Source organism: Yoonia sp. F2084L, assembly GCF_023015625.1.
Lineage (GTDB): Bacteria > Pseudomonadota > Alphaproteobacteria > Rhodobacterales > Rhodobacteraceae > Yoonia.
Genome location: NZ_JALKAH010000004.1, coordinates 337,927 through 394,115 on the forward strand (window position 1 = coordinate 337,927; position 56,189 = coordinate 394,115).

Here is a 56,189-nt window from a genome sequence, read left to right on the forward strand (position 1 = left end):
TTGACGGCAGCGAGACATATGACGGGCACCGGCTGTGGATCGCCGCAGATCGCTATCTGCCCTGCATGCAGGATGACTATCCCACAGGCGAAATTGTTGACGTGACAGGGACCGACATGGATTTTCGCGCAGAGCGCGAAATCACCGTGAACAGGCCGCCCTTTGACAACAACTTTTGTTTGTCCGACACAGACCAACCACTACGGGATGTACTTACGCTTACAGGCGGCAGCGGCGTTCAGATGACGATGGGAACGACGGCGACCGGTATTCAGGTATATGATGCGCGTGACGCACAGCGCCCCGGCAAAACCCGCTATGAAGGTTTGGCGATTGAGGCTCAGGCGTGGCCTGATGCACCTAACAATGCAGCGTTTCCGTCAATCAAAGTCACCCCTGACGCGCCTTACAGCCAGACAACCCAGTGGCGGTTTCAGGCCTAGCTGCCGCGATAGGTGGAAAAGCTGAAAGGTGAGACCAGCAATGGGACGTGATAGTGCGATGATGGATCATTGATCCCAAAGCGCAGCGGAATTTCATCCAGAAAGCTGATGTCTTCTTGGCGCCCAAAATACGCACCTGCCTGAAAAACCAGCTCGTAGCGTCCCACGGCAAAATCGGCCGCTGGCAGAATAGGACTGTCCGTCCGCCCATCATCATTTGTCACCATCCGCACAAGGTGAGTCCGGCCATCGCCCTCCAGCCGATAAAGATCAATCTGCATCCCGGCGGCAGGCAATCCGCTGGCCGTATCCAGAACATGCGTCGTTAAAAATCCGCTCATCTCGCCCCCGCTATTTTCACCACGAACATTCAGGATATTGCGCACGATGTCACGCAGCTTTTCAATGATTTCGTCGCGGGTATAATCGCACGGCATTGCCGCGCTTTGCTGTCGCACCCCCCGTGACCTATGCCGCAGCGCAGCTACATGAGCGGCAACGATTGAAACGAGGCAAGTCATGGAACTTGAAACACTGCTTTTGTCCCGCATCCAATTTGCGGCAAACATTTCTTTCCACATCCTTTTCCCAACGATCACGATCGCATTGGGCTGGGTGCTGCTGTTCTTCAAACTGCGCTACAACCGCACCGGCGAAGAGCGCTGGATGGAAGCCTATCGCTTCTGGGTGAAAATCTTTGCCCTGTCCTTCGCGATGGGCGTCGTTTCAGGTATCACCATGTCGTTCCAGTTCGGCACCAACTGGCCGGGCTTCATGGAAAAAGTGGGCAATATCGCGGGGCCATTGCTGGCCTACGAGATCATGACCGCGTTCTTCCTCGAAGCTGTCTTTCTTGGCATCATGCTGTTTGGCTTCAGCCGCGTGCCCAACTGGGTGCACACGCTGGCGACCTTCCTTGTAGCGTTTGGCACCATGATGTCGGCCTTCTGGATCATCGTGCTGAATTCATGGATGCATACACCCCAAGGTTTTGAGATGATTGACGGTGTGGCCCATGCAACCGATTGGTCCGCAATCATTTTCAACCCGTCTATGCCATACCGCTTTACGCATATGGTACTGGCCAGCTTCTTGACCGTCAGCTTCCTGATCGCAGGTGTCAGCGCATTCCGCTGGCTGATCGGCGGACGCACCGAAGGTGTGCGGGTGGCGATGAAAACCGCGATTATTGCGGCTGCTGTGCTGATCCCAATACAGATCCTCGTCGGTGATTTTCATGGACTGAACACAAAAGAATATCAGCCTGCGAAAGTCGCAGCGATGGAAGGCAACTGGGAAACCGGTACCGGTGTTCCGCTGATCCTGTTTGCAATCCCGGATGAAGAAGCACGTGAAAACCGCTTTGAGATTGGCATCCCCAAGCTGGCGTCCTTCATTCTGACCCATGACTGGAACGGCGAAGTCCAAGGTTTGAACGACTTCGTCACCGAGGACGGCGAGGTGCTGCACCCACGCGTATCCCCGGTCTTCTGGTCGTTCCGCGTCATGGTGGGCACAGGTTTGCTGATGCTGCTGGTCAGTTGGACCGCGACCTACATGATTCTGCGCCGCAAGCGCGGGATCGAGGGACTGCCGAAACCGATGCTCTACGGCTTGGTTGGGATGAGTTTCAGCGGATGGCTGGCCACTCTCGCTGGCTGGTACACAACCGAGATTGGTCGCCAACCTTGGCTTGTTCACGGTGTCATGACAACTAAAGAAGCGGTCGCCGATGTGCCTGCGCCGTTGGTTCTGTCAACACTGATTGCTTACCTTTTGGTTTATGCAGCACTGCTTGCGGCCTATATCTTTGTCATCTTCTATCTGGCACGCAAGACAGCGCGGGGCGAAAGCATTGGCACTTCGATTGCACCGTCACCGGCTTCGGTCCCTAAAGCCATGCCAGCGGAGTAGCACCATGTATTACTTTGGCGATCCTACCATATGGCTACCCTTCGTCTTTGCGGGGCTCATGGGCGTATCCATCCTGATCTACGTTGTACTCGATGGTTTTGACCTTGGGGTCGGCGTCCTTTTTCCCTTTGCCGAGGAGGATGAAAAAGACCGGATGATTGCATCCATCGGGCCATTCTGGGACGCAAATGAAACATGGCTGGTTCTGGCTGTCGGCCTTTTGCTGGTGGCGTTCCCATCAGCGCACGGCGCGATCCTGACGGCGCTCTATCTGCCGGTCGCGATCATGCTGATCGGATTGATCCTGCGCGGCGTCGCATTCGAATTTCGCGCCAAGGCTCCCGCCCCGCATAAACGCCTGTGGAACAATGCGTTCTTTATCGGCTCTCTTATGACGTCACTCAGCCAAGGCTTTATGCTGGGCATGTATGTGATGGGGCTGGAATGGACATGGCTGAACTTCGCGTTCGCACTGCTGACAGCGGTGTTTCTGACCGTTGGCTACAGTTTTATCGGCGCGACTTGGGTCATCCACAAAACATCGGACGCATTGCAAATCAAGGCCGTCGAGTGGGCCAAGGGCGGTATCTGGGGGCTGGTGCTGGGGATTGGTGCAATCTCACTTGCTACCCCATTCGTCAGCACCCGGATCTTTGACAAATGGTTCAGCTTTCCCGAGGCACTTTATCTCTCGCCGCTCCCAATTCTATCCGCTTTGCTGGTTTTCTGGCTCTGGTCGATGCTGCGCAAAATGCCCTACGCCGATGACCGCAGATCGTGGCAGCCATTTGCGGCGGCGACAGCACTTTGGGTGATGGCCTTCGGCGGGATGGCCTATAGCTTCTACCCCTATGTGGTGCCCGAACAGATCACGATTTATGAGGCCGCCAGCGCGCCCGAAAGCCTGTTCATCATTCTGATCGGGACTTGTATCGTCCTGCCGACAATTATGGGATATACAGTGTTGTCCTATGTGATCTTCCGCGGAAAGGCGACGGAACTGCGCTATGACTAAAGTAGGGTGGGTCAAGACCCACCTTACGCTTGGCGCGGTGGTCGCACGTAAGATGGGTTTTAACCCATCTCACCAGCAGAATCGGTTTGACACCCCAGCCCCCATTGCGTAATCGGTCGCTCGTGGTAAGGCGCGGTAGCTCAGTTGGTTAGAGCGAACGACTCATAATCGTTAGGTCGGGAGTTCAAATCTCCCCCACGCCACCACCACTCTCATTCCGGGTTAGCTGATGGGGATACGCAAGCTGTTGGCCCGACTTTGGGCGTTTGCTGCGCAAGCCACCCTGAGTGCGGGAGTTCAAATCTCCCCCACGCCACCACCACTTCCACGATCCCGCATTTGTCGCTAACGTTTGTGCGAACGAACAGGGATGCATCATGACAGTTCTCGACCAAATCACGGCTGCGATTGGCGCGGCGCATGTCCTGACAGGGGCAGATGCCGCCCCCTATGGCAAAGACTGGACAGGGGCCTACACATCGATCCCTTTGGCCGTTTTGCGCCCTGCAAACACGGCCGAGGTTGCCTCCGTTCTCAAAATTGCGAATGAAACCAAAACACCGGTCGTCCCTGCATCTGGACGCACGGGGCTGACCGGTGCGACTTTGGCCGAAGGCGCGCTTATGCTGTCGGTCGAACGCCTGAACGACATCTCTGAAATCAACGTCGCCGGGCGCACTGCGACCGTTGGCGCTGGTGTCATCCTGTCCAACCTGCATGATGCGGCGGACGTGCACGACCTGATCTTTCCGCTGACCCTTGGCGCGCGCGGTTCGGCGATGATCGGCGGGCTTTTATCTACCAACGCTGGCGGGTCAAATGTCGTGCGTTATGGCAGCACCAAGGGGCTGTGTCTGGGGTTGGAAGTCGTCATGGCCGACGGGCGCATCATGAACCTGATGAGCGCGCTGCACAAAGACAACTCTGGCCTTGATCTACGCAATCTGGTGATTGGGGCGGAAGGTACGCTGGGGGTTATTACCGCAGCTGTCCTCAAGCTGCGCCCAAAACCAAAAGCCTATGCCACTGCGATGGTTGCTGTACCTGCGTTGCCTGACGCACTGGCATTGCTGCACAGGCTCCAAGACGAAACCGGCGGTGGTGTTGAAGCATTCGAGTATATGCCGCGCAGCTACATCGACAAACACAAGCAGCTGTTCCCGAATACCCAGCCACCATTCGCCGAAAGCTATGACGTCAACATCATGATCGAAGTCGCAGCAACCCAGAACAAGGACGCGATCCCCGGCCCTGACGGCAGCCTACCTGTCGTCAGTTCGCTGGAAGAAATCCTTGGCGGCATGCTGGAGGACGGCACCGTGCTTGACGCCGTGATCGCACAAAACGAAGCGCAACGGCGCGACATCTGGAAGCGACGTGAAGATGCAGGCGAAGTGGCCTTCTTTGGTGGTGTTTTCGTGAATACCGATGTCGCAGTCCCGCTCGACAAGGTTGAGGTGTTTGAAAAAGCGCTGACGCCGCGCATCAAGGCGATTGATCCAGACGCGAGTGAAGTCATCGTGGCCCACCTTGGCGACGGGAACATTCACCACACCAGCTATATCAGTCGGAACGATCCCGCAGTTATGGACGCGTTGGTTGAAGCCGTCGAGGACGTCGTGCAGGAACTCGGCGGATCGTTCAGCGCAGAGCACGGCATCGGTGTGTCAAAACTTGAGACAATGAAGCGGCGCAAGGACCCGGTGGCGTTGGACGCGATGCGCGCGATTAAGGCCGCATTAGATCCGAACAATATCCTGAACCCCGGCAAGGTCATTCCAAGCGCCTGAGCAAGAAAATTCTCGAATTTTCTTGCGGCACCAGAAGGAATTTCGCGAAATTCCTTCGCCTTTCAGAAAAAATCGGGGCCAGCTTGCGCCAACAGCTTTCCCGCCATTGCGCGCCCCATCTCAGCACCGTCCTCGACAGCACCACTCATGTCGTCGACATAGACCTCGGTGCCATCGGTGCGCAAAATTTCTCCGCGCAGCCTGACCGACCCGCCATCAAGCTCAGCCAAAGCACCAATCGGTGTTTCGCATGACCCATCAAGATGCGCCAGAAACGAACGCTCGGCTGCCAGACGCTGGCCGGTGGGGCCATCATGGATAGCTTCAAGCATCTGCGCTGCTCGGCTGTCATTACCCCGGCGCTCAATCCCAATAGCACCTTGGGCGACAGCGGGTAGCATATCCTCCGGCGCAACTGCGGTGCGCGGGACATCCGTCATATTCAAGCGATTTAGTCCAGCCATTGCCAGAAAAGTCGCCTCGGCCACACCATCACCCAGCTTTTTCAGCCGGGTTTGCACATTGCCACGGAACTCGACGATATTCAGATCAGGCCGCTTGGCCAGCAACTGCGACCGACGACGCAAGGAAGACGTGCCGACAGTGGCGCCTTGGGCCAGATCATCCAGAACCTTGGCTTGCAGCGACACAAAGGCATCGCGCACATCTTCGCGCGGCAAATAGGTGTTCAGCAGCAACCCACCGGGCTGATCGACCGGCATATCCTTCATCGAATGCACGGCGATGTCGATGGACCCATCAAGCAATGCTTCTTCAATCTCGCGGGTGAACAGGCCCTTACCGCCTATCTCTTTCAATGGGCGGTCCTGGATGGCGTCGCCTGTCACCTTGATCACGCAAATCGCAAATGCCTCTTGGGGCAGATCAAAGGCGGCCATCAGCCGCGTCCGGGTCTCATGCGCTTGCGCCAAGGCAAGCGGTGAACCACGAGTTCCGATGTTGAAGGGTGATGCGGGGGTGGGCAAATCAAGTGTCATGTTTGGATTGTTAGACGTGTCAACCTAGCCTGACAACTCCCTTGACAACATCTTCTGCAATTGGGACCACAGTGGCGATACAAAAGGACACCTCATGGCGCAGCAAAAGACTATCCTCCGAGCCCTCGCGGGCGAAACTCTTCCCACGCCACCCATCTGGATGATGCGGCAGGCGGGGCGCTATTTGCCAGAATACAAAGCAACACGTGCGCAGGCCGGGGATTTCCTGTCACTTTGCTACAATCCCGAACTGGCGGCCGAGGTTACACTGCAACCAATCCGCCGCTATGGCTTTGACGCCGCGATCCTTTTTGCCGACATTCTGTTGCTGCCTCAGGCTTTGGGTGCGGACCTGTGGTTTGTCACAGGCGAAGGCCCACGTTTGTCCACCATCACATCAGCGGATGAACTGGCAAAGCTGAAACCAACCGACGCAATCCATGACACGCTAAACCCGGTTTATGAGACCGTGAAAATCCTGTCACGCGAACTGCCCAAGGAGACCACCCTGATCGGTTTCGCAGGCTCCCCTTGGACTGTCGCCACCTACATGATCGCAGGCCAAGGCACGCCGGACCAAGGGCCAGCACATGCACTGAAAGCTGAGAACCGCGCGGTGTTTGACGGCATCATCGAACGGATCACCGAAGGCACAATCGCCTATCTGTCCAAACAGATTGAGGCCGGTGCCGAATGCGTCAAACTCTTTGATAGCTGGGCGGGATCGCTGCAAGGCGAAGATTTCACCAATTATTCCATCAAGCCGATGCAGCAGATCACAGCAGCACTGAAAGAAAAGCACCCCGGCATTCCCGTCATCGCCTTTCCACGCGGCGCGGGGACCAAATACGCAGGTGTACATGCGGCAACCGGGGCAGACTGCGTTGCGGTTGACGAGGGTGTGGATGCCGCTTGGGTCGCCGAACACGTGCAAAAGAACGGCTGCGTGCAGGGCAATCTGAAGTCATCGCATATGGTCACTGGCGGCGATGCCCTTGTGTCCGAAACGCGCCGCATCTGTGACGCCCTGTCAGGCGGACCGCATATCTTCAACCTTGGTCACGGGATCACGCCGGATGCCGATCCGGAGAACGTACAACTGATGATTGACACCGTACGCGGGTCCTAAATTTGCCGTAAATGGTGGTTTTATTCAGGCGAACCGGTTGGAGCCCGCCTTGAAGTTACCTTTCACATTGCGATTGGTCTATCACACTGCCCGGGCCACCGTGCGGGCAGGTTTGTTGGCGGTTTTGGCGTGGCTGATATTTGTTCCCGCCACCGCTACCGAAGTCACGGCACTGGGTGCGCGCGACGGAACCCAATACCCGGCGGGCCTGCGAACAATGCGCGTCGCCCGCGTTGTCGTTGCCGTAGCACCACCACGTACCTATGACATGATCGCCATGGTTGTCGGGCCCGACATATCACCATTGATGATCCGGCTTGCGATGACGCAGATGGCCGCCGGTAACGTCCTGCCCGCATCAACGCGTCAGAAGCCCATCGGCACCATCGAGAGTGACCGGGATATCCCCGGACCACGCTTTATTCAGGTGGATTAGCGTTCCAACCGTAACTTAGACCCATTTGGCCAAAGGCGGCAGGCTCATCAATACCGCATTGGCATCATGCCCGGTCGCCAGACCAAACTTCGTCCCCCGATCATAAACCAAGTTATACTCGGCATAGAGCCCACGATGCACCAACTGCGTGTCCTTGTCAGTGTCAGACCAAGCAGTGTCCCGACGCTTTTCTACCAACGGGACATAGGCCGGCAGAAATGCCTTGCCAATATCCTGCGTCAGCGTGAAATCGGCCTCCCAATCACCGGTGCAATAGTCGTCCATGAAAATCCCGCCCACACCGCGCGCGCGATTGCGGTGAGGAATATAGAAATACTCATCCGCCCATTTCTTGAGCTTGGGATAATGGCCTTCTCCATGCGGGTCGAGATGCGCTTTCTGCGTGGCATGAAAATGCGCAGTGTCCGCGTCATACTCGATGCACGGATTCAAATCAGACCCGCCGCCAAACCACCACGCATGCGGAGTCCAGAACATACGCGTATTCATGTGTACGGCTGGCGCATGAGGGTTTTGCATATGGGCCACCAGCGAAATACCCGATGCCCAAAACCGCGGGTCATCTTCCATTCCGGGCACACCGCGGGCGGCCATCGCCTTTTGCGCGGATGCGCCCAACTGGCCATAAACTGTCGATACGTTCACACCCACCTTCTCAAACACGCGGCCACCGCGCATCACGGACATCAACCCGCCACCGGCGTCTGATCCATCGTCTGAGGTGCGTTTGGTCTCGGACACTTCAAACCGACCCACACTACCCTCACCTTGATAGCTATCTTCGAGGCCTTCAAAGGACGCTACGATTTCGTCGCGCAATGTGCGGAACCATGATGATGCTTTGCTTTTTTCCGCCTCAAACCCGTCTGACATTTTGCGCTTTTGCCCCTGATATTGAATAACATGCTAACTTAGCTTTTATGCACCATAGTGATCGCACAACGATGATCCAGATCAAAACCGGAGACAGCCATGCGCCCCGCCTTCATTCTGCTTCCACTCGTCGCGCTCGCCGCCTGCGCGACCCCGCGCGAGCAATGCATCAGCGATGTCACGCGCGATACCAAGGTTCTAAGCCATCTGATCAACGAAACGCGCGGAAATCTCGCGCGTGGCTATGCGTTGGATGAACGACAGGATGTGCGCACGATACGGTCCAGATGTCGCGGGCGCGATGAAGCCGGTGATGTTTTCACATATCGCTGCGACAAAACCCAGACGTTCAACACAACGGTACCGGTGGCCATTGATCTGAACGCCGAACAGGCAAAGCTTGAGTCGCTGGAAGAGCGGTTTGCACAATCGCAAGCAAACTCAAATCAAGCGGTTGCCCAATGTATCGCAGTGCACCCCGAATAGTCAGTGTGCAGATACGGCAGCCGGATCAAGCAGCGTGCGACCACCATCAACAGTGATGATCTGGCCCGTTACAAAGGCCGACGCATCGGACGCCAGATATTGCACGGCATCTGAAACTTCGCCCGGGCTTGCGATGCGTTGCAGTGGCGTACTCTCAACGATCGCCTCGCGCACATCGTCGTGATCCTTCAACGATCCCTTCAGGCTCGCACTCATGACGCTGCCAAAGGCCACCGCATTCACGCGGATACCATGCGGGGCAAGAGCAACTGCAAGTGAACGTGTCATCTGATCAGACGCCGCAGAGCTGACAGAATAAGCCAGCAGATCAGGGTGCGCGCGCCGGGCTGCAATCGAGCTAAGGTTCACGATTGACCCAATCGGGTGACCTGTTTCACCATCCGCCTGCTTGATCATACGACGTGCGACGGCTTGGCTGACGCGCAAAGCTGTCATGGCGTTTTGCTGCAACAGCTCATCCACCGAGTTGTCATCAGGGTCCAAAGGATCGGTTTCCATCACCTGACGCGATGCATTCACCAGAATATCCACACGCTCAAATGCATCAATGGTTGCCGACAACAGGTTTGCAATGGTTAGTTTTTTACGTAAATCGCCGGCAAAAATACGAACATTTTCTTCTTTATCAGCATCTTCACCGATCTCGTGACAAAGCGTCTTTTCGTCCATATCCGCAAAGACGACATTGGCGCCCATCTTTACGAAGTGTCGTCCAATCGCCAGACCGACACCGTTGGCGGCCCCTGTGACAATCGCGGTCTTTCCTGTGATGGCAAATGACATCTGACCTCTCCCTTGACCCGGTTAGCGCTGGGGCCGGTTGGCGTGGAACACTTTGAATGCACCATTACCGGCAATCATGTCCACATTGCGGAAACATTCGCGCAAGGTGGCCTCATACGGCAAATGCCGGTTTGCGACCATCCACAGCTTGCCGTGCGGTGCCAAAAGGCGTGCGGCAGCTTGGATAAAAGTCCGTCCCAAACTGGGATCAGAGGCACGAGAGGTGTGAAACGGCGGGTTCATGACGATGCCATCGTACGCGCCGCCATCAAACCGGGTCGCATCAGCCCATTGAAACGACACGCGTGGATCGGTGACATTCAGTTTAGCGCATTGCACCGACAATGCTTCTGCCTCAATCAAATCCAGCGATTTCACACCGTCGCGCGCAAGAACTGGTGCCGCTAGGTATCCCCATCCGGCGCCCAAATCTGCCATGCGCGCGGGCAGTTTTGCAGGCAGCGTCTCGGCCAATAACGCCGATCCGGCATCTACTGCGCCATCTGAAAACACGCCAGCCATCGTGAAAAACCCGTGTGGTCCTTTCGCCGGTGGTGGGGCTGTCCATTCTGCAAAAGCATCCGTGCGCGCAAACCAAAAGATGCGGCCATGCCCTTTGGCGACTGATTGCAAATCGCCCAGCGCCTTGCGGCAGGATTTGAACAGGCTATCAACGCCGTCGGTCTTTTGACCGTCAACGATCACGAAATCCGCCTTGGCGCAGGCTTCAGCGACCATGGCGCGCGCCAAGGCCTTGGCACGAGGCACAACGACGATGGCAACCGAAACGGCAGGCATGTCTTGGCTGACGTCATATCCGGCCGCCTGCCATGCAGCCGCATCAGGATAGAACCCATGCACGATCTGCACCTGCGCGCGCGGCAACGCAGATACATCATAGGTGGCCGGAGGGCGCATGAGCGCAATGTTGCCTGACGGCAACGCAATCAAGCCGTCTAGAAGGGCGGTGCTGAGGCGGGATTGGGACATCGTGGGGAATAACGCCTGCGCGTTATTCTTTCTCCATCGTGCATTGAAGGGGGTGTTGATGGCGTTGGGCAAAGTCCATCACCTGCGCCACTTTTGTCTCTGCGATCTCATGGCTAAACACGCCGACAACCGCCACACCCTTCTTATGCACGGTCAACATCAGCTCAAACGCCTGGGCGTGGGTCAGGCCAAAGAAACGTTCCAAGACATGTACCACAAATTCCATTGGTGTGAAATCGTCGTTGAGGATCAAGACCTTGTACATTGGCGGGCGTTTTGTCTTTGGCTTGGTTTCAAGCACGACACCGACGTCACCGTCGTCATCGCCCTTTTTGTCAGCCATCATGTAAAACTCTGCGCGCATGCGGTCCGCCTGTTAGTGTTGGCGTTATATATAAGGCACAGGGTGGCTATGAAAACCCCACGCGTGCACAATCATTTTCGGGAGCTCAAAGACCAAAAATCATTCATGTTGCGGCACATCATGCGGCAGACACAAGATGTTGGTGACCTAAACGACAAACGCCCCGAAAGTCTTTGAATTTAGGGTATTTTCGGAATTCGCGAGTTATGTTAGCGTCCTCTCATAATAATAAGACCACCAGAAAAATCTGGGGTCGTTGAGGCAGAAAAAGAGGCAAGCGACGTGACAAGTCGTCCGGGACAGTGGGCCCTCCATGGGCTATTTCTTTGTGTATTTTTGGTATCTTTGCTTGCCGCACCTATGCGCGCAACGGCTGCACCCTATGCGGCGATGGTGATGGACGCGCGCACAGGTGAGGTTTTGCATTCGCGCAACGCCGACACCCAGTTGCACCCTGCATCACTGACCAAGATGATGACACTCTATGTGGCCTTCCAAGCGATCGAACGCGGCGAGATCACGCTGGATACGCCCGTGCGTATCAGCCGCCTTGCCGCATCCGAACCGCCATCCAAACTGGGACTGCGCGCGGGTCAAACGATCCGCCTGCGGTTTCTGCTGCGGGCCGCTGCCGTGAAATCTGCCAATGATGCTGCAACGGCCATTGGCGAGGCGATTTCAGGGTCCGAAGCCGCATTCGCCACCCGCATGAACCGTACCGCGCGTGCGATGGGCATGCGCAACACCAATTTCCGCAACGCACATGGGCTGACGCAGTCCGGGCACCTGTCTACTGCGCGCGATATGTCGGTCCTTGGCAGGCACGTGATTTATGACTTCCCGCAGTACTACAACCTGTTCTCGCGCCGTTCTGCCGACGCAGGCATCGCAACGGTACGCCACACAAACCGCCGCTGGCTTGATGCATATGAAGGCGGCGATGGGATCAAAACCGGCTATACCCGCGCGGCTGGTTTCAATCTCGTCGCATCCGCTCAGCGCGGACAAGAGCGTGTAATTGCCACCGTCTTTGGCGGATCGTCCACCTCTGCGCGCAACGCACGCATCACCGAACTGATGGACATGGGCTTTAACCGCGCCCCATCGCGGGCCACGATCCGCCGTCCAAACCCGCCTGCGGCGATGCTGTCCAGCAACAGCGGCACACAGGCAAACCCGGGCAAGATCGTGCGCGTCAGCGGCCTGATCAATCGTAGTATTCGGCCCACTGCGCGCCCCACGGCGGCACCTGTTGACGCTGAAGTTCTGGTTGCGGCGGTCGATGCGGATATCATCAATGCAGCCGTCGCAGATTCAGTCAATGCCGCGCTGGCTGAGGCGCTCGCTGCCCCTGATCCTGCACCCGCGCAAGTCGCAGCCGCGGTTCCGCCTGCCGTCACCCCAGTCGCACGCCCGACACAAGAGACAGTCATCGCCGCCGCACCAGCTGCTGTTGACGCGGGACCTGAGGTCGTGACGCGCATCTCAACCTCCGGCGGACGGCACTGGGGTGTCAACGTCGGACGCTATAGCTCGCGCTATGATGCCGAGCGGGTGTTGTTGCGCGTTGCTCTGAACGAGATGAGCACGCTTGACGGATCTTTGCGCCGCGTCGTGCAACGGTCGGGCGGATTTGATGCCAACTTCATGGGGTTGACCCGCGAAGGGGCTGATCTGGCCTGTCGTCGCCTTCAGGCGCGCGGTACAACCTGCTTCATGATTGGTTCTGACGGCTAAAAGCCCCATCACCAAAAAATCAAACGACGTAAGAATAGAACGCAAGCTCCATGCGTAATCCTTGTAAGAGCGGCCACGAAGGCGGCTCATTACAACACTGATTTGGAGCTTACTTATGAAACTCATCGCCGCTATTTCCGCTGGTTTGTTCGTTGCAGCCTGTGACGAAGCCTATGCACAGTCGTATGACTATTCCTACGACACCAAACCGTCCGAAGTCACCTTGGCCGCAGGCCATGGGCCATTGACGGCCGCAAATGGCATGACGCTTTACACCTTCGATAACGACGCCGCTGGTGTATCAAACTGCTATGACAGCTGTGCAGAAAGCTGGCCGCCCTACCTGGTTGAGGCCGGTGCCGCACCGGGTGAAGGCTTTACCCAAGTGGCCCGCAATGACGGGACAAGCCAGTGGGCCAAGGACGGCGCGCCGCTTTACTTCTGGGTAGGTGACGCAGCACCCGGCGACACAACCGGCGACGGCGTTGGTGGCGTTTGGCACATCGCCAAATAATGCGAGCCCGAGAGGCACTGACAAACGGTGCCTCTCGGTGCAAAGCGGCAAATCCTTGCCAAATAAACACGCTGGAGGCATTGCAAATTCTCGCACAATCATCATCATTGCCGTTAAGTAAGGTTAACAAAGAACGGTGCATGCGCGCCGCTCTAGAACTTAGCAGAGCAGTGTTCATGACACCGGACCAATTCAAATCTGAATTGATTGGCCTTCTGCCGCGCCTGCGGCGCTTTGCGCTTAGCCTGACGCGTTCCGGCCCCGATGCAGATGATCTGTTGCAGGATGCATGCTCAACCGCTTTGCAGAAATGGCAGCAGTATGATCCGGGGCAGCCATTTGACCGCTGGATGTTCCGAGTTTTACGCAATCTTTGGATCAGCGAAGTACGCAAACGGCAAACACGTCAGGGTGCGGGTCAAGTACCCGCCGAAGAGGCCGATGAATTGCGCACCGAAGATACGGCCGCTGACGTGCTGACCGCAAAGCAAGTGCGCGGAAAAGTTGACGCGCTTGATAAGGACCTATCTCAACCCCTGATGCTGGTTTGTGCCGAAGGGTACAGCTACAGGGAAGCGTCCGAGCTTTTGGACATACCAATCGGCACGGTGATGAGCCGCATACACCGTGCCCGCAAACTACTCGCTATGGGCTTGTCAGAAAGGGGGCATGTCGCACAATGACAGACTTTTCGACAAAACTCAGCGCCTACCTTGACGGCGAACTGGACCCTACAGCAGCCGAAGAGGTTGAGGCACGTCTTGCAAGCGATCCTGACGCGCAGGCAGAGCTTGACCTGCTGATGGGCATCGACGCGATGGCGCAAGAGGATTTTGCGGATCAACTGAATGAGCCTGTACCGTTTGCGCTGGCTCAGCAGATCAAGAACACGCCATTGCAGGAACCAAATGCCCCGTCCCGCCCGATCTGGGGCACTTTAGCGGCGAGCCTTGTTGTCTTTGCGATGGGCGGCGCTGGCGGCTATGTACTCAAAGACCAGACGACGCCCCCCGTTGTGACAGCGGGCTGGCTGGCCGACATCGCCGACTATCACGCCGTTTACGCCAGCCAAGGCCGCCATCTGGTCGAGGTCGGCGCGGATGAGGCCGAGCATATCGAAACTTGGCTTGGCAACACCATCGGGGCCAGTTTCTCAATCCCCGACCTGTCTGGGTTCGACCTGACGTTTGAAGGCGGGCGACTTTTGGTGGCAAATGGTAAGCCGGTCGCGCAACTAATGTACCGCGATGCGGACGGGGCCGTCGTGGCCCTCTGCCTTCAGCAAAGCGACACCGAGACAACAGCACCGCCCACCTTTAACGAGCGTACAATCAACGGCTTTGACTTCGTGTCATGGCGGGGCGGCAACGCGCAATACGTTGTGATCGGCGAAAGCGGGACACCTGAGTTGCAAGATATCGCAGCGGCAGCAGCATTGGAAATTTAGCGCGACAGCGCGGACTTCAGCAGCCCCAATCCAGCGGCTGCAAACAGCGTCGCGATGGCTCCTTCAATCCATCGGCGAAAGCGCTGATACCCCCGCATGAAACCTGCCAACGAAAACGCGACGGCGTGACCTGCGTAATTCATAAAGCCTAGAGCCATGCAAACCACCGTCGCAATCACAAGCGGTGCACCTGCTTGTTCGGCCCCCATCCCCATAGACAAAGCAGCCATCCAAGCCACAACCGCTTTGGGATTTGACAGATTCAGGACCAACCCGCCCATAAACCAATGATCTTTGCGTGTAGTAGGGGCCGGGGCATGGTCGGCACGCATAGCCGCGCGATAGGACTGCCATGCCAACCACAGCAAATAGAATCCACCAAATACTTTCAGCACCGTCAGCAGTACCGCCGAGCCCTGCAAAATCGCACCCATCCCGGTTGCTGCTACAAGCCCCCAAAGTGCCAGACCACACCCCAATCCCATGCCAAAGAGCATTGCCGCACCACGCCCCGACCGCATTGCAATTGTTGCCACAGCGACATTTGCCGGACCGGGTGACACAGCAACTATGAAGAACGCCAAAGCGATCGGGATGATGTCGGTCAAAAAGGGCATGCTGCGGTATCCACCATGATTTCACATCAGCGTGGCACGACGCACCGCAGGTGTCTACGCCACCTTGCCCTCAAACGCCGCTGCCATCAGTGCGCGGGTGTATTCCGTCTGTGGTGCATCAAAGATCGCATCAGCATCTCCCGCCTCGACCACATCGCCCTGCTTCATCACCATCACCTTATGCGACAACGCGCGCACAACTTTCAGGTCGTGACTGATGAACAGATAGGCCAGCCCGTATTTTTGTTGCAGCTCGCGCAAAAGATGCACGATTTGCACTTGCACGGTCATATCGAGCGCGGAGGTCGGCTCATCAAGGATCAGCAGTTTTGGACGCAGGATCATCGCCCGTGCGATCGCAATCCGTTGCCGTTGCCCGCCAGAAAATTCATGCGGGTAACGGTCCATCAATGATGGATCAAGACCCACCTCGCCCATGATCTCGCCCACCATATCGCGGCGGTCGCGGCCGGGTTCGACCCCATGCACACCCAGCCCTTCGGCAATGATCTCAGCCACTGTCATCCGCGGGCTCAGTGATCCGTAAGGGTCCTGAAACACGATCTGCATGTCGCTGCGCAAAGGGCGCATCTGACGTTGGCTGAGGTGCTGAATATCGGCCCCTTGAAAGGCAATCCGCCCCTCGGACCGGATCAACCGCATCACAGCCAGCGCCAGCGTCGTCTTGCCCGAACCACTTTCGCCGACAACACCCAGCGTTTCGCCCGCGCGTATCGTCAGGGTCGCCTCATTCACGGCCTTGATGTGGCCCACGGTCCGTTTCAACAGGCCACGATGGATGGGGAACCAGATCCGCGCACTGTCCGTTTCCAAAACAACAGGCGCGCTTGGTTGCACGGGTGCAGGCACGCCGCTTGATTCAGCAGCAAGCAGCATTTGGGTATAGGGGTGTTGTGGGCTTTCAAAAATCGTGGCCGTTGGTCCGGTTTCAACAATCACGCCATCTTTCATGACGCAAACACGGTCGGCGATCTTGCGCACGATGGTCAGGTCATGGGTGATGAACAGCATCGACATGCCTTCGTCACGTTTTAGATCCGCCAACAGATCCAGGATCTGCGCTTGGATCGTCACATCAAGCGCTGTTGTCGGTTCATCCGCGATCAACAAGTCGGGGCCATTCGCCAATGCCATCGCGATCATCACGCGCTGGCGCTGCCCACCCGATAGCTGGTGAGGATAGGCCCCAAGGCGGCTTTCGGCATCACGAATGCCCACGCGCTCAAGCAGCTCAATGATCCGCACGCGGACCGCGGCACCACGCAGACCTTGATGCAGTTCGATACTTTCGGCCAGTTGTTTTTCCAGCGTATGCAGCGGGTTCAGTGATGTCATCGGCTCTTGAAAGATAAAGCTGATGTCGTTGCCACGCACACGGCGCAGGGCACGTTCGTCTGCACCGACCATTTCTTCACCGCCGTATTTGATGGAGCCGGCCATCACGGCACTGTCACCCAGCAACTGCACGGTCGAAAGGGCAGTGACCGATTTACCTGACCCGCTTTCACCTACAATCGCGACCGTCTCACCTTTAGCCACCTGAAACGACACACCTTTGACGGCATGGGTTGTGTCACCATCCTGCCGGAACGCCACGCGCAGGTTTTGGACATCAAGAACTGCGTTACTCATCGTCCCTCCGTCCCGGTTGCCTTTACCTCGGTCTCAACCGCAAAAACCATGTCGTCCGTGACCACATCGCCGTCCGCCACGAAGGTCTTGCGCGGATCAAAGGCATCGCGGACCCCTTCAAATATGAAGACCAAGAGCGACAACATAATCGCGAAGGTAAAGAAGGCCGTAAAGCCAAGCCACGGCGCTTGCAGGTTCTGTTTTGCCTGCAACGTCATCTCACCCAAGGACGGAGCTGAAGACGGCAAACCAAAGCCGAGGAAGTCCAATGAAGCCAAACCACCGATCGCGCCGGTCACAAGGAACGGCAACATCGTCAAGGTCGCAACCATCGCGTTCGGCAACATATGACGGAACATGATCACCCGGTCGCGCACGCCCAGCGCTTTGGCGGCGCGGACATATTCCAGATTGCGCGCCCGCAGGAATTCAGCCCGGACCACCCCGACCAAGGCGGGCCAGCCGAACAGCACTGTCAGGAACACAAGGAGCCAGTAACTTCGCCCCAATATCGCGAACAGAATGATGATGACGTAGATCGCCGGTGTGCTTGTCCATATCTCAATGACACGCTGGAAAATGAGGTCAGTCCACCCACCGAAGTACCCTTGAACGGCGCCAGCGACGATCCCCACGACCGAGGCCGCGACAGTGACCGTCAGCGCAAATACGATGGATAATCGAAATCCGTAAATCACGCGCGCCAGCACATCGCGTTTGGTATCATCAGTGCCCAACCAGTTCTCAGAGCTTGGCGCTGACGGGGCCACCCCGCCCACATCCACAATGGTGTTGTAGGAATACGGAATAATCGGCCAAATCATCCAGCCCGCTTGAAAATCCCCGTCCAACGTTTCACCGGCATCAACGGCGGCGATCAGTTCTTGGGGGGTATCGAAACACTCTTCCAGCCCGCCGGTGACAATCAGACAATCCACTTCTGGTTCGCCATAGCCAGCTTCGGTCGGGAAATCGCCGCCAAAGTCACGTTCGGAATAGAAGCTGAAGATCGGCATCTTGATTTCGCCACGGAAGCTGACCGCGATTGGCTTGTCGTTGGCAATAAACTCTGCAAACAGCGATAGACCAAACAGCACGCCAAAGATGATCAGCGACCAATAGGCCCGCCGATTGCGGCGAAAATTGCGCAAACGGCGCTGATTGAGCGGGGACAAGAAAGGACGCTTTGCCATCAGTTCCGCGCCTCAAAATCAATCCGAGGATCAATGAAGACGTAGGTGATATCCGTCAAAATCCCAACGATCAGGCCAATCAACGAAAAGGCGAACAAAGTGCCAAACACGACCGGATAATCGCGTGCGACGACCGCCTCAAACCCCAAACGCCCCAGCCCATCGAGAGAGAACAGCGTTTCGATAATCAGCGACCCGCCAAAGAACACCCCGATGAAAAGCGCGGGAAAGCCCGAGATCACGATCAGCATCGCGTTTCGGAACACATGGCCGTAAAGCACCCGGCGCTCTGACAGGCCCTTGGCGCGGGCGGTGATCACATATTGCTTTTTGATCTCATCCAGAAAGCTGTTCTTGGTCAGCAAGGTCAGGGTGGCGAACGCAGCAATAGTCGAAGCCAGAACCGGCAGTGTGATGTGCCAGAAGTAGTCCAGCACTTTGCCAATCATCGACAGGTCCTCAAAGTTGCTCGATGTTAGACCGCGCAGCGGGAAGATACGGAAATAGGATCCACCTGCGAACAGGACTATCAACAGGATTGCAAACAGAAACCCGGGGATCGCATAGCCTATGATAATCGCGCCTGAGGTCCATGTATCGAATGGCGTGCCATCTTTTACAGCCTTTTTGATGCCCAGCGGAATCGAGATCATGTAGGCGATCAAGGTCGACCAAAGCCCAAGTGTGATCGAAACCGGCATCTTTTCGATCACAAGATCAAGCACGCTGATCGACCGGAAATAGCTTTCACCGAAGTCAAAGCGCACATAATTCCACATCATGTTCAGGAACCGCTCAAGAGGGGGTTTATCAAAGCCAAACTCGCGCTCAAGCTCTGCGATAAACTCAGGCGGCAGGCCACGGCCACCGATATAGTCACTGTCCGAATTCTGGCCGACGTCCGCATCGCCGCCGCCACCGGAAATGCCTTCAAACACATCGCCCTGCCCTTCCAGATTGGCAAGGATCTGTTCAATCGGACCGCCCGGGACAAACTGTGTCAGGGAAAAGTTGATGATCATGATCCCCAACAATGTGGGGATCACCAGCAGCAAACGTCTAAGGATATAAGCGCCCATCTGCGTCGCTTACTGAAACGCGCCTGCGGCGACAAGATCGTTGTATTTATCCTGATTGACCCACCAGTAATCAAGGTGGCCAAGGCCGAACTCTGGCAGGTTTTCAGGGTACTCATAGAAGTCATAGCGGGCAACCCAGTGCTTGCCGAGATACCAGACTGGCACGACGAAATAGTCATAGCGCATGATCCGATCTGCCGCTTTGATCAACGCTGCCATCTCTTCATAGCTTTCGGCCTCAGGCAGCAGATCACCTATGACTTCAATCGCCTCTGAACAGTAAGCGCCTGGATTAAAGATATCATTGGTATTCTCACAACCAAACCGCTGAGAGAACCCCCGACCCTCAAGCAGACCAGTGGTGTAGGTGCCAAAAATCATGTCATAGTCCTTGGCCTGTCGACGCGCCTGATACTGCGAAGGATCGACGCGATTGTAGGTCACGTTGACGCCCAGTCGCTTCAGGTTTTCAATGTAAGGGTTGATGATCCGATCAAAGGCCTGCCGGGTTTCCAAAAACTCAACGTCCAAGGTGTTCCCATCTGCATCGCGCAACAGGCCATCGTCCCCCGTGGTCCAACCTGCCCCTTCCATCAGGACCAGCGCACTGCGTAGATTGCGCCGATCAATTGGCCGATCACCTGAGGTGTGAGGCACAAAGGCTTCTTGTGTGAAAATCTCTTCGGGCAACTTGTCTCGGAGCGACTCAAGTATTTCCAGTTCCCGTCCTTCAGGGAGTCCAACCGCTTTCAAACGATCATTTTCCCAGAAGCTTTCGCGCTGTTGAAAGAGACCGTACTGCAAATTCTCATTGGTCCAAGTGAAGTTATAAACAAGGCCAAGCGCACGTCGCACACGACGGTCAGCGAATTTCGCGCGGTTCATGTTGAATATGAAACCCGTGGCCCCCGGCAATGTTCCGTCATCAAGCTCTTCACGGACAACCCAGCCGTTGTCGATGGCGGTAAAGTCATAGGATGTGGCCCAGTTGATTGAGCTGCTTTCACGGCGAAACGTAAACTCACCCGCCTTAAACGCCTCAAACCCGGCAGATGAATCCGCAAAGTATTCGATGCGGATACTGTCGTAATTGCCGCGGCCAACGTTGATGGGCAAATCTTGTCCCCAATAGTCGGGGTTGCGCGTATAAGTAACCGAGCGTCCAACATCCATCGAGCCCAAGACATACTCGGCCGTTCCAGGCGACACCTCCAGTGACGATTCATCCAAGCGGGAACCAGTTTCCTCGAACCATGCTTTCGACATCACAGGAAAGATGCCCATCTGCGAAATGCGGCCACGGATTGGCGCATCTTCGTTAAAAGTGACCCTGATAGCGTTGCCTTCGAGCACTTCGATATCCTTGACCAGCAAGCGAATTGATCCCGCAGCCGACGGCGTGCCCTGCTCCAAAAATAGCTCGATTGTGAATTTCACATCTTCAGCGGTCATCGGCGTGCCATCTGAAAATCGCACACCTTCCCGGAAGTTAAAGATAACCCAAGACTTGTCTTCAGGATAGGCCATGGTTTCGCAGAGCAAGCAATACACTGATCCAACCTCATCACTTGTCGTGGTGAGGATCGTTTCCCAAACCGACGATGACAGCGCGGCTGGCGTACCTGACAGGGTTGCATAAGGGTTCATGCTATCGAAAGTACCAGTGGTCGCGATACTGATCTCGCCGCCAATGGGCGCATCAGGGTTCACATAGTCCAAATGCTTAAAATCCGGCCCATACTTCAAATCGCCATATTCGTTAAAACCATGGCTTTCGATGATCACCTCATGGCTCTCCGCGAATACCTCTGACCCCGCCCAAAGCGCGCCAAAACCAATCAAAGCTCCCATAGCCCATTGTTTGAACAGGCTGGTCCTCATGTCCCGCTTGACTGCGATGGCATGGGCACTGGGGCGATTTAGCATTCTGGTCTCCGGATTGAAAAAATTCTTATACTGCTTACATGAACTAAATGGGCAGTTTGGCAAACTTTCAAGTTGAGTTTGCGTGAACGTACGGTGAGTTCACTGTAACAATTCACGAAAAAAGGCCGCCCAACTGGACGGCCCTTGGTCTTTTTTGATGGCGCTAAGACTTACCCGCCAATCGTGGCAAGATAGGCAATCAGGTTCGCACGATCTTCAACATCACGCATGCCGTTATAGCTCATCGCGGTACCGGGCGCGTAACCACGTGGGTTTTCAAGGAATGCGTTTAGCTCTTCAGGGGTCCAGACCTCTGCCGCCTCAATCAATGCACCTGAATAGCTGAAATCATCATAAAACTGCACAGGGCGGTTCACGATGCCATAAAGCGCAGGGCCTGTGCCGTGCTGGCCTGATTCAAGTGCGTGGCAGGACCGGCACCCGCGCCACAGGCCTTCACCGTCTGTCGCGCTGGCAGACGCAAACACGACAGAGAACGGCACTTCTTCGACTACTTCTTCTGCTTCGCCCTCAGCACCTTCGACTTCAATCACATAAGCCTGTTCATGATGTTTTCCGTGTCCACCAGAGTGGTAAATCTCTTCAGCAAGCCAAGCACCAAGCAGAAAAATAAGAAAAGTACTGCAAAGACCACCAATCACTTTGGTCATTGTCATTGTGTCGAACATGTCGCGTTCCATCCAGTTCAAAGTTTTGTGGTTATCTATCCGCTTCCAACACGTGGTTGCAAGGTATACTGCCGCGACCAAACGCCTATTTTCGCAGGGTGATGACACGGAGGTCACATTGATGTCGCAGAAAATCGCTTTTCAAGGTGAATTGGGTGCCTACGGGCACGAAGCATGCGTGACCGCGCGCCCAGAGTTTGCTCCCCTCCCGTGCAGCACTTTTGACGCCGCAATTGATGCCGTACGCAGCGGTACCGCCGCGCTTGGCATGATCGCCGTTGAGAATTCGACCTACGGTCGCGTGGCCGATGTCCACTCGCTTTTGCCCGAAAGCGGTTTACATATCGTTGATGAAACCTTCGTGCGGGTGCACATCAACCTGCTGGGCAAACCGGGTGCCGCCCTGCCGGACATCAAAGAGGCCCACGGTCACCCTGTGATCCTGCCGCAATGCGGTGCGTTTCTGCGCGAAAAGGGGATCACCGGGCGCACCAGTTCCGACAATGCCCGCGCCGCCCGCGAAGTTGCCGCAGGCGATGATCCAAGCATCGCCGCCCTCGCGTCCGAGCTGGCCGCAGATATCTACGGCCTCAAGGTATTGGCGCGCCATATCGAAGACCACGCCCGCAACACCACACGTTTTTTGATCATGGCGCGCGAGCCTGACTACGCCCGCCGCGGTTCATTGGGCATGGTGACAAGCTTTGTTTTCCGGGTGCGCAACATTCCTGCGGCCTTGTACAAGGCAATGGGTGGTTTCGCGACCAACAGCGTGAACATGACCAAGCTGGAAAGCTATATGGTTGGTGGTGCGTTCACAGCCACACAGTTCTACGCCGAAATCGAAGGACACCCTGACGATGCCAACGTCAAGCTTGCGTTGGAAGAGCTGGGATACTTCACCGATCATCTGCATATCATGGGCGTTTATCCTGCCGCAGCACGGCGGCACGAAAAAGAGTGATGGCGAGGGTCAGGACCCAAGGGTCTACTGCCCGCGTCGATAATCATCCTCAACGCTTTCGGCATAGTCGAGTACGCGCGATTTAAAGCGCTTCGTCATTTTCGCCTTCGCCAGCTTCAGCGACTGCAACAATAAGCGCGCCGTCAGCGTTTTTGCTTTCATGTCAAACGACACCAGGACCCGCGTCCTTGTTGCGGAAAGCGCCACAAGGTCAACCTGTGTCACTGCGATCAGGCCGTCGGACTGGCTTTCAATCTCTAAGGCTTGCTCGGCCTCTCGTTTGGTAAGTTCTGCCTGCACCTTGCGCGATCGTCCCCGAAATTCGAACGCGATATCCCAGATCGTACCAACCACCGGCGCGCCTTCGGTCCGGCAACTAACCTGCGCACCCTGTCGCAACGCGCGCCGTTCAAACGCTGCAAAGTCACTCACCCGCTCGTAAACATAGGCAATCGGGGCTTCGATATCTTCGCGTGTACTCAGCTTCATCTGCGTCGGTCCTTAATTCTGCCCTTAGTCAAGCCGATCTGACAACCAAGCCTCAAGCAAGAAATGCGCAATGGCACCTTTGCGAGCCGGTAGGATCGTTGGGTGCGTGCCAGCAAAGGCATCTGCCATCTCTTCTCGGGTGACCCAGATTGCATCTTCAATCTCAACCGGATCAATGGTCAAATCGGTGTTCAATGCCTTACCCGCGCAGCCAAACATCAATGACGCAGGGAAAGGCCAAGGCTGGCTTGCCAGATACGACACCGCCCCCACCCGCACACCTGCCTCTTCGAACACCTCGCGACGCACGGCGGCCTCAATCGTTTCGCCGGGCTCCACGAAGCCGGCCAACAGAGAATACATTCCTTCGGGCCAGCCGGGTGAGCGTCCGACAAGCACCGCATTGCCATGCGTGATCAGCATGATTACGACAGGGTCTGTCCGGGGGAAGTGATGCCCACCGCAGGCCGCACAATCGCGCTGCCACCCACCCATTGCCAGTGTGCTTTCCGCCCCGCAACGGGCGCAAAACCGGTGCGTCTGATGCCAGCCCATGACGGCCTTGGCCGTCGCGGCAAGCTCGGCATCGCGCGGGCTAAGCCGGGTCATGATCGCACGCAGTTCTGCAAAAACGGCATCTGGCACGGCAGGATGGCACTGTTCTGAGGGATCAAGAAATGTGTCCAGCGTCTCGGCGTCCAAATCTTCTGGCATCCATGCCGAAAGATCAGCCGCAAAGACCGGGCAGCCGTTTTCACGGCCCAAAAGTATCAACGCCTCGGCAGCGTCAACCATCACAGGATGATCCAATGCGATCCGCACCAGAACATCATTCAAAATCATAGGCTTACCGCGCCAGAATAAAAGCGCAACGCTGTCGCTCTGCGTCCTAAGCTCATCCGCCTTGCCGCGCAGCTCTGCGGCGCGATCAAGGCCGGAACCACCAAATGTCACTGTCTCTGCAATTTTCATTCCGCCGGGATGACATGGACCCTGCACAAGTGCAATTTTTTCTGACAGTTAGCTGTGGTAGGTGCCAAAAATGCCCGTTAAGGTTGCGTGATGAAAAATCGAATTTCCCCTCTTCCAAACGCGCCGACTGGGCAGTTGCGTCTGTTGCAGACAACAGATCTGCATATGCAGCTTTTGGACTATGACTATTTTTCCAATCGAACCGATCCAAGGATCGGACTGATTGGATTGGCCGACAAAATCAGCGCTTTGTCGGGCGACCCGAACATTACCACGCTGCTTTGCGATAACGGCGATCTTTTGCAGGGTAACCCACTGGCAGATCATCTTGCGCAAACCCTCAAACCCGGCGTCCCGCATCCCATGATCGCCGCTTTGAATATGCTGGGGTATGATGCAATGACCCTTGGTAATCATGAATTTGACTATGGGTTGGATTTCCTTCAGGTCGCCTTGAAAGGCGCGCAGTTCCCGGTTGTCAGCGCCAATGTCACTGACGTCTCAGGCGAATTGATCACCAGTCCGTTTGCCATCCTTGAACGACAGATCATATGTGACGACGGCGAAAGCCGGACGATCAGAATTGGCATCACTGGATTTGCGCCGCCGCAAGGCAGCGACTGGGATGATGATCACGTAGGCGGCGACTTTCACGTCAGCGATATCATCGCCGCCGCCGCGCGGGTCATCCCGCAAATCCGCGATGCTGGCGCAGATGTAATCGTCGCACTTTGCCACGCGGGCATCGGTGCCGCAGAGCATACCCCGCGCATGGAAAACGCAGCCCTGCCGCTGGCTGCAATTGACGGTATTGATGTGGTCTTGACCGGTCACACCCATGAGGCCTTTCCTAATACAACGACCAGCAATACGTCCGAGATCGACTATGCCAACGGCACACTGCATGGAAAACCCGCTATTATGGCGGAATTCTGCGGCAAATCGCTTGGCGTGATCGACCTGACGCTGCGCTGGGACGCAGACACATGGCAGATCACGGGCCACAACGCCCGGCTTGCGTCTGCGCAGGCACCCCAAGGCACCGAAAGCCCCTTGCGCCACAACCTGCGTGCTCTCGTGTCGGCACCGCATGCGGCGACAACGGCAGAAATTCAGCGCCCCATCGCGCAGACCGATATCCACATTGTCAGCTATTTCGCGACCATTCAGCCCGACCTTAGCCAGCAACTGCTCGCGCGCGCGATGCAAGATGCGGTGGTCACGATGCTGACGGACATAGACCTGCCTGAGCATCCTGTTTTGGCGGCAACGTCATCCTACCGCTTCGGAGGGCGCAGTGGCTTGGGGCACTACATTGATGTGCCAAAAGGCCAGATCACGCTCCGCGATGCGGCGGCGATTTTTCCATTTGCGGATCGGATGTGTGCGGTGCGGCGGACGGGACGGCAAATCAGACTGTGGCTGGAACGATCAGCGACCCACTACAATCAACTGCAGCCGGGTCTGCAAGCGCAGCCGCTGATTGATCGGCTTAGCGCAGGCTACAACAACGATGCAATCTTTGGGCTGACCTATCAGATTGATCTAAGCCAACCGGCGCGGTTTGATACAAGTGGTCGGGACAAAACCGAAAGTGGCGCGCGTATTGTGGAACTTCGGCACCACGGCAATCTGATTGAGGACGACGATATCTTCATTGTTGCAGCCAACAGCTTTCGTGCAAGGGGCGGTGGGCGTTTCCCGATGATCGCGCCCGAAGACATTATCGCAACGTCTGAGTTGAACCTGCGCGCGATATTGATCAACTATCTGGGCGCGCTTGGTGTCGTCAAAGAGCCGGTTGAGCCGCATTGGGGCTTCAAACCGATCCCGCAAACAAGCGCTGTATTCGAGCGCGCGCTAGATGGGCGCCATCACCTGAACGCACCGATCAGCCATATCGGCCCCGGCAAACAAGGTCTTGAAACCTATCGGATCACGCTCTGATGTCTTGCGAACCGTCCGAACTCGGCCTATATCAACGTTGAGAGGTTGGCGCGGGCGAGCGCCTCGCCAACCTGGTCAGGTCCGGAAGGAAGCAGCCACAACGAGCCCCGCTTGGGTCGATGTCCAGCCTCTCACCTTCACTTTGTTGCGCAAAGTGAAGAACACGAAACACATCCAGCAAAGGAGGATGTTCATGATTGTCGCAACAAACGCCCTCCCGGTCCGGGTGCGCTGAAGCTATTTCCGCTCCCTCGTCCGGTTCCCGCTGATTGCCTCAGGCACCCAGCGCAACATACGCCTTTGACGAGGACAGATCATTGACAGAATTGACACGCGACGCCCTTGGTTGGTCGCCTTACTATATGTCCCAGCTTGACCTTGAAGAGTTGGAAACCCTTACCCCTGCCCGCATCGCCACGGTCCACCGCGACCGGGTTGTGGGCTTTTCAGAAATCGGCACGCTAGAGCTTACCCTCGATCCGGGCATCACGACCGCTGCGGTTGGTGTCGGCGATTGGGTGCTGTGCGCGCCGGAACAGCGCAGGTTGATCCGGGTGCTGGACCGACAGACGGAACTGACGCGCGGGACCGAATATCACACTGGTGAAAAGCAACTGATCGCGGCAAACCTTGATACGCTGTTTATCACCTCATCGTGCAACAACGACTTTAACCCTGCACGCTTGGAACGCTACCTGGCACTGGCCCATGACGCGATGATCACACCGGTCGTCCTGCTGACGAAGGCGGATCAGACGGACGACCCTGATAGTTATGTGGACCAAGCGCGCGTGTTGGGCCGTGATCTTGAAGTCATCGCATTAGACGCCAAAAACGATGATGTGCCGGAGCTTCTCTTACCGTGGTGCGGCAAAGGACAAACCGTAGCGCTTGCGGGGTCCTCAGGGGTTGGCAAGACGACGGTCGCTAACGCGCTCACGGGCGGGGATGCGGCGACGCAAGCCATCCGCGAAGACGATGCACGCGGGCGACATACGACAACCGGGCGATCACTGCACCGGATGGGCACCGGTGGGTGGCTGATCGACACGCCAGGCATGCGTGGGCTGGGTGTTGCAGAAGTTGCGTTTGGGATTGATGCGACATTCCCAGAGATTTCGGAACTGGCCGAGACCTGCAAGTTCCGCGATTGCGAGCATGAGACCGAACCGGGGTGCGCCGTGCAAGCCGGGATTACGAGCGGCGATGTCGATCCGGACAGGCTCAGACGGTTCAAAAAGCTCAAACGCGAAAACCAGCATGCCACGCAGACGATTGCGCAAGCGCGCGACCGCAATCGCAAGCTAGGCAAAATGTATCGTTCGGCGGTCAAGAAAAAAGACAGGTAGCGCGGCATGTAAGGTGGATCGTGATCCACCTTACCCCTCGCATGCCCAGCGCATCTGTTCATCTGTTTCCACTGCACAGGGCCGCACGGCCCGCAAACGCGCCAAAGCCGCATCCGGCGCCTCGCCCGCTGCTATCATCAGACGCAGAACCATCATACCAGATCGCCCGCATCCACCAAAACAGTGGACCAAGACGCGGCCACCCTCCCCCAGCACGCCAAGTGCCTGATCGCGCACCTGCGGCCAATTCAAATCATCTGGCACACCATAGTCAGGGACCGGGAGATGCAACCAGCCAATCCCTTCATTTGCCAAATCAGCCCCCAAGCTGCCTGAACCTTTGCGGTCCAACTCTGCCTGCGTCGTCATCGTCAAAACCAGATTGGGGCGCCATGCCATCAGGCGCAGCCAATCCGTATAATAGTGCCGGGTGCGTCCCGGCATTGGCGTGATCGCAAGATCACCACAAGCGACTGGCAGACTATGAATGATGAACTCTGGCAAACAAGCGTCCTTTGGGGGTCAGCGAGGGCTGGGATACATTGCAAAGTAATAGAACCAGACCTAAATAACGACAATAATTTCAAAGGATTTCCATGACCAAATTACGTCTGTTCTCTGTGCTCGCTCTCGTCGCTGCCGCTGCAGTTTTTGCCTTAGCGCAGGCAAATGGACTCGACCGGTTGGCCAGACAATGTCTTTCGACGACCGCAAGTGATGGCGCGATGGACACCTGCATGGAGGCCTACGAGGCGGAACAGTTGACGGACACCGAACGGGGGCTGGTCGCATTTCGCTTAGGCCGCCTGCACAAAGCAAATCGGAACTGGGATCAAGCGGTCCGTTTTTATGGTGAAACAATCCGTCTCTACCCGCAAAAGACCCGAGCTTTCTATGACCGCGCGTGGCTCCGGCACCAGTATTTAGACGACAACGCAGGCGCCATTGCCGATTACAGTGACTACATTGCGGCAGGCGGGCGGGAAATCTCGGGCCTTACAATGCGCGCGCACGTGTATCGCGAAACCGACGCATTTGCGCTGGCTGAAGCTGATCTACAGGCAGCGGCAGCGATTGACCCTGACGACAGATGGCTCTTGCGAGAACAAGCAGATCTGCTGCAAGACACGAATGATGACGCAGCCGCACTTGCCGTCCTTGATCGCGCCATTGCGTTGCATCCATCGGTCATGTCGCTATGGCGTGAAAGATCATGGGTCAAAAGGCAACTCAACGATAATGGGGGGGCCTTGGCTGACATCGGTCACGTCATCGGAACCGACCCCGGCGCCATGTGGCCTTGGTATCAACGCGGCTGGCTGAATGTGCGGCGACAGAATTACAGCCAAGCGCTGACCGATCTTCAAACCGCGATTGAAAAAGACCCGACATATCGCCCGGCACAGCGCGAAATGAAGCGGCTCATGGAAAGTATACAAGGCTGGCTTCGTGGACAGCCCGCGCAGCTGACTGCCTTTGCGGACGCCGGGTTGATCAACGCGCCGTCAGATAAAGATCTGCTCTATCTACGCGCCATTGGACAGATGGGTGAGGGTAAATTTATCGGTGCCATAAATGACATCAATCTTGTGATTGACGCTACAGAGCACCCGCAAGCATTGATCTTCGCGCGCTCCGCCATCCATCTGACCGCACAGCAATTTGACCTTGCTCTTGCGGACCTCGAATGGCTGACGCGAGATCCGGGCGCATATGATGACGCGATCAACGAGATTGCCGCGCAGGCCCAAGCGCTGATGGAGGATGGCAAACACGACGAAGCCGCAATTCTTGACGGCGACGTTGGCGTCTTGGCCTCGCTTTATGCGACCGCATTGCAAGCACGTGTCGCCGTGAATATCGGACGCAACAACTGGCTCGGTGCGCTTGAAGCCATTGATCTTATGATTGCCTATGACGGTGATGACAGCAGCCACTGGACCGCGCGGGGCGAGGCCTTGGAACGGCTCGGTCGTCCGGACGAAGCCTTAGAAAGCTACAGCGCGGCCATCAGATTGATCGAAGCGGGTGCGACGGACCTCAGCAGTGATAACGATGCGCGCGCCAACGCCCATTTGCTGCGCGGTGCACTGTTTCAATCCCTGCGGCGCGGGCAGGAGGCTACAACCGATTTTGAAACAGCGCTCAGCATTGGCGGTGCGCCTCTGATCCGGGGGTTTCAACAGAAAATGCAAGACGCAGGCCACTACAGCGGCGCAATCGACGGTACATATGACATGACGACCAGGGATGCTGTGCGCCGCTGCGCCAACGACCCCACCTGCTGAACGGGTTTAACATCAACCGGATCGCACAAGCCTTTGACATGACCAGCGTTAGGGCCACAGCCATGCTTTGTGCGTACCAAAACGCTGCCAACACAGCAGCACAAAAATCCCGCAAGCACTCGTCTTGCGCAAATGCTCTGCTATTGTCTTGGGTATGGCGGATGACGATGAACAAGCACAAAGAAGAACCGACTGGGCCGAAGATCGTACGATCATGGCCAATGAACGCACTTTTTCAAGCTGGATGGGGACCGGGTTAGGCGCAATCGCCGTGGCCATCGGGCTCAAAGCTGTCTTTGGCGCGTTTGAACCGACATGGGCCGCAAAACTGGTGGCAAGCATCTTTCTTATAGTCGCAATCGCCATTTTCTGGTCGGCGCGTCACCAAGCCTGCAAAACCTTTGCCCGGCTCAGTGAGCGCGACATCGAGGCCACACCAGCCCGCAACTACACTTTGCTTGCAAGCATCATGACTTTTGCATCTGTCGCCACCGGCATCATTCTTTGGTCGCTGTGATGTGGTAGACCTCTGAGGCCACTGCCCCTAGTCTGACGAAACGTCCGAATCCTATCCAAAGGCCGCCATGACCGATCAGCCGCAATACCAAGTGCTCGCCCGCAAATACCGGCCTGAAACCTTTGCCGATATGGTTGGTCAGGACGCGATGGTGCGCACGCTGAAAAACGCGTTTGCGGCCGACCGGATCGCACAGGCGTTTATCATGACCGGCATCCGCGGTACCGGCAAAACGACGACGGCACGGATCATTGCCAAGGGCATGAACTGCATCGGACCTGACGGGAAAGGCGGCCCAACGACCGAACCATGCGGGCAATGCGAACACTGTGTGGCGATCATGGAAGGGCGCCATGTCGATGTCATGGAAATGGATGCTGCCTCGCGCACCGGTGTCGGGGATATCCGCGAAATCATCGATTCAGTGCATTACCGCGCCGCTTCCGCCCGGTTCAAAATCTACATCATCGACGAAGTACACATGCTGTCCAAGAACGCCTTCAATGCGCTCTTGAAGACGCTGGAAGAACCGCCAGAGCATGTGAAATTCATCTTTGCGACCACCGAAATCCGACAGGTTCCTGTCACAGTGCTCTCGCGCTGCCAGCGCTTTGACCTGCGCCGGATCGAGCCGGAAACCCAGATCGCCCTATTGCGCAAGATCGCGACCGCCGAAGGGGCCGAGATTACGGATGAAGCCCTCGCCCTGATCACCCGCGCTGCCGAAGGCTCTGCGCGCGATGCGCAATCGCTGCTTGATCAGGCGATCAGCCACGGCGCCGGCGAAACCACCGCCGATCAGGTCCGCGCCATGCTTGGCCTGGCCGACCGCGGTCGTGTGCTGGATCTCTTTGACATGATCCTGCGCGGCGAAGCCGCTGCTGCGTTGACCGAACTTTCAGGCCAATACGCTGATGGCGCTGACCCGATGGCGGTGCTGCGTGATCTGGCCGAGGTATGCCACTGGATCAGCGTCATCAAGATCACCCCAGAAGCCGCCGAAGACCCCACGATCGGACCAGACGAACGCACACGCGGGCAAGCAATGGCCGCTGATCTGCCGATGCGGGTCATGTCGCGGATGTGGCAAATGCTGCTGAAAGCGCTGGAAGAGGTGGCGATGGCCCCCAACGCGATGATGGCCGCCGAAATGGCTGTCATCCGGCTCACGCATGTCGCTGACTTGCCCAGCCCAGAGGAGCTGGTGCGCAAGCTGCAAGACACGACACCACCACCAAGTGGCCCGTCTGGAGGAAGACCTGCGCCGCAAGGCGGCAACACGGCAGCGATCAGTAATACGCCGGCACCCACACATTCCGGGCCAAGCGGGCCATCGGCCTCGGGGGCGCAGACTGCCGTGGCTTTGCAAACCGACGCGCTGCAACACTATGCGCGGTTCGAGGACGTCGTTGAACTGATCCGCACACATCGCGATGTGAAACTGTTGGTCGAGGTCGAAACTGGTCTGCGCCTTGTCAGCTATCAGCCCGGCCGGATCGAAGTGAACCCCACGTCCGACGCCGCCCGTGATCTTGTCGGACGTTTGGGCGCGCGGTTGCAAGCCTGGACCGGCAATCGCTGGGCCATCAGCGTGGCAGATGGTGGCGGCCCGACCATTGCCGAAACACGCGACGCCGCTGAAAATGCGCTGATGCAACAGGCGCAAGACCACCCATTGGTGAAGGCCGTCATTGCTGCATTTCCCAAGGCTAAGATCACCGAAATCAGGACCGAGGCCGAAAAAGAGCAAGACGCATTGGAAGATGCGCTGCCCGAAGTGGATGATGAATGGGACCCATTCGACGAAGACTGATCTGGGGCGCGGCATTGCTGTCTCCGACCAGCGCATTTGCAGAAGTATGCAGCCAAGAACGCCCAAGCTGGGACGGCTTACCTGTCACCGCGCTGGGCGAATTTCTGATCCTGATGCAAACGCCCGTCGTCTTGCTCCTGATCGTCGTCACAGCGCTCGTCATCCGATTTCGCAGTGAATGGGGCGGTTTGATCGTTGTTGTCGGATGGAGCCTTTCAACCTATCTGGTGATTGACTGGGCGGGCACAAATCCGATCAGAACCAGTGCAATCAACGAAGGGTGCATCGGGAACCCCGCGCTTTTCATAGTCGTTGCTGCGGCGGTATGTATCGGTGTAGTGCTCTACACAGCACCCTTGAAACGGGGCAATAAATCGGGAGATCAGTAATATGCTTAAAGGGCTGGGCGGACTTGGCGATATGGCCAAGATGATGAAGCAGGCGCAGGAAATGCAGGGCAAAATGGCCCAGATGCAGGAAGACCTTGAAACGATCATGGTCGAAGGTGTCAGCGGTGCGGGTCTGGTCAAGGCGACCGCAACGGCGAAAGGCGAACTGAAGGGTCTTGATATCGACCCCTCCATCTTCAACGGCGACGATAAGGAAGTGGTTGAGGACCTGATCCTGGCGGCGATCAAAGACGCGCAAGGCAAAGCGACCGCGCGTGCACAAGAAGAAATGAGCAAAATGACCGAAGGATTGGGTCTGCCACCGGGCATGAACCTGCCTTTTTGAAGCAGCAAAGAATTTTCGACGAAAATTCTTTTGGCGGCAGAACAAATTTCTCGAAATTTGTTCGCCCTGATGTGAGCAAGATGACAAACGGCACAGAAGACCTCGACAATCTGATCGCACTGATGGCCAAGCTGCCGGGACTCGGGCCCCGCTCGGCCCGGAGGGCGGTGTTACATCTGATCAAGAAACGATCGCTGGTGCTGTTACCGCTTGCTGACGTGATGCAACGGGTTGGTGCGACTGTGCGCGAGTGCCTGAACTGCGGGAATGTTTGCACCACCGACATTTGCGACATTTGCAGCGCTGACAAACGCGCAACGGGTCAGATTGCCGTCGTCGAGGACGTCGCTGACCTTTGGGCGATGGAGCGGGCGCAGGTTTTCAAAGGCCGCTACCACGTGCTGGGCGGCACATTATCTGCACTTGATGCCATTGGCCCGGACGAATTGCGCATCCCCAAGCTGATCGACCGGATCAAAACCGAAAACATCACCGAGGTCATCCTCGCGCTTGGTGCGACAATTGACGGACAAACCACCGCGCATTACATCGCCGATCAATTGCCCGGGATCACGGTCACATCGCTGGCCCAAGGTGTGCCTGTCGGTGGTGAATTGGACTACCTCGACGACGGCACGATCACCGCGGCGCTGAACGCCCGCAAGGCACTTTAATCATCATCCAAGGTGGCGTGACCTGAACCGGTAAAGGCCTCTGCCAAAGCATCAAACACGACCCTGATCCGCCGGCTGGTGCGCAATTCGCGATGTGTGGCAAGCCAAACCGGAAATGCGATGGGGTCCGCATGTGTCATCACCCGTTCGACCCCTTTGGTTTCGGGCCAAAGCCCCGTTGGACCCACGACAATCCCCAACCCGGCCCGCATCAATTCCCACATCACCACACCGCTGTCTGAATTCGCCTTGAACTGTGCGGGCGACAGATCAATCCCGCGCAGAGAGAGAAATTCAAGCATTTGCGTCGTATCGCGTGGGCCAACAAACACATGGTTTTTTAAATCTGTCGCGGTCTGGGGGCGCCCATAGCGATCAAGGTATTCAGTGGCGGCGTAATACCCCGCCGTCGCATCGGTCAGTTGACGGGCAATCAGGTCAGGTTGGTCAGGACGAACATGACGGATCGCGATGTCGGCATCACGGCGCGTCAGGTTTTCAATGCGATTTGAGGCAACGATATCGACGATAATGCCGGGCGCGTCCTCGCGCAGTTTTTTCAACACCGGCGGTAAAAACCCCGCTGCCAGCAAATCACTCGCCGTGACCGACACATGCCCCGCGACATCCTCACTTTGCCCCGATGCCACCATCGAAATGCGGCTTGCGGCGTCGCCCATCGCTTGCACATGCTCAAGCAGATCCTGACCGGCCGTGGTGATCACCAATGATCGCCCCGCGCGTTCAAACAATGTCACCCCAAGATCGGCCTCAAGCGCGCTGACCTGACGACCCAGTGTCGGCTGTGTAGAGCCCAACGCGCGAGCCGCAGCACTCAGCGATCCCTCTTCAGCGGTCGCCAAAAACGCTCTGACCTGATTCCAATCGAAAGACACAGCTTGCCAATTCATGCATTTATGTATGTCTAAACATCATATTTTGGCAATTTATATGTGAGATGCGTATGGTTAGTCTGCGGATCAGAATGATGACAGATAGGCAGGCAGCATGGCTAACGCGACATTTTGGGATAAGGCAGCAAAGAAATATGCAGCCTCGCCTATCAAGGATATCCCGGCCTATGAGGCAACACTTGATCGCGCGCGGCATTACCTGCGCGCCGATGATCATCTGTTAGAGATCGGGTGCGGGACCGGTACAACGGCCCTGACGCTTTCCGATTCGGTTGGCCGGATCGCAGCCACGGATGTATCGGCCAAAATGCTGGCGATTGCAGAAGGCAAACAGGCCGACCAAGGCATCACGAATGTGACCTTTCTCCAAGCAGAGGTGATGAAACCACTTGCCGACGCTCCGTTTGATGCGATCTGCGCCTTCAGTATCCTGCACCTTGTGGATGATCTGCCCGAAACGCTGATGCACTTGCGCGAACAGCTCAAACCCGGTGGCTATGTCATTTCAAAGACCGCCTGCCTGCGCGACATGAACCGGTTCATTCGTGTCATGGTGAAAGTGATGAAGCTGTTTGGCAAAGCCCCGGATGTTCTGATCTTTAGCGCAGGCGAGCTTGAACGCGCGTTCAAACGTACCGGTTTTGAGGTGATTGAGGCAGGGTACTTTGGCAAAAACAAATACGCCCGCTTCGTGGTTGCGCGCAGGCCCGCCTAAACGAAAAGAGCGCCCACATGGGGCGCTCTTTGCTGTGGTATTATCAAAAAGATCAGTCTTTGCTGTCGTCATCATCATCTGGCAGGTTAAAGAAGCTGTCCGCATCCGAGACGTCACGATCATCTGTTGCGTCGTCTTCGTTCTCTGCATCACGCGGATCCGACAGGCTGAACGTTTCAAGACCGGCCATCGCAGCCGGCATCTTCGGCTCTGCGGGCATGCCCAGTGACTGCTCGGTGCTGACCAGCTTGCGGCGTTCATCATCTGACATGACCTCGCCCTCTTTGGCCTTCTTAGCATTGGCTTTTTGCACGGCTGCGTCCAGCTCAGACTGCTTGCACAGGCCCAAGGCAACCGGATCAATCGGTTCGATGTTGTTGATGTTCCAGTGGGTCCGGTCGCGGATCGCCTGAATTGTTGGCTTGGTCGTGCCGACAAGTTTGGAAATCTGGCCGTCTGTCAGCTCGGGATGGAACTTGACCAACCAATAGATCGACGCCGGGCGGTCCTGACGCTTGGACAGCGGCGTATACCGCGGGCCACGCCGCTTTTCTTCGCCAGCCGCAGCAGCGTAAAACTTCAGCTTCAGCTTATGTTTCGGGTCAGCCTCGGCCTTGTCGATTTCTTCTTGCGTCAGCTGGTTATTGGCAATCGGGTCAAAACCCTTCACGCCAGCCGCGACATCACCATCCGCGATGCCTTGCACTTCCAGCTCGTGAAAGCCACAGAACTCAGCGATCTGCTTGAATGTCAGTGTGGTGTTATCACAAAGCCAAACAGCGGTCGCTTTGGCCATAATCGGTTTATCGGACATCTTTCATCTCCATCATATCAGCAGACAAGCCTTTCCCGCGCCCTTAAGTTGGGCAGACTGTGGTAGCAGCCGGGTTCGCATTGTCGGGGAACTTGGGGTGTATATAGTGGTGTGGACGAAAATTGGAAAGATCAAAATGCGCCGCTTATTCACGCTACTTTGCCTGCTGGCCGGACCCGCTGCCGCCCAAGACCGCGCAGGCGCGTTCGACTACTACGTGATGTCACTTTCGTGGTCTGCGAATTGGTGCGCGCTGGAAGGGGACGCGCGCAATTCACCGCAATGCGATCCTTCGGCGGATTTCGGCTGGATTTTGCATGGTCTGTGGCCACAGTACGAGCGCGGCTATCCCGCAAACTGTGTCACGAACGAGCGATCGCCCAGCCGCAGCGATACCGCTGCCATGGCCGACATCATGGGAACCTCTGGTTTGGCGTGGCATCAATGGCGCAAACATGGGGTGTGTTCAGGGCTATCCTCTGATGACTATTATGCTTTGTCACGCGAGGCATATGGCAGCATCACCCGTCCTCAAGTGCTGCGCGATTTGACCCGACAAGTGACTTTGCCCGCCACGTTGATCGAAGACGCCTTTCTGCGTGAAAACCCCGATCTTAAGGCGGATCAGATCACCATCACCTGCAAATCCGGCTATATCCAAGAGGCGCGCATCTGTATGACCCGCGATCTGGAGTTACGCGATTGCGGACGTGATGTCATCCGCGATTGTAGTATGAGTAACGCGCAGTTTAATCCAATGCGCTAGGCGCAAAAAGAAAAGGCGCCGGAAAACCGGTGCCTCTTCAATACCTTACGACACTGACGTGTGCTGGGCGTCAGGAATTCGTCGGCTCGGGTTCAGACGCCATCGTACTGCCATCCTTCAGCGTAATCTGACCGCGGGTGTCCTGACACTTTGGTGTACCATCACGGTTCAGACGCGGCGTCATAAAGCCCTCTAAGCCGTCATCAATATACCAATGCTGGCAGCCATCAGGGTCGATCCAAACGTTCGCCACGCCATCGCGCAAGAAACCACCATCAATGCCGCCATCAGTAACGCCTGTGTCGTCGCCGACCCGCTCACAAGCCACAAGTGCTGTCGCCGCAAGACCTAAAATTAAACAGCGTGTAAAACCCATCTTCGATACCATCCCATAGTGCGCGATTCGCGCTTTTTACCATTGGAAACACCATATGTTGAGATTTGGTATAGGTCTACACGTCCGATACCTGTCCAAAGGCTAGTCTGACGACAGCGGGCTACCCAACAACCGCGTGGGTCAATGCGCTTTCTGGATTGGCCAGCCCTTCGACAACGCTGAAATGGTGATGCGCGCGCTCAACCATATGATCGCACTGCCATGCAGTCGCCAGTCCCATTGCCTGCTCAAGAAAAACTGGCCGTTCCTCTGCGCCGACCCAGACGGTGACAGGCACTCTGCGCGTGGGCAGATGAATGGGACTTTCGGCCTGTGCCTCGGCTGCGTCCAGCTTCAGGTCCGCATTCATGGATGTGCGCATCAAGGGGGCCAAATCAGCTACGGGGGAAATCGGCACGACCTTTTCCAGCCGATCCTGCCAGCGCGCCCCAAAGCGGCGGACCGTCATGCGCGCCACCAACTGCCCACCTGCGGAATGGCCCGTCAGACGCACGGGCCCCGGCACCCGGTCGGCGGCCAGCGCGATCGCAGCCGCCACCTGATTGCCGATCTCTGTAATGCGCACGTCGGGACACAAATCATAGGACGGCATCGCAACAGCCCAGCCATGCGCCAAAGGCCCTGCCGCCAAATGTGACCAGAACGATTTATCGAAGCGCAACCAATAACCGCCATGCACGAAGACCACCAAACCTTTGGCAAGTCGGGCTGGATGAAACAGGTCAAGACGCTGGCGCGGGCTTTCGCCGTAAACCAGTTCAGTTTCGCACAAAGTCTCGGTCCGGAACGCAGCGGCAGCCGCCGCCCATTTATCCGGATAGGCATCCGCGCCCGGAATATAGGCCGCATTTGCATAAGCATCGTCTAATTCCATGATGTCCCCCCTTTACGGCACTCCCCCGCATAGGTCAGATAGCGCGCAAACCAAAGGGAGGCCACTATGCTTGATGAAACCACAAACCTCAAATCCATGCTGTCGCGTCCCGATCTGGTCTGCGAGGCCGCGTTCTTGGCAGGTGACTGGGTGCAAGCTGCCAGCGGCAAAACTTTTGACGTGACCAACCCCGCGCGCGGCGATGTGATTGCCCATGTGCCTGATCTGTCCCGTGCGGAAGTGGCAGACGCTATTGCCGCCGCCAAAGCTGCGCAAAAGCCATGGGCAGCCCGCGCCGCCAAAGAGCGCGCCAACGTGCTGCGCAAATGGTTCGACCTGATGATGGCCAACCAAGAAGACCTTGCCATCATCATGACCGCCGAACAAGGCAAACCACTGGTCGAAGCGCGCGGTGAAATCGCCTATGGCGCGTCCTTTGTGGAGTGGTTCGCAGAAGAGGCCAAACGCATCTATGGCGAGACGATCCCCGGCCATATGGCCGACAAGCGCATCACCGTGATCAAGCAGCCCATCGGGGTTGCTGCCGGGATCACGCCGTGGAATTTCCCCAACGCGATGATCGCGCGCAAAGTCGCTCCGGCCTTCGCGGCTGGCTGCGCCTTTGTGATCAAGCCCTCAGAGCTGACACCACTTTCCGCCCTCGCGATGGCAAAGCTCGCCGAAGAGGCGGGCGTGCCCAAGGGGCTGTTCTCTGTCGTCACGTCCTCAGACGCCTCGGCGATGGGCAAAGAGTTCTGCGAAAATGAGACCGTGCGCAAATTGACGTTCACGGGCTCAACCCAAGTGGGGCGCATCCTGCTGGCGCAAGCGGCTGATCAGGTCATGAAATGCTCAATGGAATTGGGCGGCAATGCACCTTTTATCGTGTTTGACGACGCTGATCTGGATGCGGCAGTCGAAGGCGCCATCGCCTGCAAATTCCGCAACAACGGCCAAACCTGCGTCTGCGCGAACCGGATTTACGTGCAATCGGGCGTCTATGATGCCTTTGCGGCCAAATTCAAAACTGCGGTCGAAGCGCTCGCCGTGGGGGACGGGATGACCGCAGGCACAACGCTCGGTCCGCTGATCGAACCCAAAGCGGTGGACAAGGTGCAAAGCCACCTTGCGGATGCGCTTTCAAAAGGTGCTGAAATCCTGACCGGTGGCAAACCGCATGATCTTGGCGGGCAATTCTTTGAGCCGACCATCGTGACGAAAGCCACCAAGGACATGTTGGTCAGCACAGATGAGACATTCGGCCCCTTCGCGCCGCTCTTTATGTTCGAAGACGAGGACGACGTGATCGCGCAAGCCAATGACACGATCTTTGGGTTAGCCTCATACTTTTACGCCAAAGACCTAAGCCGGGTGACCAAGGTCGCCGAAGCGCTGGAATACGGGATCGTCGGCGTGAACACAGGGATCATTTCGACAGAAGTCGCACCTTTTGGTGGCGTCAAGCAATCCGGTCTGGGGCGCGAAGGGTCCCGCCATGGGATCGAGGACTACCTGGAAATGAAATACATCTGCACGTCAGTATAGAAAAGAGCCTGTTGCCTATCGGTCGCGCGGTACAATGTCGTCAGTCAGACGGCCACGACGTGATGGATCAGCTGAAGATTGATTTAAGCCGATCTGGCGCAATCAGGACATGTTAGCGCAACACTTAGGCATAATCGCACCGACGGTGTATTAAGCTGATTGACCATTTTAGAACGACAGGAATATCAGGTGCTTATTCGTAACAAAATTGAGGTATTCCAAATGAAAAATGTCTTTCTAGTTTCCGCTGTTGCGGTTTGTGCATCTGTTACTTCTGTCGCTGCAGAAGGTTTCTATGCTGGCGGTGCCGTGACATCGATGCAGGCAGAGGATGGTGGGCTCGAAATCGAGACAACCAACCTAACTGCTATCGCAGGTTATCAGGTCAACCAAACTTTCGCAGTCGAAGGCGAATTCAGCTTTCCCGTTCAAGAGGATGAAATCTCGGGCGTTGATGTTGGGCTCACCTCCCTTGGCGTTTTCGGCAAAGCATCATTTCCGCTGTCCCCCGAGTTTTCTGCGCATGGGCGTATCGGATTTGTGAACCTTGAGGTAGAGGCCAGCGGCGGTGGTGAGACGGTTAGTGACGACGAAACCGGCATTGCCTTCGGCGTAGGGGGTGAGTACGCGATTACGTCAACTGCTGCCATCCGTGCTGATGCAACATTCGGAGACATTGACGGGGTCGATCTGACAGCACTGTCACTCGGAGCAGTATTCAGCTTCTAAGCGGGCCTGGTCTAATCAATGGCCGCCTAGGCTTTGCAATAGCCTAGGCGGTATCGACATCTAAACACATCACTTTGATGTGCACTGCCGCCAACGTGGTGTATCGCCATAGAGACAACGTTGATTAAGGCGGACACTTGAAAAAATCGAAGAAAAAGAACCGTCCGACAAAGACAAAGGGCCAACCGGCCCGTGCACCCGCGCAAAAGAACCGCCGGTCTTTCATGTCGATGGCGGGCACCATTGCAGGGGGTGCTGTGCTGCTGGGCGGTGCCGGGTTTTGGGGCGTTCGCACCGTGCAAGCCTCGGTGGCGGAACGCGACTTGTCTGGGATTGGCCAAGGCACGCCTACAATTGTTCAGGTGCATGATACCCAGTGCCAGACCTGCATCGCGCTGCAACGCGAGTTACGTGCTGCGTTGCAGGAGATGGATGAGCACGATCTTAGCTACCGTGTCGCTGACATCAAATCTGAAGATGGGCTGACCTTTGCAGCGCGCTTTGGGGCCGGGCACAGCACGCTGTTGTTCTTTGATGGTGAGGGAAACCTCACTGGGCGGCTGATAGGCCCCAATGACAGGCAGACGCTCGCGCGCGCGTTTGGAAGGCACGCAGCCGCAGCGCTATAGCCGCGCAATCGTTAGAACGTGCACGGACTTTGGGAAAAGCTTTTCATTTCCACCCCGGCAAGGCGAGATTTCCCGACAAATCCAAAAAACTTTCTCCTTCCACCAAGGATTGACGTCCGGCCTGCGTCAAACCACCGTGATGCGCATGATGACAAGCGACGAAGATCTGGCCCAAGCGGCCGCTGCCGGCGACGGCGCGGCTTTCGCAAGCCTGCTTGATCGGCATTATGACCGACTCTTTGCGTTTTGCTTTCGCCTGACCGGATCGCGCAGCGAAGCCGAGGATTTGACCCAGGATATCTGTGCTGCCCTGCCTGCCAAACTAGGTAGCTATCAACGCCGGGCGAAAGTGACGACATGGCTCTACCGCGTGGCCGTCAATGCCGCCCACGACCGCCGCCGCAAACGGGCCACCTATGCCAAGGCCACAACCGGCTGGGGTGACTGGGAAATGAGCCGTACGGCGGCGATGGAAGATACAACCGCCAAACTGGATTGGTTGACGGCAGCCATGAACCAAATACCCGAAGACCTGCGTGACACGCTTGCCTTGGTTCTGGACGATATGACCCACGCGCAAGCCGCTGAGGTTCTTGAGGTGTCCGAGGGCACAGTCAGCTGGCGCATCTCAGAGGCGAAAAAAGCGCTCCGCGCGATAAAGGAAAAGGAGGACGCGGTATGAATGATGACCTGAACGACCTCAAAGCCATGATGGAGGACGCGACCCCACGCCCGGATGCGGCACGGCGGGCGGAAAGCATCGCATTGGCGCAGAAAAACTTTGCCGACCTCCAAGGATCACGCGATGCGGCGCGTCCCACTTCTGTAACCGGGCCAAAAGGCCTTTGGACAGGAGTGAAGACCATGCTGAACACGTTAACCACCAAAGGCGGGCTGACCGCGACCACCGCACTTGTCGCTTGCGGATTTCTTGTGCTGACCCCGCAAGGCCAGGATTTGCTGCGCCCACCATCGGCCCCGCAGATCACGATGACAGAGTTTGATGGACAGACCCTCGCGCCGCAGCTTGAGAGTGGCCCGCTTCTGCAAGAAGAACTGTCTTCCGATATGATCATTCAAGACGCGCCAGCCGAGATCGTCGGTGAGGTTTTGCGCGGACCCTTGGAAGTGCCTGCGCCGGAAGAGACGTTTACCGATCGCTCAACCCCAGCGCCGCAGGAACCGTCATCAATAGCGCCAAGCATCCAAACCCTTAATTTGGAAAGCGGTGATCTGGCGCCTGCAGTACCAGAACCTCAAGCACTCAGGGAACGAACCACAGTTCTGGCATCTCCCGCGGCACCAAAGGATGCGCCTGCGGTTTCTAACCTCACCGCTGAAACGCGGGCCATTGCGCTGCCGCCGCCACCAACAGACGATGTCGCAGCCCCTGTCATCGGCAACACTGAAACCTTTGCCAACGCCGACACCAACCCGTTGCAGATCACGGCTGACACCCCGGTTTCGACTTTCTCCATCGACGTCGATACTGCCGCTTATGCAGTCGTGCGCTCTTCTCTTTCTCGTGGCCAACTTCCCCCCACTCAGGCGATACGGATCGAAGAGCTGATCAATTACTTCCCCTACGACTATCCCGCACCTGACGCAGGCGAGGCACCTTTCCGGCCTACGGTGACCACCTTCCAGACCCCGTGGAACGCAGACACCCAGCTGGTGCATATCGCCTTGCAGGGTCAAATGCCCGAGATTGCCGCACGGCCACCGCTGAACCTTGTGTTCCTGATCGACACCTCTGGGTCGATGGATGACCCGACCAAGCTGCCGCTTCTGAAGCAATCTTTCCGGCTGATGCTGGATCAGCTGCGCCCCGAGGATGAGGTCGCCATTGTCGAATACGCCGGCAGCGCAGGACAGGTTTTGGCCCCTACGGCAGCGTCTGAAAGAACGGTGATCCTGCAAGCGATCCAGTCCCTCGGTGCAGGAGGGTCCACGAATGGGCAAGGCGGGCTGGAGCAGGCCTATAGCGTCGCAGAAGCAATGCGAGAAGACGGCGAAGTGAACCGCGTGATCCTTGCCACCGATGGCGATTTCAACGTGGGGCTTAGCAATCCTGACGCGCTTAAAGACTTCATCGCCGATAAGCGGGACACCGGCACCTACCTCAGCGTTCTTGGCTTTGGCCGTGGCAATCTGGATGATGCAACGATGCAAGCGCTGGCCCAGAACGGAAACGGCACAGCGGCCTATATCGACACCCTATCCGAGGCGCAAAAGGTGTTGGTGGATCAACTCTCGGGCGCGCTTTTCCCCATCGCAGGCGACGTGAAAGTGCAGGTCGAATTCAACCCTGCTCAGATCGCTGAATACCGTCTCATTGGCTATGAAACGCGCGCGCTGAACCGCGAGGACTTCAACAATGACGCTGTAGATGCGGGTGAACTGGGTGCAGGCCATGCCGTGACCGCGATCTATGAGGTCACGCCGGTGGGTAGCCCTGCGCAACTGAGCGATCCATTGCGCTATGCCCCGAATACCGTGGCTGCAACGTCGGACGAATTAGGCTTTCTAAAGCTGCGTTACAAAGAACCCGGCGAAGCTGTCAGCCAGTTGATCGAAACGCCGATTGTCGGCAGCAGCATTCCGGGGACCGAGGCGAATTTTGCCGCCGCAATTGCCGGGTTTGGTCAGTTGCTACGCAATCCTCAGTATCTGGGCGACTGGAGTTATGACGATGCAATCGCACTGGCAAATGCCAATCGTGGCTCAGATGACTTCGGATATCGGACCGAGGCGGTGCAACTGATGCGTCTGGCACAAAGTCTGTCACAATAATCGCCCCATTTCCCCACCTTATAATGTATCATAAGGTGGGGGAAATCAGAGTACCCTCATGCCCAAACGCATCAAAAGCCGCCAATCCCTGGAAGAGATCCTCGCGTCTTGTTCTGACACGCTTTTCCCTGCTCAAATGGGCAAGGCAGAGGTGCAGGTGAACAGTACTGATGTTGAGGGCGACACGCCGCTTCATGTACTGACCCAACGCGGCAACACTTATGGGATCAAACTGCTGCTTGAGGCTGGCGCGCATGTGAACGCCCTTGGCGATATGTCCGAGACGCCCTTGCACATTGCCGTGCGCAAAGGGAATGCAGAGGTTGTCGCGTTGCTGCTCGACAGCGGTGCGGACCCCGATATTGTTTCTGAATTCGATGAAACGCCTCGGTCAATGACCGCTCAGGCAGATAGCGCGCTACTGCGCCGATTATTCGCGCAACGGTAGCGTCAGGACATCTGGGTTCGCGCTAACGGCAGAATTTGGCCTTCGATCAACCTTTGCAGGTCTCCAAAGTAGCCGCCGCTGCGCGCAGGGCGCATCGGATCCGATGTAAGAGCGAGTGTCAGTTCCACCTGCGGCGCCACACAGATGATCTGCCCGCCGTAGCCGCGCGCCAGCGCATAGCGCACCCCTGCCCCCTCGCCTAAAAACCAGCCATAGCCGTAACCGAGCCCCGAAAAGACCGACCGTGTGCGTGGTTGGAACGATTGCCTGACCCAATCAGCGCTCAGCACACGTCTATCTCCGATAGCCCCGCCCATCCGGTACATCTCGCCAAAGCGGATCATGCTCTCCAGCGTCAGCGACATTTCATTGCCGCCCAAGTAGCGCCCTTGCGGGTCGCGAGTCCAGGCGGGCACATCAAAGCCCAAGGGCGTGCCCAAGCGTTGGCGCGCCAATGTCAGAAGCGATTGCCCCGACACTTCGGCCAGAACTGCGCCCAAGATGTGAAAAGACCCTGTGGAATAGAGCATCCGCGATCCCGGTTCCGCGACAAACGGGCGGCTCAGCGCATTTGCGACCCAGTTGCTGCTGCTGACCCATTCACCGTAGTTGGCACCCGACGTCCGTTCAAGTCCGGCCTGCATGGTGATGAGGTTTTCGATTGTGAGCTGTGCAACCCGTGGATCAGCATTGGCGGGGATTAAACGCGGTGCCACGTCGCCCAGACGCGCATTGATTGACGGCAGCTCACCGCGGTCCAGAGCGGCACCAGTCAATGCCGCAACAATCGTTTTTGACACCGATTTGATGGGGACGGCACGGCCCAGAGCGGGACCGCGAAACACCTCTGAAAGGACAGTTTGCCCTGATTGCCGGATCATCAAGGCGTGGCATTGATCCAGACTACGGGCAGCACCCGATATCTGCGCCCAAAGGTCCATCTGTGCCAGCATCGGCGTGGCCAAAGTCGCGAGGCTACCTGACAGAAATGTGCGGCGTCTCAGTTGCAATAGGCAAACCCTTCTTGTGTTCCGAAAGGAAGGATAGATCACAGCGCTCAATACGCCACAAACAATCGCGTGGGGTCAGCAGCGATAGGCTTGTGTCTCATAGAATTCGCGCAGGGTCTGGCCTTTGATGGGCCGGTAGCGATCAAGCTCTTGCAGCTCTGACACGCGGTCCAGTCGAAACATCCGAAACCCTTCGCGCAATTCGCACCAACAAATCGCGGTCCAGACCTTTCCCCAGAACCACACGCCCAAGGGCCGCACGACACGCTTCGTCTGTTGACCCGCTTCATCGCCATAGCTGATCTGAAGTCTGATATGCGCCTCGGATGCGGCCTCAAACCGGTCCAGATAATCACGCCATTGCCCGCGCTGTTCTGCACCACCCATCGCATGCACGTTCACTTGGCCGACCTGTTGGCGCGCGTCGTCTGGCAAAACCGCGTCGATCTTGACCAGCGCCTCTTGCGCGGCGGCGGCCATTTTCGTGCCGCCCCATGTTTGCAGAATACGCGCGCCCGAGACCAGCGCAACAATCTCATCATGGGTGAACATCAAAGGCGGCAGATCATACCCGTCGCGCATCAGATAACCGACCCCGGCTTCCCCTTCGATGGGGACGCCGGAACCAATCAGATGGGCCACATCGCGGTAAATCGTGCGTGGCGTAACCTCAAGTTTGTCGGCCAGTTGAGCCGCCGTGGTCAGGCGACCGCCTCGCAGATATTGCAGGATCTGAAAGAGGCGGTCAGCACGGCGCATTTAGGCTGCGGCCTCAAACAGACCGATAGAGTTGCCATCCAGATCCTTGGCATAGGCAAAACGACCAGCGGGGATAGCAATCGGTGGGCTGACCACCTGACCGCCTGCTTTCCAACACCTATCAATGCCGTCTTCCAACTTATCCGTGATCGCAAGATGAATGGTGTTGCCGCCATCCGGCGCAGGTTTGCCCGGATAAAGATGTGCGCCGGCACTGCTGTCCATGCTGCCCAAAACAGCCATCGGGTTGGGGCCGGAGTTGTCTATCTCCATTTCGTAGCCGAAGACTTCGTTGTAAAAGGCCACAGCCTTGTCCATGTCAGTCACTGGAATCTCACCCCAGGCCATAATTGTACGATCAGCCATGTTTCATCTCCTTGATTTCAGGTTGATGAACATCTTTAACCATACCCCTGCTGACAGCATTATGTCAGCATGTTTTCAGCAGATGTCACTAATCCAGCCCAAGCGCGCTTCGGTGGTCGTGCGCGGTTTGTATTCCCCCGCAACCCAACCCCTGTAGCCCTGAGCATCAAGCTGCGCAAAAAAGGCAGGATAGTCGATGTCGCCCTGACCCGGTTCATCCCGGTCCGGCATCTGCGCGACCTGCACATGCGCCGTGATATCCCGCATTGCGTCCCAAGTGCCAATGACGTCGCCAGTGATCCTGGCGGCATGATAGGTATCAAACTGCAGTTTGAGGTTGGGCGCATCAATTGCAGTGATCACCTCACGCCCCAGATCAAAATCATTCAGGAAATACCCGGGCATCGTATCATTATTCATCGGCTCAATCGTCAGGCTTTGCTGCGGGGCCTCACCGGCAGCCCAACGTAGATTGTTGATAAACGTCGCCTTCGCCTCGGGTCCTTCGGCCACACCAGACATGATGTGTAAATGCTTTGCACCCAAAGTCCGCGAGTAGCGCAGCGCCCGGATAAAGTCCTTCTTAAATCGCTCTTCCAGCCCCGGGACCGCGGCAAAACCTTGGTCGCCACCGGTGTAATTGGGCGGCGGGCAGTTGATCAGCACCATTTGCAGCTCATACCGCCCAAGTTCATTCACGATGTCCTGCGCATTCACGTCATAGGGAAACAACACCTCAACCGCGTCAAAGCCTGCCTCTTTTGCAGCAGCGAACCTTTCGATGAATGGAAGTTCGGTGAAAAGCCAAGTCAGATTGGCGCAAAATTTCGGCATGAAGTATCCTTGAGACGCATGTGTTTGGACATCGGCGGCACGAAACCGAAATTCCGTCTTCTTTGCAAGTCAGCAGCAAGTGTTCGGGCCGCTCGCCGACGCCGCCGGAAACCGGTGAAGAATGATTTTCAACGCCTTAGTCCGGGATCGCCTGCCGCACAAACGTCGTCAGCTCTTTTTCGTTCATCTCATCAAGCGTGTGTAATTTCAGATGCCGCCGCATCTTGCCAGCACCTTCCAAATGACCATCTGGGTCGTCAAACGATGCGCCATTTGAGAATTCGACAGACACGTGGTCTTTGTAGCTGAAGACACCACCGAAAAAATGCTTGTCATCATTAGGATCAAGAGCAAACACTTCACCACCATATTTTGGGACAAAACGCACATCAGGCGCGAGCTGAACAATCAGTTTCTTTACAGCAAGACTAATTTCGTCAGCCTTTGATTGATCCATGATCTTCCCCCTTTGTTGTGGTGCGTTGCTTACTACAAAGATTGCGATCAGGACTCTAACCAACAACTGCCAAATGGGAAGTGCGCTATGCGAAGTCCGCTGACATGTCTTGACGCGGGTTACGCCAACTCAGCGGCTGGAATGATCGGAAAGAACACACCTTGCGAGCGGATACCAAACCATTCCGCGCCTTCATGGTCCGCATGTTCGCCGATCTCCACCAGACGGTAAAATGATTTGCGGTCGATGAGCGCTTCAAGGTTGGCACGCACCAGCACATAAGGAGACGGCTCGCCTGTTTCAGCATCGCGCACAACACGGATCGGGTGATCTGGTCCGGCGATCATGCGGTCACCAACGTTTGTTTCGAACTCAAGCCCGTCGCCTTTGGCATTGAAGTCCACCGCCACGAATGGCGCGTCATCGACCGTGATCCCAACCTTTTCAACCGGGGTCACAAGCACATAATCGTCACCATCCCGACGCAGAATGGTTGAAAAGAGCTTCACCAACTCCGGCCGCCCAATCGGCGTGCCCATATAAAACCACGTTCCATCGCGCGCGATGCGCATGTCGATATCCCCGCAATGGGGCGGATTCCACAAATGCACGGGCGGCAAACCGCCCTTTTGGGCAGCACGGGCGCTACTTGCGAGGCTTTCTGCGGAGGGGGTCACAATCTTTTGTGTGGTCATTGTTTTTGCCATTGGGTGTGATGGTATTATCTGTTGTTATGAAAGATATAGTTCAACCGGAGGAATGTCATGGCCAACGATGCCGATCTTGTCGCCCAAATTGAAAAACTGGGCGCAAAGCTGGGTGAAGCCCGCACCAGCATCTCGGCCCGTTTTATCGGCCAGCCTCGGGTTGTCGACCTGACATTGACCGCGCTGATTTGCGGCGGGCATGCGGTGCTGATCGGACTGCCGGGCCTTGGTAAGACACGGTTGGTTGATACGCTGTCGACTGTGATGGGCCTTGATGGCAATCGCATTCAGTTCACGCCGGACCTGATGCCTGCGGATATCTTGGGGTCCGAGGTTTTGGAAACCACCGATGACGGCAAGCGCAAGTTCCGCTTCATTCAAGGCCCGATCTTTTGTCAGCTTTTGATGGCCGACGAGATTAACCGCGCCTCGCCCCGGACCCAGTCGGCGCTGCTGCAAGCCATGCAGGAGAAAGAAGTCACGATCGCGGGCGAACATCGCTCACTGGGCGTGCCGTTCCACGTGCTTGCCACCCAAAACCCGATCGAACAGGAAGGCACCTATCCGCTGCCAGAGGCGCAGCTTGACCGTTTCCTTGTGCAGATCGACGTGCCCTACCCGGATCGCGCGACCGAAAAAGACATTCTGATTGCGACGACAGGTGTGGAAGAAGCACAGTCCAAGCCCGTCTTCACCGCGCAAGAACTGTTGGACGCGCAAACTGTCCTGCGTCGCATGCCGGTTGGTGACAACATCGTTGAAATGATCCTCGACCTTGTCCGCGCTTGCCGTCCAGATGATGAAAACGCGCCTGATATCATCCGGCAGAACGTCAGCTGGGGGCCCGGCCCCCGTGCGGCGCAAGCGCTTATGCTAACCGTACGTGCGCAAGCGCTGTTGGAGGGTCGCCTTGCGCCATCCGCAGAAGACGTGCGCGCGATGGCCGTGCCTGTGCTTGAACACCGGATGGCCCTGTCCTTTGCCGCCCGCGCACGCGGCGAGAGCATTCATCACGTTATCAACACAGTCGCAGACCAAATCACGACCGTGGCCAACGCCGCATGACCAACTCCCTCGCCCTGAGATCCGACGCCGAGGCGCTTGCCGCCCCGCTGCCTCCGCTTCTGGCGGAAGCAGAGCATTTGGCGTCGGCGGTGCTTTTGGGCGAACACGGACGCAGACGAGCAGGCACAGGAGACACCTTCTGGCAGTACCGCCCAGCCCAGCCGCATGACGAGGCACGCAGCATCGACTGGCGCCGCTCTGCCCGGTCAGATGCGAATTTCGTGCAAGACAAGGAATGGCAAATCGCGCAGTCGGTCATCCTCTGGGTGGATCAGGCCGCGTCAATGTCTTTCGGGTCAGACGATAACCTGCCCACCAAAGCCGCACGTGCCCGCACACTTGGCCTCGCCTGCGCGATCCTTTTGATCCGAGGTGGCGAACGTGTCGGATTAACCGGCCTGCGCCTGCCCCCACGCCGAGGCGAGGCGCAGCTTATGCAGATGGCCCAGCTTTTGTCGGAACAAGACGACACCGATTACGGTGCGCCAGAAGCCCAAGGGATGCTGCCGCATTCGCGCGCTTTGTTCATCAGTGACTTTCTGGGGGACATCAAACCCATCGAAGAGGCGCTGTTGCGTGCCGCAGATCGGGGCGTAGGTGGCGCACTGTTGCAAGTGCTCGACCCGCAAGAGGAGGCTTTCCCCTTCGACGGACGCACGATTTTTGAAAGCATGTCAGGTGCCCTCCAGCACGAAACGCTCAAGGCTGGCGACCTCAAAAGCCGCTACCTTGACCGGCTTGCCGAACGCAAAGACCGGCTACAACATCTTGCGCGCATCACCGGCTGGCAATTCCAGACGCACCACACCGGCGAGAGTCCCACCAACGCCTTGCTTTGGCTTTATGGCGCTTTGGAGAATCGCGCCTGATGTGGTCTATCGGTCCCATAGGTTTCGCGGCGCCCTGGCTTTTGCTTGGTCTGATTGTCTTGCCGATCTTGTGGATCTTACTGCGTGCTGTGCCACCCGCACCAATCCGACGCCGGTTCCCCGGTGTGGCGCTGCTATTGGGCCTTACCGACGACGAAAACCAAACAGACCGCACGCCCTGGTGGCTTTTGCTGTTGCGCATCCTCGCGGTTGCGGCAGCGATCATCGGCTTTGCCGGTCCTGTCCTGAACCCGCAGAACGCTCGCGAAGGATCGGGCGATTTGGTGATCTTGCTAGATGGCTCATGGGCCGGTGCTACCAGTTGGCAAGCCCGGCTCGATCGGGTTGATACGCTTCTGACCGAGGCCGCATTGGCGGATCGCCGTGCAGCGGTGATCAACCTCAATGATCTGCCGGTAGATGGGTTGCCCTTTGCAGCGCCAAACGACTGGCAGAACAGATTGGCTGGCATCCAGCCGCTACCTTGGCAGCCCAGCGAAAGCGTTGCGTGGTTTGCGCAGACCGAAGGACCGTTTGAAACCTACTGGATATCCGACGGGCTGGAATGGGACGGTCGCGAAGACCTGTTGGCAGAATTGGAAAGCCGAGGTGCTGTGACCGTGTTCCAGACGCCGCGCCAGACTGTTGGCCTGCGCCCAGCGCGCTTTGAAAATGGCGAAGTGATTGTTTCGGCAACACGCTCGCCCATCGGCAACCCGCTGGAAACGACAATCACGGCCATCGGCCTTGATCCGGCCGGTGTTGAGCGGCAGTTGGCGACCGTACCCCTCAGCTTTGCACCCGGCGAACCAGTGTCAGAGACCGCAATGGTATTGCCCCCCGAACTGCGCAACAGGATTACCCGGTTTGAAGTCACTGGCACCCGCTCTGCCGGTGCTGTCAGCCTGACCGACGACGCGCTGAAGCGCCGCGAGGTCGCCCTGATCGCCGGGCGCGACGACCGCGAGGGGCTGGAACTGCTTTCGCCGCTTTATTACCTGCGCGAGGCGCTTGAGCCGACGGCGGATATCATTGACGGGACGCTGGACGATATCCTTTTGGCCAACCCCGATGTTATCATTCTCGCCGATGTCGCCAATCTGGCAGAGACTGAGGCGGAGGCCGTGCTGGAATGGGTCGAAAACGGCGGAATGCTGTTGCGTTTCGCAGGTCCGCGCCTTGCAGCCTCTGATCAAGGACGCAACCAAATTGATCCGCTGCTGCCTGTCCGCCTGCGGTCGGGTGGGCGTTCAGTTGGCGGTGCGATGAGCTGGGGCGAGCCAAAAACTCTGGCTCCGTTTGCTGAGGACAGCCCGTTCTTTGGACTGCCGGTTCCCGATGACGTGACGGTGACAAGTCAGGTCATGGCACAGCCTGATCCAACCCTTGCCGACCGCGTGATTGCGCAACTGACCGACGGCACCCCGCTGGTCACCCGTAATCTGGCAGGCGACGGCCAAATCGTGCTAGTCCACGTGACAGCCAATGCGGAATGGTCAAGCCTGCCATTGTCCGGTCTTTTCGTACAAATGCTGGAACGCTTGGCGGTTTCAACGCGCCCAGCGAACCCCGATGAAACAGAACTCGCTGGCACAACATGGCTCCCAAACAGGGTGCTGGACGCCTATGGGCGGTTAGAGGATGGCAGCGCTTTGCCCGGTGTTGCCGGAGAGACGCTCGCCACAGGCATCCCCGGACCTGACCTGCTGCCCGGCCTTTATGCAGGCGGTGACCGGCAACTGGCAATCAACGTCATTGACGCGGAAACGGTGCTGACCGTCGCCCAATGGCCAAACCGTATCGCGGTTGAGGGCATGGCGGTGGTGCGCGAAACAGCGCTCAAAGGCTGGCTGCTCAGCGCAACTGTGTTGCTGCTGCTGATTGACGTGATCGCATCGCTGGCCGTCGGCGGACGGCTGCGCGGCCCGCGTGCCGATGTGGCTGCGGCGCTTGCATTGTTGGTCCTCTGGACACCAGAAGCGCAAGCGCAAACCGCCGAGGACTTCGCCCTGCGCGCCACATCTGAGGTTGTGCTGGGTCATGTCCTGACCGGAGATGCAGAGACCGATGGAATCTCGGAGGCCGGGCTTTTGGGTCTGTCTCAGACACTGTTTCGTCGCACATCAATTGAACCTGCGGCACCCATCGGTGTGAATATCGAAACCGATGAACTGGCGTTCTTCCCTTTCCTTTACTGGCCTATCACCGCTGATCAACCACTGCCCAGCCGCGAGGCATATGCAAAGCTGAACCGTTACCTACGCTCTGGTGGCATGATCATGTTTGACACGCGCGATGCGGACAGCGCGCGGTTTGGCTCTGGCTCACCCGAAGGGCAGCGTTTGCAGGCCATCGCCCGCTCACTTGATATTCCGGGGATCGAGCGTATCCCCCCCGATCACGTCCTGACCCGTACCTTCTATCTGCTTCAAGATTTCCCCGGTCGCTATGCCAGCCGCGATGTCTGGGTTGAGGCGGCCCCCATCACCGCCGAACAGATCGAAGGCATGCCCTTTCGCAACCTCAATGACGGTGTGACCCCGGTCATCATCGGCGGCAACGACTGGGCGCGCGCCTGGGCCGTTGATGGCAACGGGCGGCGTATGTTCCCTGTTGGGCGCGGTATGTCAGGCGAGCGGCAGCGCGAGTTTGCCCTGCGCTTTGGCGTTAACGTCATCATGCATGTGCTGACCGGTAACTATAAATCAGATCAGGTTCATGTCCCGGATCTGCTGGACAGGCTGGGGCAATGATATGACAGACACCCTTGTCCTTGATCCGCTAATCCCGCTTGTGCTGCTTTATGGTGTGGCAGGCCTTGCCCTGCTGGTGCTGATCCTTGCGGTGTGGCGGCGGCTGCCCGGATGGTGGCTACGCGGGTTGGCTGGGCTTGCGTTGCTGGCCGCAATCGCCAACCCCAGCATTCAGCAAGAGGATCGCGAACCGCTGACCGATATCGTGATATTGGTAGTGGATGAAAGCGCCAGCCAACGCATCAGCGACAGGCCCGCGCAAAACGCTGCGGCAGTTGCCAATATCGAGGCTGAGCTGGCCCGCCAGCCGAATACCGAACTACGCACAGTGACGCTTGGTGATGGCGAGGGTGATTTGGGTACCACGTTGATGACCGTGCTGTCAGGGGCCTTGGCTGAGGAGCCGCGAGCACGTATCGCGGGGATCATCCTTGTCACGGACGGGCGCTTGCACGACATCGAACGTGCGCCCGGATTGCCCGCGCCGTTACATACGCTGCTGACGGGACAACCGGATGACTGGGATCGACGTTTGGTTGTTGAAAACGCGCCAGCCTTCGCGATCTTGGGCGAAGAGGTCAACCTGACCCTGCGCATCGAAGACCAAGGGGCTGCGCCCGAAGCGACATCGGTGCCGCTCTCCATCTCAATCGACGGTGAGACACCGGTGACCGTGCAAGTCCCCGTCGGTGAAGACATCCAACTGCCGGTTACCCTGCCGCATGGCGGCATGAACGTTCTGCAATTCACGATCCCCGACGCTGAAGGTGAATTGACGAACCGCAACAACGCAGCCGTTGTACAGATCAACGGCGTGCGCGACCGGCTGCGCGTCCTGCTTGTGTCAGGCGAGCCGCACCCCGGAGAGCGCACATGGCGCAACCTTCTGAAGTCGGATTCCTCTGTTGATCTGGTCCATTTCACCATCCTGCGCCCACCCGAGAAACAAGATGGCGTGCCCGTCAACGAACTGTCGCTGATTGCCTTTCCAACGCGCGAGTTGTTTCTTGAAAAAATACACGATTTTGATCTGATCATCTTTGACCGTTACCGCCGTCGGGGCATCCTGCCCAGCGCGTATCTGGACAACATCCGGTCGTATGTTGAGCAAGGCGGGGCGGTTCTGATTTCATCCGGGCCAGAGTACGGATCAGCCGAAAGCATCTATCGCTCGCCCTTGGGCGCAATCCTGCCCGGCGCACCCACAGCACGGGTGTTTGAGGAAGGGTTCGTACCGCAAATCACGGATTTGGGCGCGCGGCATCCGGTAACCGAAGGGCTTGATGCGCTGTCACCCAACCCCGACGGCGAAGGCCCGGGTTGGGGCCGCTGGTTCCGCCTGGTTGACGTGTTGGTCCCGCAAGACGCGATGACAGTGATGTCCGGTCTGGATGATCGCCCTTTGCTGACGCTGAACCGCATTGGCGAAGGCCGCGTCGCGCTGATCGCCTCTGACCATTCCTGGCTGTGGGATCGCGGCTATGAAGGCGGTGGGCCGCAGCTTGAATTGCTACGCCGCCTTGCGCATTGGATGATGAAAGAGCCCGAACTGGAAGAAGAGGCGCTTTGGGTCGAGCCCACCGGGCAGACGATGCGTATCATCCGCCGCACGCTTGAATTGGAGACGGGCGATGTGACGATCACCCATCCCGACGGTACAGAAACCGTGCTGACGCTGGAAGAAGTGTCGCCCGGACGATTTGAAACGCTTTGGCAGGCACCCGAGATTGGCCTTTACCGGCTTGATGATGGCGAAGAGACAGCCGTGATCGCGCTTGGTCCCGCAGCACCGCGCGAATTTGAACAGACAATTGCTGGCAGTGATCTGCTAGCACCTTTGGTGGAAAGCACGCGCGGTGGCATCATGCCGGTCTCTGACGGCGATATCGACATTCGGACCGTGCGCGAGGGCCGTCCCGCCGCTGGGCGGGGTTGGATCGGGATCACCCCGCGCGACGCTTTCCGCACAGCAGATATCAGCATAAACCCACTCTTACCCGCATGGGCTTTCCTGCTTTTGGCATCGCTTTTGATGATTGGGGCATGGCTGCGCGAAGGGCGGCGTTGACCGGATGATCGTAACGATCATGAAAGCGTTTGGCGCGATACTTTTGACACTGCTCACGCTTGTCGGCTGCCAAACCATCCGCAATTCCGGCAACATGCCACTACTTGCCCCAACGGCGCAAACGCTAAGGATTGCGACGTATAACGTACACTACATTATCCTCGAGCGTGACACCGGCGCGTGGTCTGTCGGTGATTGGGAACGGCGCAAGACACCGTTGGATCAGGCCTTCAAGGCCGTGCAGGCGGACGTTATCGGCTTTCAGGAAATGGAAAGCTTCGGGCGCGGCAGCGGCGGCCGGATCAATCTGACGCTGGATTGGCTGCTTGAGAATAACCCGGACTATGCAGCAGCGGCCGTTGGTGATCCTGCCGTGTTCCCGTCAACGCAGCCCATCCTGTACCGCTCTGACCGGCTGACTGTGCTGGATCAAGGCTGGTTCTTTTTCTCTGACACACCCGACGTCATCTATTCGCGGACCTTTAACGGCTCTTTCCCTGCCTTTACATCCTGGGCGCAGTTTCGTGACGACAACAGTGGAGAGGTCTTTCGCGTCGTGAACCTGCACACCGACTTTGGCAGCCGATCCAACCGTATCCAGTCGATTGAGCTTGTGGCAGAGCGCACTGCGCCTTGGATTGCGGATAATGAAACGCTCTTTGTGATCGGGGACTTCAACGGGCGGATCGGCGATACAGTGGTCGATATCCTGGCTGAAGCAGGTTTGGACTTTGCGCCAGTTCAAGGATCAACCTTTCACTTCAATCGCGGGATCAACCTGTTTGGTGCCATTGACCATATCGCCAGCTCA

General features: G+C 57.2%; 57 protein-coding genes, 1 tRNA gene, 1 other RNA gene and 1 pseudogene (2 of these 60 only partly in view). 35 read left to right on the plus strand and 25 right to left on the minus strand.

Annotation, left to right across the window (positions count from 1 at the left end; genetic code table 11):
* Positions 1 to 443, plus strand: the end of a protein-coding gene (locus MWU60_RS13390; RefSeq protein ID WP_247227872.1) for an aldose epimerase family protein. It extends 538 nt beyond the left edge of the window; 443 of the gene's 981 nt are visible here — the last part of the coding sequence; its start codon lies beyond the left edge, outside the window; its stop codon occupies positions 441 to 443.
* On the opposite strand, the gene uraH is transcribed toward MWU60_RS13390, so the two are convergent.
* Positions 440 to 784 (minus strand): hydroxyisourate hydrolase, encoded by a 345-nt coding sequence (gene uraH, locus MWU60_RS13395; RefSeq protein ID WP_247228022.1) that lies wholly within the window; start codon positions 782 to 784, stop codon positions 440 to 442. The genes MWU60_RS13390 and uraH overlap by 4 nt on opposite strands.
* A 178-nt stretch (positions 785 to 962) precedes the next feature.
* Between uraH and MWU60_RS13400 the strand changes: the two genes are divergently transcribed.
* The 4 genes from MWU60_RS13400 to MWU60_RS13415 all read left to right on the plus strand — a co-directional run bounded on the left by MWU60_RS13400 (position 963) and on the right by MWU60_RS13415 (position 5,162).
* Entirely contained in the window at positions 963 to 2,357 is a 1,395-nt protein-coding gene (locus MWU60_RS13400; RefSeq protein ID WP_247227873.1) for a cytochrome ubiquinol oxidase subunit I, read from the plus strand.
* 4 nt (positions 2,358 to 2,361) lie between these two features.
* Positions 2,362 to 3,372: a cytochrome d ubiquinol oxidase subunit II gene (locus MWU60_RS13405; protein ID WP_247227874.1), complete on the plus strand. Its 1,011-nt coding sequence runs from the start codon at positions 2,362 to 2,364 to the stop codon at positions 3,370 to 3,372.
* Between the two features lie 129 nt (positions 3,373 to 3,501).
* Positions 3,502 to 3,578: transfer RNA gene (locus tag MWU60_RS13410), tRNA-Met, on the plus strand.
* A gap of 171 nt (positions 3,579 to 3,749) precedes the next feature.
* Positions 3,750 to 5,162, plus strand: coding sequence for an FAD-binding oxidoreductase (locus tag MWU60_RS13415; protein WP_247227875.1), 1,413 nt, complete (start codon positions 3,750 to 3,752; stop codon positions 5,160 to 5,162).
* Positions 5,163 to 5,224: 62 nt separating this feature from the next.
* Here the strand turns inward: MWU60_RS13415 and hemC are convergent, their stop codons facing one another.
* A complete protein-coding gene (gene hemC, locus MWU60_RS13420) occupies positions 5,225 to 6,160 on the minus strand; it encodes a hydroxymethylbilane synthase (RefSeq protein ID WP_247227876.1) in 936 nt (311 codons plus the stop codon).
* Between the two features lie 94 nt (positions 6,161 to 6,254).
* Between hemC and hemE the strand changes: the two genes are divergently transcribed.
* Both hemE and MWU60_RS13430 read left to right on the plus strand, forming a co-directional pair.
* Positions 6,255 to 7,289 carry a uroporphyrinogen decarboxylase gene (gene hemE, locus MWU60_RS13425; RefSeq protein ID WP_247227877.1) on the plus strand — a complete coding sequence of 345 codons (1,035 nt, stop codon included), beginning with the start codon at positions 6,255 to 6,257 and terminating at the stop codon, positions 7,287 to 7,289.
* Positions 7,290 to 7,338: 49 nt separating this feature from the next.
* Entirely contained in the window at positions 7,339 to 7,725 is a 387-nt protein-coding gene (locus tag MWU60_RS13430) for a hypothetical protein (protein WP_247227878.1), read from the plus strand.
* 15 nt (positions 7,726 to 7,740) lie between these two features.
* Here MWU60_RS13430 and hemF read toward each other — a convergent pair whose 3' ends face one another.
* The gene (gene hemF / locus MWU60_RS13435) at positions 7,741 to 8,619 is read right to left on the minus strand and encodes an oxygen-dependent coproporphyrinogen oxidase (RefSeq protein WP_247227879.1); all 879 of its coding nucleotides are present in this window, start codon (positions 8,617 to 8,619) and stop codon (positions 7,741 to 7,743) included.
* A 99-nt stretch (positions 8,620 to 8,718) separates the two neighbouring features.
* On the opposite strand from hemF, the gene MWU60_RS13440 reads away from it, so the two are divergent.
* Positions 8,719 to 9,105 (plus strand): hypothetical protein, encoded by a 387-nt coding sequence (locus MWU60_RS13440; protein WP_247227880.1) that lies wholly within the window; start codon positions 8,719 to 8,721, stop codon positions 9,103 to 9,105.
* Here the strand turns inward: MWU60_RS13440 and MWU60_RS13445 are convergent, their stop codons facing one another.
* Genes MWU60_RS13445 through clpS form a run of 3 tightly spaced genes read right to left on the minus strand, consistent with a single transcriptional unit; the run spans position 9,106 to position 11,263 of the window.
* Positions 9,106 to 9,909 carry an SDR family oxidoreductase gene (locus tag MWU60_RS13445; RefSeq protein WP_247227881.1) on the minus strand — a complete coding sequence of 268 codons (804 nt, stop codon included), beginning with the start codon at positions 9,907 to 9,909 and terminating at the stop codon, positions 9,106 to 9,108. It lies immediately after the preceding gene.
* A 21-nt stretch (positions 9,910 to 9,930) separates the two neighbouring features.
* Positions 9,931 to 10,899, minus strand: a complete 969-nt coding sequence (locus MWU60_RS13450) for a class I SAM-dependent methyltransferase (protein WP_247227882.1) — start codon at positions 10,897 to 10,899, stop codon at positions 9,931 to 9,933.
* A gap of 22 nt (positions 10,900 to 10,921) precedes the next feature.
* Entirely contained in the window at positions 10,922 to 11,263 is a 342-nt protein-coding gene (gene clpS / locus MWU60_RS13455) for an ATP-dependent Clp protease adapter ClpS (RefSeq protein WP_247227883.1), read from the minus strand.
* A 360-nt stretch (positions 11,264 to 11,623) separates the two neighbouring features.
* Here clpS and MWU60_RS13460 point away from each other — a divergent pair, with 360 nt between their 5' ends.
* The 4 genes from MWU60_RS13460 to MWU60_RS13475 all read left to right on the plus strand — a co-directional run bounded on the left by MWU60_RS13460 (position 11,624) and on the right by MWU60_RS13475 (position 14,961).
* Complete coding sequence (locus MWU60_RS13460) at positions 11,624 to 13,000, plus strand: D-alanyl-D-alanine carboxypeptidase family protein (RefSeq protein ID WP_247227884.1); 1,377 nt, start codon at positions 11,624 to 11,626, stop codon at positions 12,998 to 13,000.
* 115 nt (positions 13,001 to 13,115) lie between these two features.
* Positions 13,116 to 13,514 carry a hypothetical protein gene (locus MWU60_RS13465; RefSeq protein ID WP_247227885.1) on the plus strand — a complete coding sequence of 133 codons (399 nt, stop codon included), beginning with the start codon at positions 13,116 to 13,118 and terminating at the stop codon, positions 13,512 to 13,514.
* Between the two features lie 140 nt (positions 13,515 to 13,654).
* Positions 13,655 to 14,197 (plus strand): RNA polymerase sigma factor, encoded by a 543-nt coding sequence (locus MWU60_RS13470; protein ID WP_247227886.1) that lies wholly within the window; start codon positions 13,655 to 13,657, stop codon positions 14,195 to 14,197.
* Positions 14,194 to 14,961, plus strand: coding sequence for an anti-sigma factor (locus MWU60_RS13475; RefSeq protein WP_247227887.1), 768 nt, complete (start codon positions 14,194 to 14,196; stop codon positions 14,959 to 14,961). Before MWU60_RS13470 ends, MWU60_RS13475 begins: the two co-directional genes overlap by 4 nt.
* Here MWU60_RS13475 and MWU60_RS13480 read toward each other — a convergent pair.
* The 6 genes from MWU60_RS13480 to MWU60_RS13505 all read right to left on the minus strand — a co-directional run bounded on the left by MWU60_RS13480 (position 14,958) and on the right by MWU60_RS13505 (position 22,118).
* Positions 14,958 to 15,578, minus strand: coding sequence for a LysE family translocator (locus MWU60_RS13480; protein ID WP_247227888.1), 621 nt, complete (start codon positions 15,576 to 15,578; stop codon positions 14,958 to 14,960). The genes MWU60_RS13475 and MWU60_RS13480 overlap by 4 nt on opposite strands.
* 54 nt (positions 15,579 to 15,632) lie before the next feature.
* Positions 15,633 to 17,231 carry an ABC transporter ATP-binding protein gene (locus tag MWU60_RS13485; RefSeq protein ID WP_247227889.1) on the minus strand — a complete coding sequence of 533 codons (1,599 nt, stop codon included), beginning with the start codon at positions 17,229 to 17,231 and terminating at the stop codon, positions 15,633 to 15,635.
* Positions 17,228 to 18,424, minus strand: coding sequence for an ABC transporter permease (locus MWU60_RS13490; protein WP_247227890.1), 1,197 nt, complete (start codon positions 18,422 to 18,424; stop codon positions 17,228 to 17,230). Before MWU60_RS13490 ends, MWU60_RS13485 begins: the two co-directional genes overlap by 4 nt.
* A complete protein-coding gene (locus MWU60_RS13495) occupies positions 18,424 to 19,503 on the minus strand; it encodes a microcin C ABC transporter permease YejB (RefSeq protein ID WP_247227891.1) in 1,080 nt (359 codons plus the stop codon). Before MWU60_RS13495 ends, MWU60_RS13490 begins: the two co-directional genes overlap by 1 nt.
* A gap of 9 nt (positions 19,504 to 19,512) precedes the next feature.
* Positions 19,513 to 21,429 (minus strand): extracellular solute-binding protein, encoded by a 1,917-nt coding sequence (locus MWU60_RS13500; RefSeq protein ID WP_247227892.1) that lies wholly within the window; start codon positions 21,427 to 21,429, stop codon positions 19,513 to 19,515.
* Positions 21,430 to 21,599: 170 nt separating this feature from the next.
* Entirely contained in the window at positions 21,600 to 22,118 is a 519-nt protein-coding gene (locus tag MWU60_RS13505; protein WP_247227893.1) for a c-type cytochrome, read from the minus strand.
* A 121-nt stretch (positions 22,119 to 22,239) separates the two neighbouring features.
* On the opposite strand from MWU60_RS13505, the gene MWU60_RS13510 reads away from it, so the two are divergent.
* On the plus strand, positions 22,240 to 23,082 hold the full coding sequence (locus MWU60_RS13510; RefSeq protein WP_247227894.1) for a prephenate dehydratase: 843 nt from the start codon (positions 22,240 to 22,242) through the stop codon (positions 23,080 to 23,082).
* A gap of 24 nt (positions 23,083 to 23,106) precedes the next feature.
* Here the strand turns inward: MWU60_RS13510 and MWU60_RS13515 are convergent, their stop codons facing one another.
* The gene (locus MWU60_RS13515) at positions 23,107 to 23,571 is read right to left on the minus strand and encodes an SRPBCC family protein (protein ID WP_247227895.1); all 465 of its coding nucleotides are present in this window, start codon (positions 23,569 to 23,571) and stop codon (positions 23,107 to 23,109) included.
* A gap of 24 nt (positions 23,572 to 23,595) precedes the next feature.
* Positions 23,596 to 24,543 carry an NAD(+) diphosphatase gene (gene nudC / locus MWU60_RS13520; protein ID WP_247227896.1) on the minus strand — a complete coding sequence of 316 codons (948 nt, stop codon included), beginning with the start codon at positions 24,541 to 24,543 and terminating at the stop codon, positions 23,596 to 23,598.
* A gap of 90 nt (positions 24,544 to 24,633) precedes the next feature.
* Here nudC and MWU60_RS13525 point away from each other — a divergent pair, with 90 nt between their 5' ends.
* The 3 genes from MWU60_RS13525 (at position 24,634) to rsgA (ending at position 27,839) form a co-directional block, all read left to right on the plus strand.
* Positions 24,634 to 26,490, plus strand: coding sequence for a bifunctional 2',3'-cyclic-nucleotide 2'-phosphodiesterase/3'-nucleotidase (locus MWU60_RS13525; RefSeq protein WP_247227897.1), 1,857 nt, complete (start codon positions 24,634 to 24,636; stop codon positions 26,488 to 26,490).
* Between the two features lie 38 nt (positions 26,491 to 26,528).
* An RNA gene (gene ffs / locus MWU60_RS13530) (signal recognition particle sRNA small type) lies at positions 26,529 to 26,627 on the plus strand.
* A gap of 180 nt (positions 26,628 to 26,807) precedes the next feature.
* The gene (gene rsgA, locus MWU60_RS13535; protein WP_247227898.1) at positions 26,808 to 27,839 is read left to right on the plus strand and encodes a ribosome small subunit-dependent GTPase A; all 1,032 of its coding nucleotides are present in this window, start codon (positions 26,808 to 26,810) and stop codon (positions 27,837 to 27,839) included.
* Between the two features lie 30 nt (positions 27,840 to 27,869).
* Here rsgA and MWU60_RS13540 read toward each other — a convergent pair whose 3' ends face one another.
* A complete protein-coding gene (locus MWU60_RS13540) occupies positions 27,870 to 28,343 on the minus strand; it encodes a protein-tyrosine phosphatase family protein (RefSeq protein ID WP_247227899.1) in 474 nt (157 codons plus the stop codon).
* Between the two features lie 92 nt (positions 28,344 to 28,435).
* Here MWU60_RS13540 and MWU60_RS13545 point away from each other — a divergent pair, with 92 nt between their 5' ends.
* From MWU60_RS13545 to recR, 6 genes and pseudogenes are all read left to right on the plus strand, one after another.
* Positions 28,436 to 30,127, plus strand: a complete 1,692-nt coding sequence (locus tag MWU60_RS13545) for a tetratricopeptide repeat protein (RefSeq protein WP_247227900.1) — start codon at positions 28,436 to 28,438, stop codon at positions 30,125 to 30,127.
* 154 nt (positions 30,128 to 30,281) lie between these two features.
* Complete coding sequence (locus MWU60_RS13550) at positions 30,282 to 30,644, plus strand: DUF202 domain-containing protein (RefSeq protein WP_247227901.1); 363 nt, start codon at positions 30,282 to 30,284, stop codon at positions 30,642 to 30,644.
* 61 nt (positions 30,645 to 30,705) lie between these two features.
* Positions 30,706 to 32,457: pseudogene (locus tag MWU60_RS13555) on the plus strand (DNA polymerase III subunit gamma/tau); the annotation flags it as partial.
* Positions 32,433 to 32,846 (plus strand): hypothetical protein, encoded by a 414-nt coding sequence (locus MWU60_RS13560; protein ID WP_247227903.1) that lies wholly within the window; start codon positions 32,433 to 32,435, stop codon positions 32,844 to 32,846. The pseudogene MWU60_RS13555 and the gene MWU60_RS13560, both read left to right, overlap by 25 nt.
* 1 nt (position 32,847) lies before the next feature.
* Entirely contained in the window at positions 32,848 to 33,192 is a 345-nt protein-coding gene (locus tag MWU60_RS13565) for a YbaB/EbfC family nucleoid-associated protein (RefSeq protein ID WP_247227904.1), read from the plus strand.
* Between the two features lie 80 nt (positions 33,193 to 33,272).
* Complete coding sequence (gene recR, locus MWU60_RS13570; protein ID WP_247227905.1) at positions 33,273 to 33,866, plus strand: recombination mediator RecR; 594 nt, start codon at positions 33,273 to 33,275, stop codon at positions 33,864 to 33,866.
* Here recR and MWU60_RS13575 read toward each other — a convergent pair.
* Positions 33,863 to 34,777, minus strand: coding sequence for a LysR family transcriptional regulator (locus tag MWU60_RS13575; protein ID WP_247227906.1), 915 nt, complete (start codon positions 34,775 to 34,777; stop codon positions 33,863 to 33,865). The two genes, recR and MWU60_RS13575, sit on opposite strands and share 4 nt — an antisense overlap.
* A 97-nt stretch (positions 34,778 to 34,874) precedes the next feature.
* Between MWU60_RS13575 and MWU60_RS13580 the strand changes: the two genes are divergently transcribed.
* The gene (locus MWU60_RS13580; protein WP_247227907.1) at positions 34,875 to 35,495 is read left to right on the plus strand and encodes a class I SAM-dependent methyltransferase; all 621 of its coding nucleotides are present in this window, start codon (positions 34,875 to 34,877) and stop codon (positions 35,493 to 35,495) included.
* Between the two features lie 52 nt (positions 35,496 to 35,547).
* Here the strand turns inward: MWU60_RS13580 and MWU60_RS13585 are convergent, their stop codons facing one another.
* Complete coding sequence (locus tag MWU60_RS13585; protein WP_247227908.1) at positions 35,548 to 36,309, minus strand: DUF1013 domain-containing protein; 762 nt, start codon at positions 36,307 to 36,309, stop codon at positions 35,548 to 35,550.
* Positions 36,310 to 36,445: 136 nt separating this feature from the next.
* Here MWU60_RS13585 and MWU60_RS13590 point away from each other — a divergent pair, with 136 nt between their 5' ends.
* Positions 36,446 to 37,075, plus strand: coding sequence for a ribonuclease T2 (locus MWU60_RS13590; protein WP_247227909.1), 630 nt, complete (start codon positions 36,446 to 36,448; stop codon positions 37,073 to 37,075).
* 70 nt (positions 37,076 to 37,145) lie between these two features.
* Here MWU60_RS13590 and MWU60_RS13595 read toward each other — a convergent pair whose 3' ends face one another.
* Together MWU60_RS13595 and MWU60_RS13600 are read right to left on the minus strand one after the other, a co-directional pair.
* On the minus strand, positions 37,146 to 37,451 hold the full coding sequence (locus MWU60_RS13595) for a hypothetical protein (protein ID WP_247227910.1): 306 nt from the start codon (positions 37,449 to 37,451) through the stop codon (positions 37,146 to 37,148).
* A 121-nt stretch (positions 37,452 to 37,572) separates the two neighbouring features.
* Positions 37,573 to 38,346: an alpha/beta hydrolase gene (locus tag MWU60_RS13600; protein WP_247227911.1), complete on the minus strand. Its 774-nt coding sequence runs from the start codon at positions 38,344 to 38,346 to the stop codon at positions 37,573 to 37,575.
* A gap of 66 nt (positions 38,347 to 38,412) precedes the next feature.
* Between MWU60_RS13600 and MWU60_RS13605 the strand changes: the two genes are divergently transcribed.
* The 6 genes from MWU60_RS13605 (at position 38,413) to MWU60_RS13630 (ending at position 44,490) form a co-directional block, all read left to right on the plus strand.
* Positions 38,413 to 39,891, plus strand: coding sequence for an NAD-dependent succinate-semialdehyde dehydrogenase (locus MWU60_RS13605; RefSeq protein ID WP_247227912.1), 1,479 nt, complete (start codon positions 38,413 to 38,415; stop codon positions 39,889 to 39,891).
* A 159-nt stretch (positions 39,892 to 40,050) separates the two neighbouring features.
* Positions 40,051 to 40,620, plus strand: a complete 570-nt coding sequence (locus MWU60_RS13610; RefSeq protein ID WP_247227913.1) for a porin family protein — start codon at positions 40,051 to 40,053, stop codon at positions 40,618 to 40,620.
* A gap of 137 nt (positions 40,621 to 40,757) precedes the next feature.
* The gene (locus MWU60_RS13615) at positions 40,758 to 41,249 is read left to right on the plus strand and encodes a hypothetical protein (protein WP_247227914.1); all 492 of its coding nucleotides are present in this window, start codon (positions 40,758 to 40,760) and stop codon (positions 41,247 to 41,249) included.
* Positions 41,250 to 41,394: 145 nt separating this feature from the next.
* Positions 41,395 to 41,931, plus strand: coding sequence for an RNA polymerase sigma factor (locus MWU60_RS13620; protein ID WP_247228023.1), 537 nt, complete (start codon positions 41,395 to 41,397; stop codon positions 41,929 to 41,931).
* Positions 41,928 to 44,042: a von Willebrand factor type A domain-containing protein gene (locus tag MWU60_RS13625; protein ID WP_247227915.1), complete on the plus strand. Its 2,115-nt coding sequence runs from the start codon at positions 41,928 to 41,930 to the stop codon at positions 44,040 to 44,042. Before MWU60_RS13620 ends, MWU60_RS13625 begins: the two co-directional genes overlap by 4 nt.
* A gap of 58 nt (positions 44,043 to 44,100) precedes the next feature.
* Positions 44,101 to 44,490 carry an ankyrin repeat domain-containing protein gene (locus tag MWU60_RS13630; protein WP_247227916.1) on the plus strand — a complete coding sequence of 130 codons (390 nt, stop codon included), beginning with the start codon at positions 44,101 to 44,103 and terminating at the stop codon, positions 44,488 to 44,490.
* A 2-nt stretch (positions 44,491 to 44,492) separates the two neighbouring features.
* Here MWU60_RS13630 and MWU60_RS13635 read toward each other — a convergent pair whose 3' ends face one another.
* The 6 genes from MWU60_RS13635 to MWU60_RS13660 form a co-directional block, all read right to left on the minus strand.
* Entirely contained in the window at positions 44,493 to 45,443 is a 951-nt protein-coding gene (locus tag MWU60_RS13635; RefSeq protein WP_247228024.1) for a serine hydrolase, read from the minus strand.
* Between the two features lie 132 nt (positions 45,444 to 45,575).
* Complete coding sequence (locus MWU60_RS13640; RefSeq protein WP_247227917.1) at positions 45,576 to 46,259, minus strand: YafY family protein; 684 nt, start codon at positions 46,257 to 46,259, stop codon at positions 45,576 to 45,578.
* Positions 46,260 to 46,625, minus strand: a complete 366-nt coding sequence (locus tag MWU60_RS13645; protein WP_247227918.1) for a VOC family protein — start codon at positions 46,623 to 46,625, stop codon at positions 46,260 to 46,262.
* Between the two features lie 75 nt (positions 46,626 to 46,700).
* Positions 46,701 to 47,459, minus strand: coding sequence for a TIM barrel protein (locus tag MWU60_RS13650; protein WP_247227919.1), 759 nt, complete (start codon positions 47,457 to 47,459; stop codon positions 46,701 to 46,703).
* Positions 47,460 to 47,595: 136 nt separating this feature from the next.
* Positions 47,596 to 47,916: a DUF1801 domain-containing protein gene (locus MWU60_RS13655; protein ID WP_247227920.1), complete on the minus strand. Its 321-nt coding sequence runs from the start codon at positions 47,914 to 47,916 to the stop codon at positions 47,596 to 47,598.
* 119 nt (positions 47,917 to 48,035) lie between these two features.
* The gene (locus tag MWU60_RS13660; RefSeq protein ID WP_247227921.1) at positions 48,036 to 48,611 is read right to left on the minus strand and encodes a DUF1285 domain-containing protein; all 576 of its coding nucleotides are present in this window, start codon (positions 48,609 to 48,611) and stop codon (positions 48,036 to 48,038) included.
* Positions 48,612 to 48,680: 69 nt separating this feature from the next.
* On the opposite strand from MWU60_RS13660, the gene MWU60_RS13665 reads away from it, so the two are divergent.
* The 5 genes in view from MWU60_RS13665 to MWU60_RS13685 are tightly spaced (at most 4 nt apart) and all read left to right on the plus strand, a layout consistent with a single transcriptional unit that may run on beyond the window.
* Entirely contained in the window at positions 48,681 to 49,688 is a 1,008-nt protein-coding gene (locus MWU60_RS13665) for a MoxR family ATPase (RefSeq protein ID WP_247227922.1), read from the plus strand.
* Entirely contained in the window at positions 49,685 to 50,557 is an 873-nt protein-coding gene (locus tag MWU60_RS13670; protein WP_247227923.1) for a DUF58 domain-containing protein, read from the plus strand. Before MWU60_RS13665 ends, MWU60_RS13670 begins: the two co-directional genes overlap by 4 nt.
* On the plus strand, positions 50,557 to 53,310 hold the full coding sequence (locus tag MWU60_RS13675) for a DUF4159 domain-containing protein (protein ID WP_247227924.1): 2,754 nt from the start codon (positions 50,557 to 50,559) through the stop codon (positions 53,308 to 53,310). Before MWU60_RS13670 ends, MWU60_RS13675 begins: the two co-directional genes overlap by 1 nt.
* Position 53,311: 1 nt before the next feature.
* A complete protein-coding gene (locus MWU60_RS13680; RefSeq protein WP_247227925.1) occupies positions 53,312 to 55,378 on the plus strand; it encodes a hypothetical protein in 2,067 nt (688 codons plus the stop codon).
* 4 nt (positions 55,379 to 55,382) lie between these two features.
* Positions 55,383 to 56,189, plus strand: the 5' portion of a protein-coding gene (locus tag MWU60_RS13685; protein ID WP_247227926.1) for an endonuclease/exonuclease/phosphatase family protein. Its footprint extends 108 nt past the window's final position; only the first 807 of its 915 coding nucleotides appear in the window; its start codon is at positions 55,383 to 55,385; the stop codon falls past the right edge of the window.

Coding starts and splice junctions, on each gene's coding strand:
- MWU60_RS13670 (WP_247227923.1), top strand. CDS start 49,685: ATGACCAACTCCCTCGCCCTGAGATCCGACGCCGAGGCGCTTGCCGCC.
- MWU60_RS13565 (WP_247227904.1), top strand. CDS start 32,848: ATGCTTAAAGGGCTGGGCGGACTTGGCGATATGGCCAAGATGATGAAG.
- MWU60_RS13465 (WP_247227885.1), top strand. CDS start 13,116: ATGAAACTCATCGCCGCTATTTCCGCTGGTTTGTTCGTTGCAGCCTGT.
- MWU60_RS13640 (WP_247227917.1), bottom strand. CDS start 46,259: ATGCGCCGTGCTGACCGCCTCTTTCAGATCCTGCAATATCTGCGAGGC.
- MWU60_RS13665 (WP_247227922.1), top strand. CDS start 48,681: ATGGCCAACGATGCCGATCTTGTCGCCCAAATTGAAAAACTGGGCGCA.
- MWU60_RS13620 (WP_247228023.1), top strand. CDS start 41,395: ATGATGACAAGCGACGAAGATCTGGCCCAAGCGGCCGCTGCCGGCGAC.
- MWU60_RS13515 (WP_247227895.1), bottom strand. CDS start 23,571: ATGAAGCTGAGTACACGCGAAGATATCGAAGCCCCGATTGCCTATGTT.
- MWU60_RS13525 (WP_247227897.1), top strand. CDS start 24,634: ATGAAAAATCGAATTTCCCCTCTTCCAAACGCGCCGACTGGGCAGTTG.
- MWU60_RS13585 (WP_247227908.1), bottom strand. CDS start 36,309: ATGTCCGATAAACCGATTATGGCCAAAGCGACCGCTGTTTGGCTTTGT.
- MWU60_RS13645 (WP_247227918.1), bottom strand. CDS start 46,625: ATGGCTGATCGTACAATTATGGCCTGGGGTGAGATTCCAGTGACTGAC.
- MWU60_RS13505 (WP_247227893.1), bottom strand. CDS start 22,118: ATGTTCGACACAATGACAATGACCAAAGTGATTGGTGGTCTTTGCAGT.
- MWU60_RS13600 (WP_247227911.1), bottom strand. CDS start 38,346: ATGGAATTAGACGATGCTTATGCAAATGCGGCCTATATTCCGGGCGCG.
- hemC (WP_247227876.1), bottom strand. CDS start 6,160: ATGACACTTGATTTGCCCACCCCCGCATCACCCTTCAACATCGGAACT.
- MWU60_RS13475 (WP_247227887.1), top strand. CDS start 14,194: ATGACAGACTTTTCGACAAAACTCAGCGCCTACCTTGACGGCGAACTG.
- MWU60_RS13445 (WP_247227881.1), bottom strand. CDS start 9,909: ATGTCATTTGCCATCACAGGAAAGACCGCGATTGTCACAGGGGCCGCC.
- nudC (WP_247227896.1), bottom strand. CDS start 24,543: ATGAAAATTGCAGAGACAGTGACATTTGGTGGTTCCGGCCTTGATCGC.
- MWU60_RS13470 (WP_247227886.1), top strand. CDS start 13,655: ATGCGCGCCGCTCTAGAACTTAGCAGAGCAGTGTTCATGACACCGGAC.
- MWU60_RS13575 (WP_247227906.1), bottom strand. CDS start 34,777: ATGAATTGGCAAGCTGTGTCTTTCGATTGGAATCAGGTCAGAGCGTTT.
- MWU60_RS13635 (WP_247228024.1), bottom strand. CDS start 45,443: ATGCTGGCACAGATGGACCTTTGGGCGCAGATATCGGGTGCTGCCCGT.
- hemE (WP_247227877.1), top strand. CDS start 6,255: ATGGCGCAGCAAAAGACTATCCTCCGAGCCCTCGCGGGCGAAACTCTT.
- MWU60_RS13675 (WP_247227924.1), top strand. CDS start 50,557: ATGTGGTCTATCGGTCCCATAGGTTTCGCGGCGCCCTGGCTTTTGCTT.
- MWU60_RS13440 (WP_247227880.1), top strand. CDS start 8,719: ATGCGCCCCGCCTTCATTCTGCTTCCACTCGTCGCGCTCGCCGCCTGC.
- MWU60_RS13495 (WP_247227891.1), bottom strand. CDS start 19,503: ATGGGCGCTTATATCCTTAGACGTTTGCTGCTGGTGATCCCCACATTG.
- MWU60_RS13510 (WP_247227894.1), top strand. CDS start 22,240: ATGTCGCAGAAAATCGCTTTTCAAGGTGAATTGGGTGCCTACGGGCAC.
- MWU60_RS13625 (WP_247227915.1), top strand. CDS start 41,928: ATGAATGATGACCTGAACGACCTCAAAGCCATGATGGAGGACGCGACC.
- recR (WP_247227905.1), top strand. CDS start 33,273: ATGACAAACGGCACAGAAGACCTCGACAATCTGATCGCACTGATGGCC.
- MWU60_RS13415 (WP_247227875.1), top strand. CDS start 3,750: ATGACAGTTCTCGACCAAATCACGGCTGCGATTGGCGCGGCGCATGTC.
- MWU60_RS13400 (WP_247227873.1), top strand. CDS start 963: ATGGAACTTGAAACACTGCTTTTGTCCCGCATCCAATTTGCGGCAAAC.
- MWU60_RS13545 (WP_247227900.1), top strand. CDS start 28,436: ATGACCAAATTACGTCTGTTCTCTGTGCTCGCTCTCGTCGCTGCCGCT.
- MWU60_RS13490 (WP_247227890.1), bottom strand. CDS start 18,424: ATGGCAAAGCGTCCTTTCTTGTCCCCGCTCAATCAGCGCCGTTTGCGC.
- MWU60_RS13500 (WP_247227892.1), bottom strand. CDS start 21,429: ATGCTAAATCGCCCCAGTGCCCATGCCATCGCAGTCAAGCGGGACATG.
- uraH (WP_247228022.1), bottom strand. CDS start 784: ATGAGCGGATTTTTAACGACGCATGTTCTGGATACGGCCAGCGGATTG.
- MWU60_RS13595 (WP_247227910.1), bottom strand. CDS start 37,451: ATGGGTTTTACACGCTGTTTAATTTTAGGTCTTGCGGCGACAGCACTT.
- MWU60_RS13550 (WP_247227901.1), top strand. CDS start 30,282: ATGGCGGATGACGATGAACAAGCACAAAGAAGAACCGACTGGGCCGAA.
- MWU60_RS13580 (WP_247227907.1), top strand. CDS start 34,875: ATGGCTAACGCGACATTTTGGGATAAGGCAGCAAAGAAATATGCAGCC.
- hemF (WP_247227879.1), bottom strand. CDS start 8,619: ATGTCAGACGGGTTTGAGGCGGAAAAAAGCAAAGCATCATCATGGTTC.
- MWU60_RS13605 (WP_247227912.1), top strand. CDS start 38,413: ATGCTTGATGAAACCACAAACCTCAAATCCATGCTGTCGCGTCCCGAT.
- MWU60_RS13480 (WP_247227888.1), bottom strand. CDS start 15,578: ATGCCCTTTTTGACCGACATCATCCCGATCGCTTTGGCGTTCTTCATA.
- MWU60_RS13450 (WP_247227882.1), bottom strand. CDS start 10,899: ATGTCCCAATCCCGCCTCAGCACCGCCCTTCTAGACGGCTTGATTGCG.
- MWU60_RS13655 (WP_247227920.1), bottom strand. CDS start 47,916: ATGGATCAATCAAAGGCTGACGAAATTAGTCTTGCTGTAAAGAAACTG.
- MWU60_RS13405 (WP_247227874.1), top strand. CDS start 2,362: ATGTATTACTTTGGCGATCCTACCATATGGCTACCCTTCGTCTTTGCG.
- MWU60_RS13660 (WP_247227921.1), bottom strand. CDS start 48,611: ATGACCACACAAAAGATTGTGACCCCCTCCGCAGAAAGCCTCGCAAGT.
- MWU60_RS13485 (WP_247227889.1), bottom strand. CDS start 17,231: ATGAGTAACGCAGTTCTTGATGTCCAAAACCTGCGCGTGGCGTTCCGG.
- MWU60_RS13630 (WP_247227916.1), top strand. CDS start 44,101: ATGCCCAAACGCATCAAAAGCCGCCAATCCCTGGAAGAGATCCTCGCG.
- MWU60_RS13680 (WP_247227925.1), top strand. CDS start 53,312: ATGACAGACACCCTTGTCCTTGATCCGCTAATCCCGCTTGTGCTGCTT.
- MWU60_RS13590 (WP_247227909.1), top strand. CDS start 36,446: ATGCGCCGCTTATTCACGCTACTTTGCCTGCTGGCCGGACCCGCTGCC.
- MWU60_RS13560 (WP_247227903.1), top strand. CDS start 32,433: ATGGGACCCATTCGACGAAGACTGATCTGGGGCGCGGCATTGCTGTCT.
- clpS (WP_247227883.1), bottom strand. CDS start 11,263: ATGCGCGCAGAGTTTTACATGATGGCTGACAAAAAGGGCGATGACGAC.
- MWU60_RS13460 (WP_247227884.1), top strand. CDS start 11,624: ATGCGCGCAACGGCTGCACCCTATGCGGCGATGGTGATGGACGCGCGC.
- MWU60_RS13650 (WP_247227919.1), bottom strand. CDS start 47,459: ATGCCGAAATTTTGCGCCAATCTGACTTGGCTTTTCACCGAACTTCCA.